The sequence below is a fragment of the Streptomyces sp. WM6372 genome, assembly GCF_001279655.1.
Lineage (GTDB): Bacteria > Actinomycetota > Actinomycetes > Streptomycetales > Streptomycetaceae > Streptomyces.
Window position 1 is genome coordinate 1 of record NZ_LGDB01000093.1, and the last position, 56,035, is coordinate 56,035.

The window sequence follows — 56,035 nt, forward strand, 5'->3', positions numbered from 1 at the left end:
GGCTCGGGGCGGGTACGGCCGCCGGGGCCGGGGCCGGAAGGGCGGGCCTGATGCGCAGGGTGCTGGTGCCGGGTCCGCCCGGACCCCCGCGCAGCCGGGCCAGCAGCGCCGCCCGGGACGGGACGGGAGGGGCCGGCGGGACGGACGGGTCGGGAGCGCGGGACAGGTCGGACGGGTCCGGCGGGTGGGGCGGATGGGCGGGGCAGGCAGCGGGCGGATGCTTCTGCATGGCACGACAGTGCGTTGCGGGCCGGGCGTCCCGGTAGCCGTGCCGGCGACGGCCCTGTTGAAAATCCCGCGCGGTTGAAGCTCTGAACGGATGTACGACGGGAGGTCCCGCGTCCCGCTACGTTCCCGCCGCCACCCGCTCCAGCAGCGGCCGTACGACCCCGCTGGCGCGGACCGCCCGCAACCGGCCCCGCATCCGGCGCAGCGCGTCGGTCACCCGGGCCGATTCCAGTTGCGGTACGGCGTCCAGTACCTCGTGCCAGGCGGCGCAGGCCCGCTCCAGATGCCCTTGACCCAGGTGGAGTTCGGCGAGCCGGGCCGCCGTGACGGCCCGCGCCCGGCGCTCCGCCTCCGGCCGGTGGCGGAGCGAGGCGCCGAGCGCGGCGATGGCGCCCCGGCCGTCACCCAGGGCGGCCAGCGCCTCCGCCTCCTGGTGGCACAGCGCGGCCTGGTGGTAGTCGCCGATCGGCGCGCTCTGCCCCTGCGAGCGCTCCAACAGCCGCCGTGCGCCCGCCAGATGGGAGATCGCGGCCCGCCGGTCCCCGCAGCCGGCCTCTGCCACCGCCAACTGACCCGTGACGAAGGCCGCTTGGAGCGTCGGCAGCCGGCCCACCTCCCGCGCGGCCGCCTGGGCGAGCTCCAGCGCCTGGGTGCGGTGACCGAGGTGGTGGGCCTGCACGCTCATCGCCCGCAGCACGGGCGCGTGGCACTGCGGATCGCCCGCTTCCCGGCCCAGCCGCAGCGCCGCCCGGTAGTAGGCCTGGGCCACCCCGTGCTGGTTGCTGTCGAAGCAAAGGAACCCGGCGGTGTAGGCCAGCCGGGAGGTGGCGCCCAGCAGCCGGTGGCGTACGGAGGGCGGCGCGTCGGCGCGCAGCCAGGGGGCGACGGTGGTGGCGAGGTACGCGGTCAGGGCGGGCCGGGCGAGGCCGCTGCCGAACATCATGTCGGCGTTGCGGAAGACCGGGAGCACCGCCTCGGCGGCCCGTACGTGGTCCTGGCCTATCCGTATCCCGGTGCGCGCGCCCTTCGCCTCCGGAGCGGCGTGCTGCCCCTGCGGCGGGCGCCAGGCCGAGGAGTACACGGGGATCTCGCCGAACGCTCCGACGCCGAAGTCCGCGCCGCAGTCCGGTGGTTGCGCGCCCAACGCGGGGACGGGCGCGGTACCGCCCGCGGAGCGTTCCCGCCCCCGCGGCGCCGCCGACGGCCGGGCGAGCCCGGTGTCGGCGGCGTCGATCCGGCGCCGGGTGCGCCGGCTCAGGGCCTCGGCGGCGAGGGCGACGACGTGCGCGGGCGGCTTGGTGCCCGCGAGCCAGTGGGAGACGGAGGTCCGGTCGTAGCTCAGGGTGAGGCCGGCCTCGGCTGCGACGCCGTTGACGGCCCGTGCGAAGTCCTGCCCGCTCCAGCGGGCTTCGGTGAGGAGGGTGCGGAGTCGTCCGTTGGGGTCACGCTTCGCCATCCAGAACCGCCCAACTCGTACGTGTGTCCCGCGTTTCAACACGGTCGGAGATTCAACAGGGTGGGGCAGGGGCCCGTGTACCCGGTGGGGCCGCCCTGCCCCTAACTAAGACGTGTGCACACGGTGGCCCCCGGTCACACCGGGTGTCCGTGGCGTGCGGGAGCACGGCGGATCACGCACAAGCGGGGCCACTCCTTCCGATCGACCCCCCACACGACGAACGCGACCGTCACCGACGCCGCATCCGGAGCCAGGAAGACCGGCCGACCCAGGAAGACCGACCGAGAGGACGTTCCGTCATGTCTGTCGACCCGACGACCGAAACCAGCGCCGCCGCACCGCAGACCCGCTCCGCCCGCCAGAGCCTCAGTACCGACGCGGCGCGGAACCTGGCCACCACCACCAAGTCCGCCCCGCAGATGCAGGGCATCAGCTCCCGCTGGCTGCTGAAGATCCTGCCGTGGGTCCAGACCAGCGGCGGCACGTACCGGGTCAACCGCACGGTCAGCTACACCCTCGGCGACGGGCGCATCAGCTTCGTCAAGACGGGATCCGAACTGCGGGTCATCCCGCCCATGCTGCGCGAGCTCGGCATGCTGCGGCACTTCCCCGACGACGCCGTCGTCAAGTCGATCGCGGACCGGTTCGTCAAGGAGGAGTTCCGCAAGGGGGACGTGATCGTCCGCCGCGGCGAGCCCGTCGACAAGATCTACCTGATCGCCCACGGCCGCATCGAGCGGCTCGGAGAGAGCGCGTACGGGGAGGAGGCGAGCCTCGGCGTCCTCAGCGACGGCGACCACTTCGGCCACCACCCGCTGCCGGACGCCCGCTGGGAGTTCACCGCCCGGGCCCAGACCGACGTGGTGACCATGACGTACAACCGCGGCAACTGGGACGAGGCGCTGACCCGCTCCCCCGCCCTGCGCCGGCATGCCGAGGCCTACCTGGAGGCGGAGCGGGTCGGCCGCAAGGGCAGCGAGGCCGTGGACCTGTCGGCCGGCCACACCGGGGAGGTCATGCTGCCCGGCACGTACGTCGACTACGACCTGAGCCCCCGCGAGTACGAGCTGAGCGTCGCCCAGACCGTGCTGCGCGTCCACACCCGCGTGGCCGACCTCTACAACCAGCCGATGAACCAGTCGGAGCAGCAGCTGCGCCTGACCATCGAGGCCCTCCGGGAGCGCCAGGAGAGCGAGCTCGTCAACCACCCGGAGTTCGGGCTGCTGCACAACGCCGAGTACGAGCAGCGGCTCTACGCCCGCACCGGCCCGCCCACCCCCGACGACATGGACGACCTGCTCAGCCGGCGGCGCGGCTCCCAGTACTTCCTCGCGCACCCGCGCACGATCGCCGCGTTCGGCCGCGAGTGCAGCCGGCGCGGCCTGTACCCGGCCTCCGTGGAGTTCCAGGGGCACATGATGCCCGCCTGGCGGGGGGTGCCGCTGCTGCCCTGCAACAAGATCCCGATCACGAAGGAGCGGACCAGCTCGATCCTGGTCATGCGCACCGGCGAGGACAACGAGGGGGTCATCGGACTGCACCAGCTGGGCCTGCCGGACGAGTACCAGCCGGGGCTGTCCGTCCGCTTCATGAGCATCAACGAGCAGGCGATCGTCTCCTACCTGGTCACCGCCTACTACTCGGCGGCGATCCTGGTTCCCGACGCCGTCGGGGTGCTGGAGAACGTAGAGATCTCGCGCTTCGAGGACTGAGGGCGGCCGCCGGATGAGCAGCAGCACAGGGAGCGCGCAGCCCTTCGAACTGCCCGAGTTCTACGTCCCGCACCCCGCCCGCCTCAACCCCCACCTGGCCCGCGCCCGTGCCCACGCCCTCGACTGGGCCCGCGGCATGGGCATGCTGGAGGGCTCCGGTGTCTGGGACCAGGCCGACCTGGAAGCCCACGACTACGCGCTGCTGTGCGCCTACACCCATCCCGAATGCGATGCCCCGATGCTCTCGCTGGTCACCGACTGGTACGTGTGGGTGTTCTTCTTCGACGACTGGTTCCTGGAGTTCTTCAAGCGGCGCGGCGACCGGGAGGGCGGGCGCACCGCGCTGGACCGCCTGGCCCTGTTCATGCCCGAAGCCGCGCCCGCGCGCGGGGTGGAGGCGGGCCGTCCCGAGCCCGGCAACCCGGTGGAGGCGGGGCTCGCCGACCTGTGGGCCCGTACCGTCCCCGGGCATTCGCCGGACTGGATCGCCCGTTTCTCGCTCAGCACCCGCAATCTCCTCGTGGAGTCCCTGTGGGAGCTCGACAACATCAGCATCGGCCGGGTCGCGAATCCGGTCGAGTACGTGGAACAGCGCCGCAAGGTCGGCGGAGCGCCCTGGTCGGCGGGGCTCATCGAGCACGCGGTGGGCGCCGAGGTGCCGGCCGCCGTCTCCGGGGAGCGGCCGCTGCGCGTGCTGCGCGACTGTTTCGCGGACTCGGTGCACTTCCGCAACGACCTGTTCTCGTACGAGCGCGAGGTCGGCCGGGAGGGCGAACTCAGCAACGGGGTGCTGGTGCTGGAGACGTTCTTCGGGTGCACCACCCAGGAGGCGGCCGACCAGCTGAACCGGCTGCTGACCTCGCGGCTCCAGCAGTTCGAGCACACCTTCTTCGCCGAACTGCCCCCCATGTTCGTACGGACCGGGCTGACCCCGGAGCAGGTCCTCGCCGTGCTCACGTACGCGCGCGGACTCCAGGACTGGCAGTCCGGCGGCCACGAGTGGCACCTGCGCTCCAGCCGCTACATGAACCGGCGGGCCGGGCTGCCCTCCGGACCCCCGGGGCTGGGCAGCGCGGCCTCCGGCCTCAAGGCGCTGCTGGGGATCACCGGCGGCGCGGACCGGCGCCGGCGGCACACCCGCTCCCCGCGCCCGGTGGGCCCGTCGGTGATCCCGGACTTCCACCTGCCGTATGCGACGCGGCTCAACCCGCACCTGGAGGGCGCCCGCGGGCGGCTGGTGGAGTGGAACCGTGCGATGGGGATGTTCGACGAGGGTCTGTGGTGGGAGGAGAAGGCCGTCGACTTCGACTTCGCGCTGTGCTCGGCGGGCATCGACCCGGGGGCGTCGGCCGAGGACCTGGACGTCAGCGCGGCCTGGCTGAGCTGGGGCACGTACGCGGACGACCTCTATCCGCTCCGCTTCGGCGCCACCCGCGACCTGGCCGGGGCCAGGGCCCAGGACGCCCGGCTGCGCGCGCTCATGCCGCCGGAGCCCGAGGCGCCCACCCCCGCCCCGGTGAACGCGGTGGAACGGGGGCTCGCCGACGTCTGGCTGCGCACCATCACCCCGATGGCCCCGGCCGGGCGGCGCATGTTCCGGGCGGCGATGGACTCGGTGCTCGACGGCTGGCTGTGGGAGGTGGAGAACCAGGCGGCCCACCGGGTGCCCGACCCGGTGGACTACCTGGAGATGCGCCGGGTGACCTTCGGCTCCCCCATGACGGCCTCGCTGGCCCGGATGGCGCACATGGACGTCGTACCGGAGGCCGTGTACGGAAGCGCGGCGCTGCAGTCGCTGGAGGCGGCCGCCTTCGACTACTCGGGGATGATGAACGACGTGTACTCGTACCAGAAGGAGGTGGAGTACGAGGGCGAGCTGCTCAACATGCTGGTCGTCACGGAGACCTTCTTCGGCTGCGACTACCCGACGGCGCTCGGGGTCGTGAACGACCTGATGACCTCGCGGATGAAGCAGTTCGAGCACGTGCTGGGACACGAGTTCCCCGCGATGTACCGGGACTTCGGGCTGGACGCGGCGGCGCGGGCGGCGATGGACCGGTACGCGGACGAGCTCAAGCAGTGGATGGCCGGGATCGCCACCTGGCACGCGCGGACCCGGCGCTACCGGGAGGAGGACCTGGAACGGCACCACGCGCGGCGGACGGAGGCGGTGGTGGCCGCCGTGCCCGGCGCGCTGCCCCGGGCTCCGCACCGGGCCGGGTGGACGTGACGGCGCCCGCGGTCACGCGTGCAGGGCCCGTGCGTCCTCGGTGTGCCCCTCCGGTTCCAGCTGGAGGGTGGAGTGGGCCACGTCGAAGTGGTCGCCCACGCAGGCCTGGAGCCGGGCGAGCAGCTTCCCGTGGTCCTCTCCGCGCAGGGTCTCGGCGGCGACCACGACGTGCGCGGTGAGCACGGGCATGCCGGAGGTGACGGTCCAGGCGTGCAGGTCGTGCACGGCCAGTACGCCGGGCTCCTCCAGGAGGTGGCGCCGTACGTCGGCCAGGTCCATGTCCTGCGGGGTGGCCTCCAGCAGGACGTGGGCGGCCTCGCGCAGCAGTCCGAGCGCGCGCGGGACGATGAGCAGGCCGATGACGAGGGAGGCGATGGGGTCGGCGGCCTCCCATCCGGTGAGCATGATGACCAGGCCGCCGATGATGACGGCGACGGAGCCGAGGGCGTCGCCGAGCACCTCCAGGTAGACGCCGCGCAGGTTGAGGCTGTGCTCCTTGGCGTCGCGCAGCAGCCACAGGCCGACGCCGTTGGCGGCCAGGCCCAGCACGGCGACGCCGAACATCAGCCCGCCCTTGACCTCGACGGGTTCGCTGAAGCGGCGGATGGCCGTGTAGAGGACCCAGACGAAGATGCCGAGGAGGAGCAGGGCGTTCAGGACGGCCGAGAAGATCTCGACCCGGTAGAAGCCGAAGGTGCGGCGGGGGGTCGGGGCGCGCTGGGCGAGGGTGACCGCGCCGAGCGCGAGGGAGACCCCGACGGCGTCGGTGAGGCTGTGCGCGGCGTCGGCGAGGAGGGCGAGGCTGCCGGAGAGCAGGGAGCCGACGACCTGGATCAGGGTGATCGAGGCGCTGATGGCGATGGTCCAGAGCAGGCGGGCGCGGAACGTCCCGCTGACGGTCCCGGCCGCCGCCGAGGGAGCTCCGTGATCATGGCCCATGATCGCCATCCGAGCACAGGGCGGCCGCTCCCGCCCGCCGCGCTCCCCCACCTGGGCGAATGGACAAAAGCACGTCGCGTGTACAACTTATTCGGAATCAGACATTCCCCTGGCCTTCCGGCAGAACTGGCGCATAATCATCGCTACGCGGCCCGAAAGAACCCTTGGTCGCGCATGGGACACGCATGCAATGGGGGGCATCGTGCCGATGAGGGATCCGGGCCGGGCCGGCACGCTGCCGGCGACATCCGACGAGCTGTCGCGGCTGCTGACCGCCGTCCGGCGGGGGCGGGTGCTCACGGTCACGGGGCGGTTCCGGGAGCCGCGGAGCCGGCTGGTGCGGGAGATCGCCGCGCGGCTGGCGTCCAACTTCTGCGACGGCGCGGCCGTCGTCACGATGGGCCGGCCCTTCGGCGTGCGCGAGCTGACGGCCGCGCTGGGCTGCGTACCGGGCATGCCGTTCCTGCCGTACGGGACGACGGACCCCGTCTCGTGGCTCGCCGAGCGGGACATGCTCCTCGTCCTGGACGGCACCGAGCACCTCGCGCCGGAGGCGCTGGCCTGGCTGCGGCGCCTGCTCACGGCGGCCCCGGGGCTGCGCATCCTGGCCGCGGGCCGTTCCCCGTTGTCCTTCGAGTCGGAACGCGTCCACAGGCTCTGACCGGGGACCGGCGCGCGAGCGGTCCCGTCAGCCCCGGTACGTGCGCAGGATCCGCTTCAGCAGGGGCGTCCCCGAGGCCGGGGCAGCGGGGACGGCCGCCGGGCGGCGGGCCTGGAGCTCGGACCAGACGGCGTCCGGGCAGCGGCCCTGCGGGCGGGACTTGAGGAACCCGCGGTAGGGCACCACGCGGGGCTCGCGGCCGATCTCCACCCAGTGGGAGCGGCCCGAGTACTCGTCCCAGCCGTGGTTCGGGATCCGGATGTGGTCGCGCCGGCCGTCCTTGTCCTTGCTGGTGATCTGGGCGACCCGGGCCGTGCCCGAGCCGGTCTCCAGCACCACGCAGTAGTGCCGCAGCTGCTGCCCGGGGTCCTCGCGCAGCGGCACCATGGCCAGCCAGACCTCGCCCGGCCGGGGGCGCGCGCGGATCGCCCTGGCCGCGACGGCGGCGAGCACGGCGGCCACCCGGGCGAGGAACGTGTTCTTGCGACGTGCCACCCGAACTCCCCCTCAGATCCCCGGCGGCACGCTAACGCACCCGCCACAGGGGCGCCAGGGCACCGCCGGCGTCACCGGCGCGGTTCGGCCCCCCGCTTCCACTCCTCCACCGGCAGCCCGAGGATCACCTCGTCGACGAAGGCGCCCGCCACCCAGGCGGAGCGCCGGAGGGTGCCCTCCAGGGTGAAGCCCGCACGGGTCGCGGCGCTGATCATGGCGGCGTTGTCGGCGAGGGTCTCCACCTGGAGCCGGTGCAGCCCGCGCACGGTGAACCCGTAGTGGCACAGCAGCTGCACGACCTCCGCGCCCAGGCCGCGGCCGCGGGAGCCGGGCAGCAGGGAGATCCCCAGGTGGCCGCTCCGGTTGTGGGTGTCGATGCCCCACAGCGCTGCGTCGCCCGCCAGCGACCCGGATCCGGCCTCGACCACCGAGAAGAACGACGCGGTCTCGGACGGGGCGGAGGGCTCGTACGGGGAGTGGCCGGTGCTCGGGGTTATCGGACGCCACGGCCCGGCTTCGGCGCGCGACCGCGTCGCCACGTCCTCGTACAGCCCGGCGTGGAGCACGGCTACGTCATCGGCGTGCCGGGCGCGCAGCCCGGCGAGGGTTCCCTGGATCACGGGAGCTTCCTAGCCGTCGCCGGGGGCGCCCCGCAACCGGGTTTCCGGCGCGTGGAGGCGGCGGGTACGGGTCCGCCCCGGTCGGCTGCTGCCGACCGGGGCGGAATCGATCAGGACGACCGGACCTCAGGCGAGGGTCGCGATCGCCTGGTTGAAGGTCGCGGACGGCCGCATGACCGCCGAGGCCTTCGCGGCGTCGGGCTGGTAGTACCCGCCGATGTCGGCCGGGGAGCCCTGGACGGCGATGAGCTCGCCGACGATGGTCTGCTCCTGCTCGCCCAGCGTCTTGGCGAGCGCCTCGAACGCGGTGGCCAGCTCGGCGTCGTCGGTCTGCTTGGCCAGCTCCTGCGCCCAGTACAGGGCGAGGTAGAAGTGGCTGCCGCGGTTGTCGATGCCGCCCAGCTTGCGGCTCGGCGACTTGTCCTCGTTGAGGAAGGTGCCGGTCGCGCGGTCCAGGGTGTCGGCCAGCACCTGGGCGCGGGCGTTGCCGGTGGTGGTCGCGAGGTGCTCGAAGGAGACGGCCAGCGCGAGGAACTCACCGAGGGAGTCCCAGCGCAGGTAGTTCTCCTTGACCAGCTGCTGGACGTGCTTCGGGGCGGAGCCGCCGGCGCCGGTCTCGAAGAGGCCGCCGCCGTTCATGAGCGGGACGACCGACAGCATCTTGGCGCTGGTGCCCAGCTCCAGGATCGGGAAGAGGTCGGTCAGGTAGTCGCGCAGCACGTTGCCGGTCACCGAGATGGTGTCCTCGCCGCGGCGGATGCGCTCCAGGGAGTACTTGGTGGCCTCGACCGGGGAGAGGATCTCGATGGTCAGGCCCTCGGTGTCGTGCTCGGCGAGGTACGTCTTGACCTTGGCGATCAGCTGCGCGTCGTGCGCGCGGCCCTCGTCGAGCCAGAAGACGGCCGGGACGCCGGTGGCGCGGGCGCGGGTGACGGCGAGCTTGACCCAGTCCTGGATCGGCGCGTCCTTGGTCTGGCAGGCGCGGAAGATGTCGCCCTTGGCGACCTGCTGCTCCAGGACGACCTTGCCCTCGGAGTCGACGACGCGGACGGTGCCCGCGGCGGCGATCTCGAAGGTCTTGTCGTGGCTGCCGTACTCCTCGGCCTTCTGGGCCATGAGGCCGACGTTCGGCACCGAGCCCATCGTGGACGGGTCGAAGGCGCCGTGCGCGCGGCAGTCGTCGATGACGACCTGGTAGACGCCCGCGTAGCTGCTGTCCGGCAGGACGGCCAGGGTGTCGGCCTCGTTGCCGTCCGGGCCCCACATGTGGCCGGAAGTGCGGATCATGGCCGGCATGGAGGCGTCGACGATGACGTCGGACGGGACGTGCAGGTTGGTGATGCCCTTGTCCGAGTCGACCATCGCGAGGGCCGGGCCCTCGGCGATCTCGGCGTCGAAGGAGGCCTTGATCGCGTCGGCGTCGGGCAGCGCGCCCAGGCCGTTCAGGATGGTGCCGAGGCCGTCGTTCGGGGACAGGCCGGCGGCGGCCAGGGTCTCGCCGTAGCGGGCGAAGGTCTTCGGGAAGAAGGCGCGGACCACGTGGCCGAAGATGATCGGGTCGGAGACCTTCATCATGGTGGCCTTGAGGTGCACGGAGAACAGGACGTCCTCGGCCTTGGCGCGCTCGATCTGGTCGTTCAGGAAGGTGCGCAGCGCGTCGACGTGCAGGACGGACGCGTCCACGACCTCGCCGGGCAGGACCGGTACGGACTCGCGCAGGACGGTGGCGGTGCCGTCGGCGGCGACGTGCTCGATGCGGAGCGTGCCGGCCTCGGTGACGACCGCGGACTTCTCGGTGGAGCGGAAGTCCTCGGCGCCCATGGTGGCGACGTTCGTCTTCGACTCGGAGGTCCAGGCGCCCATGCGGTGCGGGTGGGCCTTGGCGTAGTTCTTGACCGAGGCGGGGGCGCGGCGGTCGGAGTTGCCCTCGCGCAGGACCGGGTTGACGGCGCTGCCCTTGACCTTGTCGTAGCGGGCGCGGATCTCGCGCTCCTCGTCGGTCTTCGGGTCGTCCGGGTAGTCCGGGAGCGCGTAACCCTGGCCCTGGAGCTCGGCGACCGCGGCCTTCAGCTGCGGGATCGAGGCCGAGATGTTGGGCAGCTTGATGATGTTCGCTTCCGGCGTCTTCGCCAGCTCGCCGAGCTCGGCGAGGGCGTCGGCGATGCGCTGGCCCTCCTCCAGGTGCTCGGGGAAGCTGGCGATGATCCGACCGGCCAGGGAGATGTCACGGGTCTCGACATTCACACCGGCCGTCGACGCGTAGGCCTGGATCACAGGCAGGAAGGAATACGTCGCGAGGGCCGGGGCCTCGTCAGTGTGCGTGTAGATGATGGTCGAGTCAGTCACCGGATGCTCCGCTCCACAGTCTGCGTCTCTCGTCTGCAACATTGCTCGACATCAAGATATCTCGTGATCGGACCGGTCCGGACAGCCCCCTGCCCGAGTCCCGGGGAGACGCGCGTCACCCTCGGCCGGCCGGGGCCCCGCCGGGCCGCGGAAACGGCGAGAGCGCCGCCCGGCGGCTGTTTCCAGCCAGGGGGCGGCGCTCAGGCGATCAGGCGATCAGGCGTGCCGGCCTGCTCAGGCGTGGACGGCCTTCGGGTTCGGGCCGTACTCGTTCGGCTGCGCCTGACCCTCGGTCGCCATGAGGACGATGAGCCAGATGCCGCCGATCAGCGGAACGAGGCCGATGAACAGCCACCAGCCGGACTTGCCGGTGTCGTGCAGGCGGCGGATGGCGACCGCGAGGCTCGGGAGGAGGACCGCGAGGGCGTAGATGCCGTAGAGCAGCGGGTACGTGCCGAGCGCACCGTCGACGACGGCGAGGATGATCGCGGCGGCCATGTTGAACAGGAAGAACATCCAGTACTCCTGGCGGCGGGCGCGGCCGGAGAAGACGGTGTACTTCTTCAGGACGTCGGTGTAGTAGTTCATGAGTCCCCCCTGAGGACGGTTCGTCGGCCCGTCCTGCTGGAGCAAGCCGAGGCAGAACTTATGCCCCGCTTATGTGGCGGTCAAGCCAGTTCACAACACGCCGGAATCACCGCTTTTCACGAGTTCGCGGACCAAAATCACCGGCCCCGAGGGCCACTTGGAACCCACTGGTCTTGCGGTGTCACACGGGGTGACGAAACAGGGGCGTTAGGGACCGATTCGTGATGCGCGAGGGCCTCGTGAGCTGCCCGGCGGCAACCCCCGTACTCCCCCACCCCCGGCGGAGCGCGCCCATCCGGCCCCACATCGTTACGGCTCCGCGACCCTGTCAGCCGCTGTCACGTACGCGAACGGCGTCCCGCGCCGGACCCCGGGGCCGCGCGGGACGCCGTGAACTCACCCTGAATTCACTCTGAACTCACTGCGAACCCACCGGCCGTTCAGCCGATGTGGAACGAGTCCCCGTAGACCTTCCAGTCGAGCGGGGTGTTGAGGTTCAGGTTGCCCTTCTTGAGGAAGACCCGCTGCGCGGTGTCGACACGGCTCGTGTCGCTGTGCGCCTCCTCCTGCTTCATCGCCCAGACCCGGGCGTCGAGGAAGGCGTTCAGCCAGGTGGTCTCGTTCCCGCCCTGGGCCGGGGGCTTGGCCTTGGACAGGGCCCGCTTGCGGATGTTGCGGAAGCTGGTGGAGTCGCCGCCGTCGCCGTGCATGACGATGGCGTCGTAGTACATGAACTGGCCGAGCGCGCCGACCCCGTCGGACTTGCCCTGATTGACGGCGGGGTTGAAGTAGACCCGGTCGCGCTCGTGGTCCTGGGCCTTCTTGAACTCGGTGTCCTGCGCCGCCTTCGCCCAGTCCTTGGTGAAGTTCGGGTCGAGTCCGCTGTGCGAGTCCGTGCCGTCGACCTTCCGCAGGGCCGGGAGGTACTTGGCCAGCACGTTGCCCGGCTTGACGTCGGTGTAGTACTCGACGAGGTCGAGCATGTCGCCGGTGCCGGAACAGAAGCCGATGATCCCGGCCGTGTAACCGCGGCCGTCGTCTATGTCCTCGATGTACTTGTACTGCGCCTTCCAGTCCAGCGAGGAGTTCTCCGCGCTGGAGACGATCTGCATGGCGATGTCCTTCTTCGCCGGGTCGTCGAGGCCGACGGCCTTCGCCGATGCCGCGGCGGGGGACGCGGATGCGGGCGCGGACGCGGGCGCCGCCGTCGCGTGGGCGGTCACCGGTACGGCGAGGAGCGCGCCGCCGAGGAGGGCGCTGATGGCGATTTTCTTGCGGTGGGGGGCGAACACAAGTCCTCCATGGGGAAGTTGAGGCTTGAGCGACTTCGTTAGGAAACTTTACTACCAGAGGTCGGGACAGCTCAATACCCGTGCACGCCATGTGCGTTGTGGGACCGCCCTGGGTCAGAGCCAGCCGTTGCGGCGGAAGCCGCGGTGGATGACGAAGCAGGCGAGGGCCATCACGGCGACCACGATCGGGTAGCCGTACGTCCAGTGCAGCTCGGGCATGTTGTCGAAGTTCATGCCGTAGACCCCGCAGACCATGGTGGGCACGGCGACGATGGCCGCCCACGCCGTGATCTTGCGCATGTCCTCGTTCTGCGCGACGGTCACCTGCGCGAGGTGTGCCTGGAGGATGGAATCGAGCAGCGCGTCGTAGGCGTTGATCTGGTCGGTGGCCCGGGTCAGGTGGTCGGAGACGTCCCGGAAGTACGCGCGGACCTCCGCCGGGATCACCGGTATCGGCTGCGTGGCCAGGTGCTGGAGCGGGCGGCTCAGCGGGGCCACCGCCCGGCGCAGCTCCAGCAGTTCGCGCTTGAGCTGGTAGATCCGGCCCGCGTCGCCCCGGCCGCCGTACTCGCTGAACACCGCGGTCTCGACGGCGTCGATGTCGTTCTGCACCGCGTCCGTGACGGCCACGTAGTCGTCGACGACGTGGTCGGCGATGGCGTGCAGAACCGAGGCCGGCCCCTTGGCCAGTTGGTCCGGCGCCGCTTCCAGGCTCTCGCGGACGGGGCCCAGCGTGCCGTGGCCGCCGTGCCGGATGGTGATGACGAAGTCGTCGCCGGTGAAGGCCATCAGCTCGCCGGTCTCCACGACCTCGCTCGTCGCGGTGAGCTCCTCGTGCTCCACGTAGCGCACGGTCTTGAAGACGGAGAAGAGCGTGTCGTCGAACCGCTCCACCTTGGGGCGCTGGTGCGCGGTCACCGCGTCCTCGACGGCGAGCGGGTGCAGGCCGAACAGCTCGGCGAGCCCGGCGAGCTCCTCCCTCGTCGGTTCGTGGAGGCCGATCCAGACGAACCCGTCGCCCGTCTTGCGGACCCGCCGCAGCGCCTCCTCCACCTCGGCGCAGCCGTCCTGCCGCGCGCCGTCGACGTAGACGACGCAGTTGACCACCGCGCTGCCGAGCGGGGAACGGGACGGGTGGCTGAGGTCGACGGCCCGCCGGTAGCCGCGACGCACGGCCCGGCGCAGGTTGCTGAACATGGACAACGGGGTACTTCCCTTCGGCGGATCAGCGGCCAGTCTGCCACCGCCTCCCTACCGGCCCCGTCAGACCCTGTCGATGAACACGCTCGTCGACTTCACCCGGGCCACGGCCCGCGCGCCGACCTCCAGGCCGAGCTCCTCCACGGCCTCCCGGGTCAGGAGCGACACGATGCGGTGCGGGCCGGCCTGGATCTCGACCTGGGCGTCGACCGTGCCGAGCTTCACGGCGGTGACGATGCCGGGGAAGGCGTTGCGCGCCGAGGTGTAGGGGACGTCCTCGCCCTCGGCGGCCTCCTGGGCGGCCTGTACGCAGAACGCGGCCAGGTCCGGCCCGTCCACCATCCGCCGCGTGCCCTCGCGGCGGGTGGGGAACCGCTCGGCGTCGGCCCAGCGCCGGGCCGTGTCGACGCTCACGCCGAGCAGCCGGGCGGCCTGGCCGATCGTGTAGGACTCCATACCCGCAGCTTAGGGGGTGTTCGCGGGGATCAGACCCGACCCCGGCCCGCCGGATGCCTGGTTCCGTCCGGGTGCCGGGTTCCGTCCGGGCGGGGGCTCCCGTCCTGACGGAGCGTCCCGTCCTGGCGGAGGGCCCCGGCCGCCGCGGCCGCGACCACCTCCGCCACCGTCGACAGCGCCGGGGAGTCGAGTTTCCACTGCTGCCAGTACAGCGGCACGTCCAACGGCCGCCGCGGCACCAGCAGCTCCAGCCTGCCCGCGCGCAGCAGCGGCTCCGAATGGGGCTCCGGCACCAGTCCCCAGCCCAGCCCGGCGGCCACCGCGTCGCGGAATCCCTCCGAGGTCGGTACGTGGTGGCGCAGCGGCCCCGCCCCGGCTTCCTGATCGCCGGTCAGCGACCGTACGAACACGTCCTGGAGCTCGTCGCGCCGGTCGAAGACGATCACCGGGGCCTCCCGAAGCCCCTGTTCGAGGCCCCCGGCCAGGTACCGGGCCGCGAACCCGGGGCTCGCCACCGGCAGGTACCGCGCCAGCCCCAGCCCGCGTACGGTGCAGCCCGCCACCGGGTCCGGCGAGGAGGTGACCGCCGCCATCACCTGGCCCTCCCGCAGCAGGGCCGTCGTATGCCCCTCGTCCTCCCGGTGCAGTTCGAAGAAGACCGGCGGATCCTGCGGCACCCGCGTGAGCGCCGGCAGGAACCAGGTGGCGAGGGAGTCCGCGTTGACGGCGATCGGCAGCCGCACCGGGCCGCCCGACCCCTGCGCCATGCCGAGCTCGGCGCGCGCGTCCCGTTCCAGCCGGGCCAGCTGCCGGGCGAACCGGACCACCACCTGCCCGGACTCGGTCGCCCGTACCGGCTTCGTGCGCATCAGCAGCACCCGCCCGGTCCGCTGCTCCAGCGCCTTGACCCGCTGGCTCACGGCGGACGGGGTCACGTGCAGGGCCGCGGCCGCCGCGTCGAAGGTGCCCTCGTCGACCACGGCGAGCAGGGTCCGTACCTGATCCAGGGGTAGCTCGTCCATCACGAGCGCTAAGGGTACGTAAAAATCTTTAGCTGTACTGAAACCACGCCGCTGCCTACGGTCGACGACATGACACACGGCATCATCGCGGCGGCGCTCGCCGGCTTCGGCACCGGACTCTCCCTCATCGTCGCCATCGGCGCGCAGAACGCCTTCGTCCTGCGGCAGGGGGTGCGCCGGCACGCCGTCCTCGCCGTGGTCGCGATCTGCGCCGTCTCCGACGCGCTCCTCATCGCCCTCGGCGTCGCCGGGGTCGGCGCTTTCGTCACCGCCTGGCCGGCCGCGCTGACCGCGGTCGCCATCGCCGGCGGCACCTTCCTGATCGCTTACGGATTCCTCGCCGCCCGCCGGGTGCTGCGGCCCACCCCCGGCGCGGCCCTGGGCACCGAGGGGGCCACCGCCGGGTCCCGCCGCCGGGCCGTGCTGACCTGTCTGGCCATGACCTGGCTCAACCCGCACGTCTACTTGGACACCGTCCTGCTGCTCGGGTCCCTCGCCGCCGACCGCGGTGACCTGCGGTGGGCCTTCGGCATCGGGGCCGGGCTGGCCAGCCTGATCTGGTTCGGCACCCTCGGCTACGGCGCCCGGCTGCTGAGCGGCCTGCTGGCGCGCCCCTCGGCCTGGCGGGTGCTGGACGGGCTCGTCGCGGCGACCATGGTCACGATGGGCGGGATGCTCCTGGCCCGGGCCTGACCCGGCGAGCGCGGCGGGCCCGGGCGGGGTGCGGATCCGCCCCGTACGGTGGCACGACCAGACCCTGGGAGTCCGCGTTGCCCGACCGCCCGTCCGACCGCCCGTCCGACCGCCCGTCCGAGCGCCCGTCCGACCGCCTGCCCGCCCCGCAGTACGGCCGGCAGCCCGACGGGCCCTCCGGCGCCCCGTCGCCCGACGAGGTGCGCCTGTACTACGCCGCCCGGCCGTCCCCGCTCGTCGCCGCCACCGCGATCGTGCTGGACTCCGCCGGACGGGTCCTCGTACTGGCGCCCGCGCACCGGGCGGAGGCCGAACTTCCGGGCGGCACCGTCGAGGACACCGAAACCCCGGAGGAGGCGCTGACCCGGCAGCTGGAGACGGAACTGGGCCTGTCCGTACCGGTCGGCCGGCTGCTCGCCGTGGACGCGCGGCGCCCCGGCTCCCTCGGCCGCTCCCTCATCGCCCACGTCCACCTGGTCGGGCCGCTGTCGCCGAAGCGGGCCGGCGCGCTCTCCCTCCCGCACGGCGAGAGCTCCGCGGCCCGCTGGCTCACGCCGGAGGAGGCGTACGCGGTGCTGCCCGCCCGGCTCGCGCCCCGGCTGCGCGCCGCTCTGGCCGCCCTGTACGCCGGCTCTCTCGCGCACCTCGTCGACGGCGTGCCGCAGCCCGGGTCCCCGGCCGGTCTGGACCCGGAGCGGCGTACGGCCCTGGAACACGAGGGATCCTTCGACGCCGCGAGCCACCGGGCGTCCCGTCCCAAGGCGATCACCGCGGCCAGCGTGCTGTTCACCGACTCCGCGGGCCGGATCCTGCTGGTGGAGCCCGCGTACGGAAAGTCCGGGCGCTGGAACCTGCCGGGCGGCGGGATCGACAGCGACCTGGGCGAGACCCCGCGCGCCGCCGCCCGCCGGGAGGTGCGGGAGGAACTCGGACTCGACCTCGCACCGGGCCGGCTGCTCGGTGTCAACTGGGCCCACAAGCCCGGCTATCCCGCCCGCATCCGGTTCCTCTACGACGGCGGCGTACTGGACGCCGCCGCCCTCGCCCGGATCCGGCTCGCCCCCTTCGAGCTGCTGCGCTGGCGGACCGTGCCCGCCGGGGAGCTGCGCGGCCTGGTCAAACCCTCCCTGCGCCGCCAGATCGAGGCCTGCCTGCGCGCCCGCGGTGCGGGCACGGGCCCGCTGGAACTCCACGCCGGCCGCCCGGCCGACGCCCCGCGCAAGAAGAAGGGGAAACGGTAGGGGAAACGCACGCCGCACTGGTCCATCCGGACGGCGTCGTGGCGTGGCGCGCGGGCGACGGGGCCGTCTCACGCATCGTCGAAGCAGACAGTCCACGCACACGCGTACGCCCTCTCGCCAGCGAGAACGCGCGGAACCCATGGGGAGCCACACCATGTCCGCAGAGCCGACCCGTCCCGGTACCAGCACCACGTCCGCCGCCCCCGACACCGCGGCCCCGCCCGATCCGCGCCGGTGGTGGATCCTCGCCATCATCGGACTCGCCCAGCTCATGGTCGTCCTCGACGCCACCATCGTGAACATCGCCCTGCCCTCCGCCCAGGCCGACCTCGGGTTCTCCGACGACCAGCGGCAGTGGGTGGTGACCGCGTACGCGATCACCTTCGGCAGTCTGCTCCTGCTCGGCGGGAGGCTGGCCGACCTGTTCGGGCGGCGGCGGGCCTTCCTCATCGGCCAGATCGGCTTCGCCGCTGCCTCGGCGCTCGGCGGCGCCGCGGCCGGCTTCGGCGTCCTCGTCACGGCCCGCGCCCTCCAGGGCGTGTTCGCGGCGCTGCTGGCTCCGGCGGCGCTCTCGCTGCTGACCACCACGTTCTCCGCCCCCGCGGAACGCGCCAAGGCCTTCGGCGTGTTCGGGGCGCTCGCCGCGTCCGGGGGCGCCGTGGGGCTGCTGCTGGGCGGATTCCTCACCGAGCACCTCAGCTGGCGCTCGACCATGTACGTGAACCTGCTCTTCGCCACCTTCGCCGTCATCGGCGGTGTGCTGCTGCTCCAGCGTTCCGCGCCGACCACCCCTCCCCGGCTGGACCTGCCGGGTACGGTACTGGCGTCGTCCGGCCTGTTCTGCCTGGTCTACGGCCTCGCCAAGTCCGGCCCCCACGGCTGGCAGCCGCTGCAGGTCCTGGGCTGCCTCGCCGCCGGCGCCGTCCTGCTCGCCGCGTTCGTCTGGTGGCAGCGCCGGAGCGCCCACCCGCTGCTGCCGTTGCGGATCGTGCTCGACCGGGTCCGGGGCACGGCGCTGATGTCCGTGTTCATCACCGGGGTCGGCATGTTCGGGGTGTTCCTGTTCCTCACGTACTACTTTCAGCACGCCCGCGGATACAGCCCGGCCCAGACCGGCCTGGCCTTCATGCCGATGTCGGGCTGCACCATGATCGGCGCGATCGGCAGCAACACGGGGCTGCTGGGCAGGATCGGCGGGCGCCCGCGCATCGTGGCCGGCATGGTGCTGTCGGCGTGCGGCATGGCCTGGCTGGCGAACGTGACGGCGACCGGCCCGTACGTCCTCGACGTGCTGCCGGGCCAGGTGGCCACGGGGTTGGGCATGGGCCTGATCACGGCGGCCGCCATGAACCTCGGCACGGCCGGCATCGACCCGCGGGACGCGGGGGTCGGCTCCGCGACGGTCAACGCCATGCGGCAGACCGGCGGCTCCGTCGGCACGGCGCTCATGAGCGCCCTGGGCGCGGGAGCCGTCTCCCGCTCCCTGGCGGGCCGGCAGCCCACGCCGGAACTGCTGGCGCGGGCTGCCCTGGAGGGTTACCACACGGTCTTCACGGCATCGGCGGTGCTCTTCGCCGCCGGCGCGGTGCTGACCCTGTTCCTGCTTCCCGGCGGCCTGTCCATGGAGCGCACGCACGGCGCGCCCGGAGGCCGCCGCCCGTCAGCGCGGTGAGTGGCCGGCCGGGGACGCGGGGGCCGCCGGCTTGGCGGGGGCCGCGGGAGCGGCCGGCGAGGCGGGGGCCGACGGGGTCGCCGGGCCCGCTTCGCTGGACGGGCAGTTGGACAGCGTGCTGCGGACCCGGTCGCCCGTCGAGAAGTGCTTCACCCGGCAGGAGTTGGTCCCGATCCCGCCGTCGACCTGGCCGTAGCCCGGTCCGATGGTCAGAACGGTGTCGTTCAGGCCCCGGACCGTGTCGTTGCCGGGACCGCCCTGGACGATGCCCGCGGATTCCGCGCCCACCGACTTGGGCTCGATGACGTCGTTCTCGCTGCCGCCGAGGACCCGGCCGCCGAGGTCGACGTTGCCGGTGCGGATCAGGTCGCTGCCGTCGTTGCCGAAGACCTGGCCGCCGCCGCGCTCGTACTCGCCCGGCTGGCCCATGACGCTGCCCGTGGTGATCTTGTCGTCGCCGTGGTCGCCGTAGACGCTGGCCCCGTGGTCGGCCGTCCCCACGACGAGCGCGGTGATGATGGTGTCGTTGCCGAGGCCGCCGCGCACCGACGCGTTGCCGTTCTTCGGGGCGAGGTTGTTGACCTGGAGCGTGTCGTCGCCCTCGCCGCCGAGCACCTGGGAGTCGATCAGCATGCCCTTGACGCGGATGTTGTCGTTGCCGCCGCCGCCGTCGATGATGACGTTCTCGACGTCGTTCTCGCACAGGATCGTGTCGGCGCCCGCCGTGCCTCTGACCACCGTCAGACCGGACCTCACCTCGACACCGTTGAGGTAGCACCAGTAGGACGGCAGGGAGTGGGCGGCCTGTGCCGGGGCCGCGGCGATCGAGGCACTGGCGGCGATCACCGTCGCCAGGACGTACGTGGCGGTGCGAAGTTTGCGGCGCGTGCGCAGCATGAAGTCTCCCGAGAATGGTGTGCGTGTGGGTGAAGGGTGTCGCGGTGGTGGTCAGGACAGCTCGTGGCGCAGCGGCGTGAGCTGTTCGATGTCGTAGCGCTTCCGGAGTGCGTGGACCGCGGCAGGGTCCGGGGTGGCGCTCGTGTCGAGCAGTTCGAGGAGCTCCTCGAAGTACCGCTCGTGGTCGGGCGGCGGGGAGGCCTGGAAGAACATCCGGGCCGGTTCGCCGGTGGGGTTGGCGAAGGCGTGCGGACAACCGGGCGGAACCACGATGACGGTTCCGGGCGTGGCACGGACGACCTGGCGTCCGTCGAGCGACTCCCAGTGTCGCCAGTCGTCCCCGGAACGGACGCGCGGCTCGAAGGCCATGACGTCGAGTTCACCCTCCAGGACGTAGAACAGCTCCTCGCTCCGGGTGTGCAGGTGCGCCCCGACGTCGAACCCGGGCGGTACGACGACCTCGAAGCTGGAGGCCACCGCGGAGTGCTCCCCGGTGACCTTGAACGTGACCTGCTGGGCCTCGGTGTGCAGCGTGCGGCCGTGACCCGGTGGCACGAGCAGCCCGTCGCGGGCGATGTGCGCGGTCATGACCAGGTCACGGGCAGACCTTCGGGCCCGCGGATGAGGGCCCCGGGCCGCCAGCGCAGCTCGCCGACGGGGACGCCGAAGCGCACGTCGGGGAAGCGGTCGAGCAGGGCGTCCACCATCAGCTCGGATTCGAGGCGGGCCAGCATGTTCCCGGGACAGAAGTGCGGTCCGTACCCGAAGGAGACGTGCGGGTTGGGGCTGCGCTCCAGGTGCAGCTCCTCAGGGTCGGGGAAGACCTCCGGGTCGCGGTTGGCCGCGAGGTACGAGACGTAGATCGCCTCGCCCGCCCGGATGAGCTGGCCCGCCACGGTGACGTCCTCCAGGGCGATCCGCGAGAGCCCGACCGCGTTGCGGTGCGGGATGTAGCGGAGCAGCTCGTTGATGGCCGAGGGCCGCAGGCCGGGCTCGCTGCGCATCCGGTCCATCAGGTCCGGCCGGGTGAGCAGGATGTAGACCATGTTGCCCACGTTGTTGGTGACGGCCTCGCCCCCGATCTGGATGAGCAGGGCGATGCCGGTCGCCTCCTCCGCGGTGACCTCGCCGGCCTCGACGGCCTTGACGAGGAGCCCGATGACGCTGTCGCCGCCGGCCACTTCCCCGGTGCGCATGCGCCCGCCCAGGTAGGCGCACATGTCGTTCTTCGCCTGCTCGCTGCGTTCGGCGCCCTGGGCCGAGGAGAGGATCAGCGTGGTCCATTCGTGGACCATGGGCCGGTCTTCCTCCGGGACGCCCATCAGCTCGCACACGACGGCGAGCGGGAAGGGCGCCAGCAGGCGCTCGGTCAGGTCCGCGGGCGGGCCGTCGCGCAGGATCCCGTCGACGAGGGCGTCGAGCATCTCCTTCGCGCGGGTGCGCAGGCGCTCCACCCCGGGGGTGGTGAAGGCCGCGGCGACGGTGCGCCGCAGCCGGGTGTGGTCGGGCGGGTCCTCGAACCCGACCGCACCCGGCGCGGGGATGAAATGCGGGGCCAAACGGGTGACATCGTGTTCCGCGACCAGCTTGCGGCTGAACCGGGGATCGTTGGCCACCATGCGCACGTCGTCGTACCGGCAGACGAGCCAGGCCCACCCGCTTCCGTTGGGCATGCGGATCCGGGTGATCGGACCCGCCCGCATCAGCTCGGCGAGGACGGGGTCGAAGTCGACCCCGTCCAGTGCCGGGGTGGGCCAGTGCGTGATGGGTGGCCTTGCGGTTGCGGGGCCGTCCTTCAGCATTCTTCGGATTCCTCCCTCACCCGGTCCCTCGATCCGAGGTCCAGCTGCCCAGTGAGATCTCTGCGGTGATGCCCGGGCCGAAACCGGCCAGCAGGCCCCGCGCGGCGTCAGCGGTGCCGTTCTCGTCGAACAGTCGGCGCAGTGCGTCCAGGACGACGGCGCTGGCGATGTTGCCGTACTCGGTCAGTGTGGCCCGACTGAAGCGGAATGCCTCGGGTGCCACACCGAGGTACTTGCTGAGGTCGTCCAGGATGCGCGGCCCACCTGCGTGGATGATGTAGAAATCCAGCGCTGCGGCGTCCCACCCATGGAGCTTGGCCAGGTCCTTGAGGGACGGCGCGAGCGGTTCCATGGTCCCCGGGACCCGCCGGTCGAGCTTGAAGTGGAACCCGGTGGACTTGACGTCGTACATGATCCAGTCCTCCGTCTGGGGGATGATGTACGAGCTGTTGCGGTGCAGTTCCATGCCGGTTCCGCCCCGGCCGCGGACGACGGCCGCGCCCACTCCGTCGCCGAAGAGGCCGTTGGAGAGCAGGTTGCCGACCTCCAGGTCGCTGGGCTGGTAGCAGAGCGAGCAGAACTCGCAGGACACGATCAGCGCGTTCGCCTCGGGGTAGGCGGTGCAGAAGTCGTGGGCCCGGTTGACCGCCGCGCCGCCCGCCGCACAGCCCAGCTGGGCGATGGGGAGCTGTTTGGTGTCCGTCCGGAAGCCCATCGCGTTGATCATCCACGCGGTCAGCGAGGGCATCATGAAGCCCGTGCACGACACGTAGATGATCATGTCGATGTCCTGGGCACGCAGCTGCGCGTCCTCCAGCGCCTGCCGCACCACCGCGGGGACCCGCGCCTTGGCCTCGGTCTCGTACACGGCGTTGCGCGATTCGAAACCGGGGTGCTTGAGGGTCTCCTCGATGGGGCGCACGATGTGCCGCTTCGCGACGCCGGTGTTGCGGATCAGGCGCAGCGCCAGGTCGAGCTGCGGATGGTCCGCGTGCACGGACCGGCACAGATCGAGGGTCTGCTCCATCGTGATCACGTGCTCGGGCACGCACACCGTTGGCCTGCACAGAGTCGCCATGGGTGGCTCTCCTTTCGTGTCTGACACAGCCTCATCGACCTGCGCCGGAAGCGCGCGCGGGACTACGGCGTTGGTGACATGAGCCAATCCGGTGACGCTGCGCCGTGGAGGCAGCGGAGCGAGTGACGAGAGGGAAGGGATGGCTGTGCCGATTTCCCGCGGAATCGCGCCTTGGGGGGTGCCATCCACGCAGGGAGATGAACCATGACGTCAGACCCGCAAACCGCCCTCAGGCCGGACCCGGAGATGGACCCGGAGAAGGCCCCGGAGCTGGACCCGGCCTCGGGCGAACCGGTGCACTGCTGGAACCTGGACGACTTCGAGGCGCTGGACTTCGACCCGTTCCTGCACGACCGCCTGCGGGACAAACGGGCCACGCGGATCCGGCTGCCGTTCGGCCAGGGAACCGCCTGGCTGATGGCGCGCTACGCCGATGTGAAGGCGGCGACCACCGACCCGCGCTTCAGCCGGTCGGAACTGGTGGGCCGCACGATCACCGCCTCCTCCCCGCACGCGATCGCCTCGCAGCAGGCGTCGATGAACTACGCCGATCCGCCGCGCCTGAACGACATGCGCCGCGTGGTCGCCCGGGCGTTCACCGGCAAGAGCATGCAGAGGCTGCGGCCGACCGTGCAGCAGACGGCCGACGGCCTGCTGGACGAGATGGAGCGGCACGGCTCTCCGGCGGACCTCGTCGAGCACCTGCACGGCCCGTTCCCGCTCGCGGCCGTCGCCGACCTGCTGGGAATGCCGCAGGACATGCGCAAGGACATGACCTCCTGGGCGAACGTGATCATGACCCCGGGCCCGGCCCCCGACAAGAGCACCGACGCCCTGAAGACGGTGCGCGAATGCGTGGTCGCCCTGCTCGCCATGCGGCGGGAGAAGCAGAGCGACGACCTCGCCGGGGTCCTCGCCGGGGCGGCAGACGCCGGTGAGATCACCGAGCCGGAGGCGGTCTCCATCGCCACCGCGATCCTCGTGAGCGGTGCGCACGCCGTCCGCAACAACAGCGCGAACATGGTGTACGCCCTGCTCACCCATCCGGAGCACCACGAACGGCTGCGCAGGGAGCCGGAAATGATCCCCCAGGCCGTCGACGAGCTGCTGCGGTTCATCCCGCACCGCAGCGGGGTCGGTCTGCCGCGGATCGCCACGCGGGACGTGGACATCGCCGGCGTCACGATCAAGGCCGGGGACACGGTGTACTCCTCGTACCTCGCGGCCAACCGCGATCCCGAGGTCTTCCCGAACCCGGACGCGCTGGACTTCGACCGCGGGCCCATCGCCCATATGGCCTTCGGGAACGGGCCGCACCACTGCGTCGGCTCGATGCTGGCCCGTATGGAGTCCGAGATCATCATCACCACGCTGATCGAACGCTATCCGCGCCTGGCCCTGGCCGTGCCGCCCGAGCAGCTCGAATGGCAGGCCGGGGCGCTGATCCGGGGGCCCAAGACCCTGCCGGTGACCTGGTGATACGCCGGCACCGGATCAGGGTGGTCCGGGGCACCCCGGACCACATAGAACTGGCGGCCCTCACGGCCGCCCTGCTCATGCTGGCGCGCACGGCCGCCGTGCCGTGCGCGCCCCGCTCCACCCGGCGCCACCGGGCCCACTGGGACCGGAACATGAGGTCGGTGGTGCACTGTCCCGCCCACTCCTGGCGGGCGCGCCCGCCCGCCGGGTTCGTCTAGGAACCGTCGAGCGAACGGCCCGTGGGCGTCAGGCGCGGCCCGGCTGCGTGGCGGCCGGGCCCGTCGGGGCCGCCGAGGGGCCCGGGGCCGCCGGGGACTGCGAGGGCTGCGGATCGCAGGTGACCTCGTCGCGCGGGGTGTAGTGCGTCTTGTACGTCTCCCGCTTGACTTCCTGCCCGCCCTGGACGAAGACCCGGTCGACGGCCACGTCGAAGCCCTCCAGCGGGGTCTGCACCTCGCAGGTCGGACCGGAGCCCGTGCGCTTGGCCGGCGGGGTGGTGTTCGTCCGCGGGCCCTGGGTCGCGCGTATCTCCTCGTACTTCTTCGTGCCGAGCAGGCTGATGGTCACCGAGGTGTCGGTGGACTCGGCCTTCACGTAGATCGCGTGGCCGGAGTCGTTCTTCCAGCGCAGGTCGAGGGTCCCCCAGGCGACGGTGGCCTCGCGGCCCTCGGGATAGCGCTCGATGTAGAACGAGTGGGCCCCGTGCTCCAGCGGGTGGACGCCCGCGAAGAACATGGCGTTGTACATGGTCGTCGCGACCGCCGAGACACCGCCGCCGGGGGACTTCACGAACTGGCCGTCGTTGATCATGATGCCGTCGACGAAGCCGTTCTCCTTGGTCCGCTCGCCGACCGTCTTGTTGAAGCTCCAGGTCTCGCCCGGCAGCACGACGGAGCCGTTGATCAGCTCGACGGCCCGCCCGATGTTGGTGGTGCGGTACGGCGCGGCCGGGAACTTGACCGTGAAGGAGGACATCTGCTCCTTGATGCCGAGGCCCTGTGCGTTCTCGGCCGTCAGGCGCGGGTGGACCGTCGTCACGGCGACCTCGCCCGTACGGGCGGCGCCGGTGCGCGTCAGCAGCGGGACGACGGCGTCGGCGAAGGCCTTCTCGGTGACCTGCACCCCGGATCGCCCGTCCTGGGCGACGACCGCGCGGCCGGCGGAGTCCACGCCGAAGGTGGCCCCGCGGGAGGGGCTGGTGGCCGCCGCGACCTGCCGGGCGACCGCGGGCTCGGCCAGCAGCCCCTTCGCGTCGAGCTTGGGGACCAGCCGGCCCTGCGCGTCGGGCTCGACCGACAGGTGCTTGCCGAGCACGGCGGGGGTGAGGGTGACCGTCTTTTTGGCCACCTTGAGCGTGACCGGGCCGGACATCGCGGGCTGGGCGAACTCCTTCAGGGCCCGCGCGGTCTCCTGCTCCCCCACGGCCGGCGGCTTCTGGTCCACGGGGAGGGCGACCGGCCCGGCCTGCGGGCGCAGGTAGGCGGCGCGTACGGTGTCGGCCGCCTGGCCGGCCCGTACGGCGACACCGGTGACGGGGGCGGTGGCCCGGGCCGTGCCTCCCTCGAACGTGATGTCGCCGTCTCGGGCCTCCCGGCCGGCGGCGGTGATCCGGTCGACCTCGGCGGTGCTCGTGGGGCCGTCCGTACGGACCACGGGCTCCACGTCCCGGTTCTCGGCCGGGGTGAGCAGGCGGCCGATCACGGTGAAGGGGTCGGCTCCGCCCTGCGCGGCGCGCTCGACGGTGGCGGCGGTGTCCAGCGACAGCCCGAAGGCGGCGGGGGCGGCCTTCTCGGCGCGGTCGCCGATCCGCAGCTCGATCGGGGCGGCCGCGGCGGGGCCGAGCGCGCGGTCCAGCGCGGTCCTGGCCTCCGTACGGCTCAGGCCGCCGATGTCGACGCCCCGTACGTGGGTGCCGTCGGCGATGGCGTCTCCCGCCACGGCCAGACCGGTGAGGTAGAGGCCGCCGAAGCCGAGCACGGCGGCCCCGCCGACGAGGGGCAGGGCTGTCCGCCGGTTGATCGTCGGGCGGTGTACACGTCGCATGTCTCTCGTCTCTCCCGGTGCCGGTGGCGCTGGTGGGTCGGTGTGGACCGGAACCCAGCATTCACCAATTCGGACCAAACGGGTCGAAAATGTGCCAGTTCTCACGAGGCGGGACCGGCTGGGGCGCTGCCGGAATGGTCGGCCGAAAGCAAGGCCACTTGGTTCGGATTGGCCCTGTTGGGCCGTTCGGGGGATGCCACACGGTAAGACCTGTCGGTCTTTGGCTCCCCCGAAAGGCTCCACCGATGTCCCTCGCCCCCGTCCGCCCCGCACGGCGTCTGCCCCGTCGGCTCCTGCAGCTCTACGCCGGGCTCGCGCTGTACGGCGCGAGCTCGGCGTTCCTGGTCCGCGCGGGGCTCGGCCTGGACCCGTGGGACGTCTTCCACCAGGGGCTCGCCGAGCGCACCGGGTGGAGCATCGGCACGGTCTCGGTGGCCGTCGGGGCGCTGGTCCTGCTGCTGTGGGTGCCGATGCGGCAGCGGCCCGGGCTCGGGACCGTCTCCAACGTGTTCGCCGTCGGCCTGACCATGGACGCCACCCTCACGGTGCTGCCGGACGTGCACGGCACGGTCGCGCAGGCCGCCCTGCTGACCGCGGGCATCGTCCTCAACGGGGTCGCGACCGGCCTCTACATCGCCGCGTGCTTCGGGCCCGGCCCGCGCGACGGCCTCATGACCGGGCTGCACCGGCGGACCGGGCGCTCGCTGCGGCTGGTCCGTACCGGGATCGAGCTCACGGTCCTGGTGGCCGGGGTCCTGCTGGGCGGTACGGCCGGCGTGGGCACGGTGGCGTACGCACTGGCCATCGGCCCGCTCTCCCAGCTCTTCCTCCGCGTCTTCGCCCTCCCGGCCGCGTCCGGGTCGCCGTCGCCGGCCGTGGCCGGGAGCGCGTCGCTCGCCGTGGCCGGGAGCGCGCCGGGCCCCGCGGTCCAGACGGACCACACGGCCGACACGCAGAGCCCGGCCGCGGCGCCGGCCGCGACCCGAGGCTGACGGTCTCCGCCGGGCCCGGGCTCACCCGACCTGGCGGCGGACCAGTGCGTGGAACGGGCCCGTCGGATCGGCGAGCAGCTCGGCGGGCGGACCCTGCTGGGCGATCCGGCCGTCCGCCATGACGATCACCCGGTCGGCGTCCATGACGGTGGACAGCCGGTGGGCGATCACGATGCGGGTGGCGCGCAGGGCGCGGGTGGATTCGATGACCACCCGCTGGGCCTCGTTGTCCAGCGCGCTGGTGGCCTCGTCCAGGAACAGGATGCGCGGCTTGCCGATGAGGGCCTGGGCGATCATCAGCCGCTGGCGCTGGCCGCCCGAGACGGTGCCGCCGCCGTCGGACAACACGGTGTGCAGGCCCATCGGCATGGCCTTGATGTCCTCGGCGAGGCCCGCCAGCGCGGCGGCCTCCGCCGCCTCTTCGAGGGAGTAGGTCCCGGAGCCGCGGATGCAGTCGAGGATCGAGCCGGAGAACGGCTGCGCGTTCTGGAGGACGACACCGCACTGGCGGCGTACGGCCGCCTGGTCGAGCGCGGCCAGGTCCTGGCCGTCGTACCGCACGCTGCCGGAGACCGGCCGGTCGAAGCCGATGAGCATGCGCAGCAGGGTCGACTTGCCGCAGCCGCTGGCCCCGACGACCGCGACGAACTCCCCCGGCCGCACCTCGAACGACACGTCGTCCAGGACGAGCGGGCCGTCGTCGGCGTACCGGTACGAGAGGTTCTGCACCTCGACGGCGCCGCTGAGCTCGCCCGGCCGGACGCCGCCGGAACGTACCTCAGGGGCCGCCTGGAGGAGCGGCTTGACCTGCTCGAACATCGGCTGGACGGCGGCCGCCGAGAGCAGGGCGCCGGTCAGCTGGGTGGCGGAGGACAGCATCATCGTCACGGCGGTGCTGAAGGTGAGGAACTCGGCCGCGGACATGCTGCCGCGGGCCGGTCCGGCCAGCAGCATGAACATCACGAGCGTGCAGAGCGGCAGGTAGACCGCGTTGAGGACGGTGAGGACGTTCTTGATCCGGCCGATGCGCTGGTGCAGCTCGCGGGTACGGGCGAACTCCCGTGCCCAGGCGGCGTACGCGAAGCTCTCGGCCGCGGCCACGCGCAGCTTGGGCAGTCCGCGCAGCGTCTGGAACGCCTGGTTGTCGAGCTTGTTGCCGAGCCGGATCAGCTGCCGCTGGTAGCGGAGCTGCCAGAGCCCCAGGCCCAGGAAGACGACGGCCACCCCGAGCAGCATGGCGAGCGCCGCCAGCGCCAGGGGCACGCTGTAGACGAGCAGCAGCACGAGGTTCATCGCGCCGACGGTGCCCGCTTGCAGCGACACCGGGACGATGCCGGACAGCACGCTGCGGATGGAGCTGATGCCCATGGCCGCGGCGGCGAGTTCCCCGGTGGAGCGGCCGGCGAAGAACGTCACCGGCAGGCGCAGCAGCCGGTCCCAGACGGCCGGTTGCAAGGTGGCCTCGATCCGGCCCTCCATCCGCAGGACGGAGACGTTCTGGAACAGCATGAGGGCGGCCGAGACCACGCTGGTCGCGATGAGCGCCAGCGCGGTCTGCACGATGAGGCTGTCCTCGGCGTGCGGTACGTACGTGCCGAGCACCCGGCCGGTGGCCACGGGGACGAACGCGCCGAGACCGACGGCTCCGAGCCCGCCCAGCACCAGGCTGCGCAGGTCCTGGCCGCTGCCGCGCACGCTGAAGCGCATCAGGTGCAGCAGGCCCGGCTTCCGGTCGGGCAGCGGGCGGTAGAACATCACGGCGTGCGGTGCGAAGACGGCCGCGTTGGCCTGGCGGACGCGCTCGCGGGCGCCGGTGGCCGGGTCGACGGCCTCGTACCGGCCGCGCCGCCAGAGCAGTGCGACGGGCGTGCCGTCGTCGGCGCGCCGGCCGACCAGCGGGCCGCCGTACTCCCGCCACCAGCGGCCGGCGAGCTTGACGGGGCGGGTGCGGATGCGGGAGGCGAGGGCGATGCGTTCGATCGGGTCCGTCCGCACGGAGGCGGCGGGGGCGGATGCGGTGGCTGCGTCCGCGCCCGTGGGCTCGGTGAGGGCGATGCCGGCCGCGGTGGCCACCAGACGGCACGCGGCGAAGGTCGCGTCGTCGCCGGCGGCGCCGCGGGAGCCCCGGCGGGGGCTGCCGATGGAGGCGAGCAGGGCGCGGTCCGCCTGGGTACGGGCGGCCTCTCCGGCCTCGATGCCGGCCGCGGTGCGGTCCGCGTGGGCGCGCTCGTCCTGCTCGATGCGGCGGTCCAGGGCGGAGAGCAGCCGGTACTGCTGGTCGACCATGCCCTGCCACACGGCTTCGTCGACGAGGAGCGTGCCGGCCGTACCCGCGCCCTCGTTCGACCAGTACGAGTCGTACGACTCGTACACGGCGCTGTACTGCACGCTCCCCGGCGGGATCTGCATCCACAGGATGTCCTCGTCGGCCCCGCCGCTGCCGGCGGTGTCGGCGCCGCCCTCCAGCGGCGCCTGGTACAGCACGCGCAGACCGCGGCCGATGCCGCGGGCGAAGGCGTCCTCCAGGGGGCTGGGCGCCGCCTGCCAGGGGTCGCCGTACGCGCCGTACGCGCCGTACTCACCCTGCCCGCCGTATTCGCCGTGCCCGCCGTACGCGCCGTATGCGCCGTGCCCGTCCCAGGCGGCTCCGCCGGACGCGGGCCGGTACAGCTCGCGCAGCTCGATGCGGCGCAGCACGCAGCCTTGCAGCGGGCGCCCGGTCAGCGTGTGCGCGGGGCCCTCGACCGGGCCGAGGAGCAGCGCGCCCGACTCCAGCCGGCCGAGGAAATGCCAGTGGCCCGCCTGCGCGGCGTCGACGGCGAACAGGTCCAGCTCGCCCTGGACGACGAGCCACAGGACGAGCGGCCCCTCCAGGGACAGGCTGCGCAGGCCCGTGCAGTCGACGGCCGAGCCCAGTCCGCCGAGGGCCGCGACGACGGGATCCGATACGGGGTGGGGCTGGTGGGCCTGTCGCGGGGTCGCCACGTCAGTGCTCCTTGACCAGTGCGGCGTACGCGCCCCGCGCGGCGAGCAGTTGCTCGTGGCGGCCGCGCTCCACGACCGTGCCCCGGTCGAGCACGACGATCTCGTCGCTGTCGCGGACGGTGCTCAGCCGGTGGGCGATCACCACGCAGGCGCAGCCGCGGCGCCGCAGGTTGTCGATGACGATCCGCTCGGTCGCCGCGTCGAGGGCGCTGGTCACCTCGTCCAGGATCATGACGCTGGGGCGCCGCACCAGGGCGCGGGCGATCTCCAGGCGCTGGCGCTGGCCGCCGGAGAAATTGCGTCCGTCCTGCTCGACGCGGCCGTGGATGCCGCCGGCCCGGCGCGCCACCACCTCGTACACGGCGGCGTCCTGGAGGGCGGCGACGACGGCCTCGTCCGGGATGGAGGGGTCCCACAGCGCGACGTTGTCGCGGACGGTGCCCTCGAAGAGGAAGACGTCCTGGTCCACGAAGGAGACGGAGGCGGCCAGGGCGCCGCGCGGGATGTCCTCCAGGCGCATCCCGTCGATGCGGATGGCGCCCTCCCACGGGGTGTAGAGGCCGGAAATCAGCCGGGAGACGGTGGACTTGCCGCTCCCGGAGCCGCCGACGAGCGCGATCTGCTGCCCCGGGCCGACCGCGAGCGAGACGTCCTTCAGCAGCGGGGCGTCCAGCGGGCTGTAGCCGAAGGTGATGCCGTCCAGCACCAGATGGCCCTTGAGGCGGCGGGCGGCGGCAGGGCTCTCGCCGCGCGCGTGCCGCACGTACAGCGGGTCGACGGGGAAGTCCTCGACGTCCTTGAGGCGGGCGGCGTCGGCGGCGAAGTCCTGGATCCGTCCGGCCACGCCGCCCAGGCGGGTGATCGGTGCGGTGAAGCTGGTCACGAGGGCCTGGAAGGCGACCAGCAGGCCGACCGTGAGGTGCCCCTCCACCGCCCGCAGGCCGCCGATCATCAGGATCAGTGCGCTGTTGAGCGCGGCGAGCGTGGGCGCGACGACGCCCAGCCAGGCGCTGGGGACGCCGAGCCGCTGCTGCACGTCGAGGGTGACGGCGTGCTGGCCGGCCCAGCGGCGGAAGAAGGCGTTCTCGCCGCCGGTGGCCTTCATCGTCTCGATGAGCTGGAGGCCGCTGTACGAGGTGTTGGTGAGCCGGGCGCTCTCGGCGCGCAGCTTCTGCGTCCCGGTGGCCCTCAGCCGCATGACGATCCGCAGGGCCACGAGGTTGAGCAGGGCGATGAGGACCCCGACGGCGGTGAGTTGCGGATCGTACGTCCACAGCAGGACCGCGTAGAGCACGACCACCACGGCGTCCACGCCCGCCGCGGCCAGGTCGCGCGCGAGGGTCTCGGCGACCGCGTCGTTGGACTGGAGGCGCTGGACGAGGTCGGCCGGGTTGCGCTGGGTGAAGAAGGCGACCGGGAGCCGGAGCAGGTGGCGCAGGAAGCGGGCGCTGCCGAGCGTGGAGGAGATGACGCGTCCGCGCAGCAGGTTGGCCTGCTGCAGCCAGGTGAGCACGGCCGTGAGCCCCAGGGCCGCCGCCATCGCCGCGAACAGCACGCCCAGCAGGGAGGTCTGCTCGCCGATGAGGAACATGTCGATGTACGTACGGCTCAGCGCGGGCACCGTCGCGCCGACGGCCACCAGCAGGAGGCTGGAGAGCACGGCGGCGAGCAGGGTGCCCGAGGTGCCGCGCAGCCGGGCCGGCATGGCGCTCATGACGCCTTGCCTGCGGCCGGTGCGGCGGAAGCGCGGGCCGGGTTCGAAGACGAGCGCGACACCGGTGAAGGCGGTGTCGAACTCCTCCATGGGGACGAACCGCCGCCCCTTGGCGGGGTCGTTGAGGTAGGCGCCGCGGCGGCCCAGGCGGCGGCCCGTGCCCTCGTAGACGACGTAGTGGTTGAACTCCCAGAAGAGGATGGCCGGCGGGCCGAGGCGGGCGAGCGCGGCCAGGTCCATCTGCATGCCCTTGGCGGTCAGCCCGTACCCGCGGGCGGCCTTGAGCAGGTTCCCGGCGCGGGAGCCGTCCCGCGAGACCCCGCAGGCGATGCGCAGCTCTTCGAGGGGTACGAAGCGGCCGTGGTGGCCGAGCACCATGGCCAGCGCCGCGGCCCCGCACTCCACCGCCTCCATCTGGAGCACGGTGGGCGTGCGTACGGGCCGCGGCGGGCGGCGCGGCCGGCCGCGGGAGGGGGCTCGGCGGGCCTGCGGCACGGTGGTCACGGGAGCAGCCAATCGACGGGGCGCTGTGCGGGGAGGTGGACGGCTCCGGTGACCGGCGTCGTGGAGTCGAGGGGGTACGGGGGCCCGCCGGCGGTGGACCACCGGTAGCCGGAGGGGGTCGCGGAGGAGCGTTCGAGCTGTACGAGCACCGCGACGGGATTTCCCTGGCGGGCGAACTGGGCGGCGAGGCGGGCGTCGCCGAGGAAACCGGCGATCTGCTCCTGCGTCTGGGGCGTGCGCCCGACTTCCTTGACGCGCCCGCGCAACACGCCGAAGCGCTGCCGGGGGGCGGACTGGACGTCCACGTCGACGGCGGCTCCGGCGCGGAGCTCCGCACCGCCGGCGCCGCCGGACACGTAGAGCACGGCGACGAGCGGGTCGTCCGCGCCGCCCGGGCGCTCCAGGACGGCAAGGTCCGCACCCGTCGTGACGACGGCACCGGTCTTCGCGGCCAGGCTCGTCACCCGTCCCCCGGCCACGACGCGCACGGTCCGGTCGCCCTGTTCGGTGGAGACCTGGAGCAGGGGCGTGCCGGGGGTGAGGGCCTGGCCCTCCTTGGCGAGCACGGCGGTGACCTGTCCGGAGTACGGGCTCTGGAGCAGATAACTGCCTTGGGCCCGCGTGAGGATGCCGGGGGCGCTCAGTTTGGAGGAAACGGATCCGGTGAATGCCCAGAAACCCGCCGCGGTCATGACGAGGGCGGTGACGGCGAGAACGAATCGCCCCTGCGGGCGCGCGAACCGTACGGGCAGATCGAGTTCTTCGGGCGATTGCAGCCTGGAGAGCGCCTTTTGACGGAACTGCACGACCAGCGACCTGTCCTTCGAATGCATTTCACGACACGGGCCCGCGCACGGCCACAGGTACGGGCACCTGCACGGGCCCGCGCACGCGCGCGGCCATGGGCGCCCGTGAACCCCGGAACGCGTACGTCCCGGGGTTCACGCGCCCTGATGTACCGGCTCGGCTCAGAGGCCGGCGACACCGGCGCGAACGCCGACGATGCCCTCGACCTGGCCGGGCAGGGCCTGTACGCCCTGGACCGTCTGGAGCGAGGTCACCGTGTTCAGGACGTGGAACACATCGCCGGTCACACCGCCGAGAAGCCCACCGGAGATGCTGACACCGCCGGAAACCGCGTCCAGTTCGTCGTCGGCGATCTCACGGGTCTCGATGTCGTTACGCATGATGTGCGCACCCTTCAGTCGTCTGATTGTTTCTCACATGGCGCGGCCGTTCCACGACTAGGTGGTTCCGACCGCTTCCGAGGCCAGATGTAAGCACGCGAACGAGCGGCCGGGCGAACTGTGTTGACGCCATCGGTCAAGCGATATGGCCATTCACCCGAGGGACTTTTCGATTGATTCCGCGGATCGCCACGGGTTCTCCACAAGATCGCGTAACAAAGAATGACGGCTTGAGACCCTGCCTGACCAAATCGCCGCAAAACCCCATATTCCTCCAGTCGCGCCGAGGAGGAATGTAACGGGAGGCATCCCCTCCACTTTCACCGAGTGAAGATTTGCGTCAGCGACACAACGTGACGGTCGGGAAACGCTCCGCACCGCAACCCGGGCGCCTGGCGCCTGGCGCCGGCGGCGCTTCAGCCGGCGTCCGCGTCCGCGAGCATCTCCTCGGACTGGCTCCACGGACGCCGGGCACCGGCCGGGTCGACGGCGCAGCGGGCAACGCCCTGCAACGGGGCGCCGCGGCGGTCGAGGACCTCGGCCTCGTTGCGGTCGGCGAAGTGGCGGCTGCCGGCCGAACCCGTCGTACGCCTCGCGGCCGCCCTGCGGGCCACGGCCCTCGGCACCACGCCCGATCCGTGATCAACGGCCAAGGGCGAACGGCCGCCGGCCGCCGTTCGCCCGCGCCCGAGCGGCGGGCAGATCGGGGTCAGTCGGTGTCGAGGCCGTCGACCAGCCGGTTCAGGAACCGGGCGAAGGTGGCGTCAGGGGTGAGGGGGCGTCCGGGAGTGGAGAGCGCTTCGGCGAGTTCCGGGTGGCGGCCGTCCGCGGCGACGGCGGCGAGGTAGCGGGCTTCGGCTGCGGCCCGGTCCGGGGACTGCGTCAGCGCGGCCTGCGCGCACTCGTGCGCGACGTGCCCGGCCACGAATGCCGTGAGCTGGGCGAAGACCTCCAGCTTCGCCGCGCCGTCCAGTCCGGCGGGCCGCAGGGCGGCGAGCGCGCGTTCCAGGAAGGCCAGGGTGTGGGGTCCGGGGGCGCGGCGGGTGGTCAGAGCGGCGGGCAGCCAGGGGTGCCGCAGCATGTGGGCGCGCTGGAGGTGGGCGATCGCCTTCAGGTCGGCGCGCCAGTCGCCGGTGAGCGGGTGCGCGGCCGGCAGTTCGGCGCTGACGTGGTCGACCATCAGGTTCAGCAGCGTCTCCTTGTCGGGGGCGTAGCTGTAGAGCGACATGACGCCGGCTCCGACCTGTGCGGCCACCTTCCGCATGGTGACCGCTTCGAGCCCCTCCGCGTCCGCCAGCGCGACGGCCGCCGCGGTGATCGCCTCTCGGCTGTAGGCGGGCTTGCGACCCCTGCGGGGCTGGTCAGAGCCCAGCCAGAGTTCCTGGGGATCGACGCCCGGGGCGCCGGCGCTTCCTTCGCGGGGCACGGCCACGCTCCTCTCCTCGATCGGCGGCCCTGTGCGGGGCCAGTCAAGCATGGTCTATTCTCGTACACTGTACGGAAATCAAGGAGGGGAACGATGACGTCACGCACGCACGGTCCTGTGTCGAGGCCGATCTGGGCACCGCCCGCCGGGAAACCGCCGCTGGCCGCACGGATGATGAGGGCGACCTGGCGCGGCCTCCCGGCCAAACTGCACGATGTCGGGTGGGAGCCCGGGCTGGTGGTGCCGGCCGCCGACGGCAGCCCGCTGATCACGGACCACTACTTCCCGCGCGCCGAGGGCGATTTCCCCACCCTCCTGGTGCGCTCGCCGTACGGCCGGGGCCTGCCGTGGTCCCCCATGTACGGCCTGCTCTTCGCCGAACAGGGCTTCCACGTGGTCCTGCAGAGCTGCCGCGGCACCGGCGGTTCGGGCGGCGCGTTCGACCTGTGGCGCAACGAGGCCGCCGACGGCCTGGCCACGGTGTCCTGGCTCCGCGAGCAGCCCTGGTTCAACGGAACACTGGGCACCCTCGGGCCGAGTTACCTGGCCTACACCCAATGGGCCCTCGCCCTGGACCCGCCGCCGGAACTGAAGGCGATGGTGGCGCAGGTGAGCCTGCACGATCCCCACGCCCTGTTCCACGGGGGCGGCGCCCTGCACCTGGAAACCGCCCTCGCCGTCGGCGCGGGCATGACCTACCAGCACCGGGGCATGGGACCGTTCGTCAAGGCGACGCTGCGCCTTCAGCGCCGGCTGCGCGACGCCACCACCGCGAAGCCCCTGCGCGGGGCGCACGAGTCAGCCCTCGGAAGCGAAGTGCCCTGGCTGGACGAGGTGATGACACACCCGGACGCCGCGGACGCCTACTGGCACGGCGCATCACTGGCGCGGTCGGCGGAGCGACTGCGCGTGCCCACGGCGCTGATCACCGGATGGCACGACGCGCTGGCGGACCAGACCCTTGAGCAGTACGACCGGCTGCGTGCGGCCGGCTGCGAGACCGCCCTCCTCGTCGGCCCCTGGACCCACACCTCCGCCCTGCAACAGGGCTGGCCCGAGGTGTTCGCCGAGAGCCTCGCCTGGCTGCGCGCCCACCTCGACGGCGACCCCTCCGACCTCCGTCCCACCAGGGTGCGCGTGCACGTCGGCGGCGAGAACGCCTGGCGGAACCTCGGCGACTGGCCTCCGGCCGCGGACGTCAGCCCGTGGTTCCCCACCGCCCAGGGGCATCTCACCCGGCAGGCCCCCACGGACTCCGCGCCCGTGACGTCGTTCCGCTACGACCCGGAGGACCCGACCCCCTCCGTCGGCGGCCCCGTCCTCTCCCGCACCGCCGGTCCGCGCGACAACAGCGCCCTGGAGGCCCGGGACGACGTCCTCACCTTCACCAGCCCACCGCTGACCGAGCCCCTGGACGTCCTGGGACCCGTCTCGGCACGGCTGAGCATCTCCACGGACACCGGTCACGCCGACGTCTTCACCCGCCTGTGCGACGTGGACGCACAGGGCCGCTCCGTCAACGTCTGCGACGGGGTGGGCCGCCTGCGGACGGATGGGCGGGAGCCGTCGCAGGCCTCCGTGCCGATGAGCTCCACGGCTCACCGCTTCGCCGTCGGCCACCGCATACGCTGGCAGATCAGCGCGGGCGCCCACCCCCGCTACGCCCGCAACCCCGGCACCGGCGAATCGCCGGTGGACGCCACCACGTTCACACCGGTGCACCTCACGCTCCACGCGGACTCGGCCCTGATGCTCGCGACGGACGCCCAGGCCGTGCCCTTCGGATAGGCCGTGCCCTTCGGATCACGCCGGCCCTGTTCACCGCTCCCGCAGGGCCGGCAGCGGCGCCTTCACGTCGGGGCGTTGAGGGTCGTGCGCACCAGGTCGCCGACCACGTCGCTCAGGCGGCCCCGGCGCAGGTACGCCGCACGCTGACGGGCGGCTCCGCCGCCGGAGCGCCGTATCCGGTCGAACAGTTCCTCCGCGAGGTCGCGGTCGCCGACGGCTTCCAGTCCGGGCCCCGCCCGCGCCAGCAACAGCCCGACCGCCGTCGCGGCCGGTACGTACTCCCCGCTCACGGGATCGAGCCCTTCCCCCTCCAGCCCCTGCCGGGCGGCGAGCCGGTGCGCCGCACGCAGGCGCGACTCGGTCAGGCGAGGAGCGGGCCGTCCCTCGGCGATCTCGGGCAGCAGGGCGGTGGCCAGTCCCCGCACGAGGGCGGCGAGCAGCACGACCACGTCGAGGTCGGCGTTCACGTCGCAGAGCCGGATCTCCAGCGTCGGTACGTGCTCGGAGGGGCGCGCGTACCAGTAGATCATCCGGCGGTCCAGCAGCGTGCCGGTCCGCACCAGGTGATCGGCGAGGCGGTCGTAGCCGGCTTCGTCGAGCAGGGGGGCGGGCCCCACTCCGGGCCAGCGTGCGTGCTCCACGGACCGCCGGCTCACCCAGCCGGTGTCACGGCCCAGGGAGAAGGGCGAGTTGGCGGCGAGCGCCTGCAATCCCGGCAGCCAGGGACGCATGTGGTTGGCCAGTGCGAGTGCCTGGCCGCGCCCTGTCACCCCCACGTGGATGTGGCAGCCGCACACCATCCCGTCGTACGAACCCACCAGGAACGGCCAGCGGGCGGCCATCCGCCCGTACCGCTCCCCCGGGGTCACCGCCGGCGGCCGCTCCGGAGGGATCACCGGAGTGCCGGTGGCGGCCAGCAGGCATCCTTCACCGGCCCCGGCCTCCGCCATCACCCGCCGCAGCAGGGCCAGTTCGCACCTCAGCTCGGCCATGTCGGCCGTGGGGCGGGTGCACACCTCGACCTGCGCGCCGAAGAACTCGGGCTGTGCCCGTTCACCCAGTACCTCACGTGCGGCTTCCACGACGAGCGGACCGCGGGCCACCGGCATGCCCGTACGCCGGTCCACGAGCAGGAACTCCTCCTCCACGCCCACCGTCATCCGCCGGGCGCCCGGCAGCGGGCCTGCATCGACCCCGTCGACTCCACGGGCCGGGGCGATCACTGTGCGCGACATGGAGGAGCCTTCCTGTACCGGGCCGTGGCAAGCCGGGCAGGCTCACCCGTCACACCGCGACTGCCCACTGGCCGTCCCGCCAATCACGCCGGCGCGGTCCCCCGCCCCACCCGTCACGGCTCGGGGAGAGGTGGGCGCAGCGCACTGTGCCCCTGGTCCCAGGCCCCGCGGATGTGGGCCGCGAGGCGGTCTTCCAGGAGGCCGGTCGCCACGCAGCCGAAGGCGACGTCCGCCTCCAGGCCGGGTTCGTCGGCGAGGAGCCCTCCGATGACCTCGTGGCGCACGACCTGCTCGTGGACGGCGTCGGCCTCCACGTGCTCGGCGTAGAAGTGCTCGGCGGCGGGTCCCGCTCCGCAGCGCCGCATGGCCTTGGCCAGGCGCCTGGACCCGGGCGACGAGGTGATCTCGACGCACGCGAAGTGGCCGACGAGAGCGCCGCGCAGGGCCCGGTGGAGCCCGAAGAGGGACATCAGGTTCACGGTCGCGAGCAGCGGCGCCGGAGCGCGGTCCAGGTAGCGGCCGTACCCCGGATCCAGATCCAGGTCGGCCATGAGGTCCGCGAAGAGCCCCGCGTGCATGCGGTCGGCGCGGCCGGCGCCGAACTCGTCGTACTCGACGGCCACCATCGCGGCTTTGGCGCGGCCGGTGAGCCGGGGGATGACCCAGGCGTGCGGGTCGGCCTCCTTGAGGTGATAAAGGGAGCGCAGGGTCGCGTACTCGCGCAGCTGCCACAGCTCGCCCTCGGTCTCCAGGTAATGGCTGAGGCTGCCGGAGAGGTCGACGGGCTCTACGAGGAGCGGGGCGAACGCGTCCTCGACCGAGTCTGGGGCGCCGGACAGCTCGGTCCGCACGGCGTGGAGGAAGCGGTCTTCCAGGCTCCGGCGCAGCCGCAGCAGGTCCGGATCCCACTCCCGCTCCTCGTCCACGCCGTCGAAGCCCCGGTAGTGCAGCTCGTACAGCAGGTAGAGCGCGAGCTGGAGGTCCTCTCCCCACGGGTCGGCCCTCAGGACCGACCCCGGCTGGTACGCCGGTGGGCGGCCGGAGCGCAGGGCGTCCGCCAGCGCGGAGGACAGCTCGCCCCGCCCGGCGGCCAGGCGGGGGCGGGCCGTGGTCGTGGTCGTGGTCGCCGGCGTGCGCGGGCCGGGAGGGGTCATCGCGGTCATCGCGTGTTCCTGTCCCCGGGCGGCGGGGCGGCGCGCTCGCGGCGGCGGTGGCTCGTGTCACACCAGGGGTACGTCCGGCTGCGGCGGCAGGTGCACACGGCGACCACGAAACGGTCGGACCGGGCCACGGTCCCGTCGTCCAGGACGATCTCCACCGGGCCCTCGACGAGGACGGGGCCCTGCGGATCCACGAACACCCGGCGGGCGGGCATCGGCGCGGACGCCGCGTTCGCCGCGCTCGGGGTGTTCGCCGCGTTCGCCGCGTTCGCCGCGTTCGCCGCGCTCGGGGCGTGGTCAGAGGTGCCGGGCACGAATGATCACCAGTTCCTCCCGTTCCTCGGTCCCCGCAGCCAGTCCCCGCCGCTCCAACCAGGCCCGCCGCGACCGCAGTACGGGGCCCCACGGCACGTAGGACCTCGCCGTGACCTCCGCGGTCAGCCGCGCCCGCGTCAGCCGCTCCACCGTCTCATCGGCCCCGCACATCCCCGAATGCACCATGAGCAGGACGCCCCCGGGGCGCAGCAGGGCCGGGGCCGCCGAACAGATGCGGTCGATGACCATGCGCCCGTCGGGACCGGCGTCCCAGGCCCGCTCCGGCCCCCGCGACGGCAGCCCGGCCTGTGGGGCGGGAACGTACGGAGGATTGCTGACCACCAGGTCGAAGCGGCGCCCCGAGGTACGGGCCACGAAGTCGCCGTGCAGCACCCGCAGGGGGAGCCGTCGGAGCACGGCGTTCAGGCGTGCGGTGACCACCGCCGGCCAGGAAACGTCGACGGCCGTGGCTCGCGCGCCCCTGCCCGCGGCCTGCAGGGCCAGGGCGCCCGTGCCCGTGCCGATCTCCAGCACGTCCGTCCGGGGCCCCAGTTCCTCTTGTTCGAGCGCCGCGGCCAGCAAACGAGTATCGGCCTGCGGCCGATAGACGCCCCGCAGAGCGATCAGGCCGCCGGGCAGCTCACCCTGGGGCAGAGCCGAACAGGACACCGCGCACCTCCTTGACCGACCGGCACGCCCGCACTGGCGAGAGCGAGTGACTGCCGAGACCCTGCGACTGCCCCGCCACGAGCTCACCAATCACACTGGCCCCAGCCGCCCGCGGAATCCGCCTGCTGGGCGCCGTCCGGCTGGACCTGCTCGTCACTCGTGGGTGCCGGGCCTCCCCCGACCGGACACGCTCACCGTGCCCGCCCGTGGCCCCAGACCTACGCTCGGGGCATGCGACGCCGCCAGATGCACATGTCCGACGAGGCGCAGGCCGCCCTGCTCTCCGCGCTGCAGGAACTCCGGACGGAACTGAAGGTCCCCACGATGTTCCCCAAGCGCGTGCTCGCGGCGGCTGACGAGGCCGTGGCCAAACCGCAGCCGCCCGCCGAGGACCGCACTGACCTGCCGCTGTTCACGATCGACCCGCCGAAGTCCAGGGACCTCGACCAGGCCATGCACCTGGAGCGGCGGGCCGGCGGCGGTTACCGCGTGTACTACGCCATCGCCGACGTGGCCGCCTTCGTCGAGGCCGGCAGGCCGCTGGACGACGAGGCGCACGACCGGATCGAGACGCTGTACTTCCCCGACCTCAAGGTCCCCCTGTACCCGCCGCTCATCTCCGAGGGACCGGCGAGCCTGCTGCCCGACCAGGTCGTGCCGGCTCTGCTGTGGCAGCACGACCTCGACGCCTACGGCGAGCTCACCGCCTCGTCCGTGGGCCGGGCAAAGGTCCGCAGCCTGGCGAAGCGCCACTACCAGGACGTCCAGCAGGCCATCGACGCGGGAACGGCCGAGGAGCCCCTCGCGCTGCTGCGCGAGATCGGCAGGCTGCGGGAGGCCGTCGAGGCCGACCGCGGCGGGATCTCGGTGAACCTGCCGGACCAGGAGGTCACCCTCGGCGAGGACGGAACGTTCCGGCTGAGCTACGTGGCCACGCTGCCCGTGGAGGGCTGGAACGAGCAGATCTCCCTCATGACCGGGATGGCGGCGGCCCGGATCATGCTGGACAGCGGTACCGGGATCCTGCGGACGCAGAAGGAGACGTCCGATCAGAACGTGGTCCAGCGCGTGCACGACACCGCCACGTCACTGGGCATCGATTGGCAGGCCGACGTCTCGTACGCCCAGCTGGTACGCAAGCTCGATCCGAACAACCAGAAGCACATGGCCTTCCTCAGCGAAGCCACGGCGATGCTGCTCAGGGCCAAGTACACCGTCTTCCGCGACCACCAGATCCCGGACGACAAGATCCACGCGGCCATCGCGGCCCCTTACGCGCACTGCACGGCTCCGCTCCGGCGCCTGGTCGACCGGTACGCCGGTGAACTGTGCGTGGCCGCGTGCGCCGGCGCGGCCCCTCCGGACTGGGTGCTGGAGGCCCTGTACTGCCTGCCCTGCGACATGGAGCGGGGGAAGGGCAAGGTCGCCGACCGTGATTCGGTGGACCTGGCGGAGGCCGCGATGTTGAAGAACCGCGTGGGCGAGGTCTTCGACGTCACGATCATCAACACCGAAAAGGAAGTCGGCAATCCGAAGGACGGCACGGCGCACCTGGCGGAGCCCGCCGTAATGGGCAAGATCACCTCCGGCACGCCCCTCAAGCTGGGCGCGAGCGTCCGCGCCGAGCTCAAGCGCGCCGACCCGTTCTTCGTCGGCAAGCAGAAGGTCCTCTTCCGAGCGGTGTAGCGCCCCCTCGCCTGCGCACCGCGGAATTCGCCGAGAGGCCTCACCGAAGACCCGGTCGAGCCGCGGCCGGGTCGCCGTCTCGCCCCGCGTCGCCACAGCCCCCCGGCACCGCGCGCCGTCAATGCCTCGAACGCGCGGCGATCCTGACGATCCGTTCGCCGGACTCGTGTGCTGTCGACCCGACGGCCGACCGCTCGGACCCCATCAGGTGCTGGACCGGCTTCGCCGTCTCTCCGCCGAAGCCGGTGTCCCCGGGGTCACGGTCCACGACCTGCGACACCTGGCCGCCACGATCACCATCACCGCCGGCGTCCCCCTCACCGTCGTCTCCAAGACGCTGCGGCGCTCCACCCTCTCGACCACCGCGAACCTCTACAGCCACCTCGCCCAGCAGGCCGCACGCGAAGCCGTCGACACCATCGACCGCACGCTCACCGGACCCGAGGAGACCGGCCGCCGGACGGACCGGCCGGCGTGGTGGCGACCACACGGCGACCACCACGGTCCCGGACGCACGAAAGGCCGCCCTCCCATGGTTGAGAGAACGGCCTCCGACCTGCGTTTCCGCATGGTCGGGACGACAGGATTTGAACCTGCGACCCCTTGACCCCCAGTCAAGTGCGCTACCAAGCTGCGCCACGTCCCGATACCCGCTGACCTGGGGTTTCCCCTGGCCCAACGCGCAGGAGAACAATACCGCACTTCGCGGGGTGGTCGCGCGCACCTTCCGCGGGGCGGGGCGCGCTTGACCTCAAGTGGACTTGAGGTTGCACGATCAGTGCATGACACAGGCAATCGCGGACACGGGGTTCCGCTACGAGGATCTGGGCCGGCTCATCGCGCTCATGACCGGGGCCGAGAAGCACGCGCCCGCCGCTCACTCCACGCTCGACGTGCTGTGGGTGCTCTACGACCGGGTGCTGCGCGTGGAGCCCGGGGCAGCCGAAGAGGCCGGGCGGGACCGGTTCCTGCTCTCCAAGGGGCACGGGCCGATGGCGTACTACGCCGTACTCGCCGCCAAGGGGTTCTTCCCGGTGGACTGGTTGCGCGGCTTCGGTTCGTACGACTCGCCCCTCGGGCACCACCCGGACCGCACCCTGATCCCCGGAGTGGAGATCGGCAGCGGCTCGCTCGGGCACGGGCTGCCGCTCGCCGTCGGCAGCGCGCTCGGGCTGCGGGCGCAGGGGCTGGACGCGCCGGCGGTGTGGGTGCTGATCGGGGACGCCGAGCTCGACGAGGGCAGCAACCACGAGGCCATCGCCTACGCCGGCGCCGCCGGGCTGGAGCGGCTGCACACCGTGGTGATCGACAACGACTCCGCGACCCACGGCTGGCGCGGCGGGATCGCCTCCCGCTTCGAGGCCGCCGGCTGGTCGGCCGTGACCGTCGACGGCCGGGACCACGCGGCGCTGCACGCCGCCTTCACCACACCGCATCCGGGCCGGCCCCACGCCGTCATCGCCCGTGTCGAGAAGAAGCAGTAGAGGGGTTCGTCGTGGACAACATGAGGGAGCGCTTCGTCTCCGTCACTTCGCGCGCGCTCGACGAGGATCCGCGGCTGGCGCTCGTGCTCGCCGAGATCACCATGGACGGGTTCCGGCCCGACCGGCAGCGCCATCCGGAGCGGGTGATCAACGTCGGGATCCGGGAGCAGCTGCTGATCGGGGTCGGCGGCGGGCTGGCGCTGACCGGGCTGAGGCCGATCATGCACACCTTCGCCAGCTTCCTGGTGGAGCGGCCGTTCGAGCAGGTCAAGCTGGACTTCGGGCACCAGGGCACGGGCGGGGTCCTGGTCAGCGCGAGCGCCAGCTACGACTGGCCGGCCGGCGGGCTCACGCACATGGCGCCGGGTGACGTGACCCTGATGGACACCCTGGACGGCTGGACGGTCCACGTGCCGGGGCATCCGGACGAGGCCGAGGCGCTGCTGCGGCACGCCTACGCCGCCGGGGACGACAAGGTCTACGTACGCCTCTCGCAGCAGTCGAACGCCGCCCCGCGCCCGGTGGACGGCGCGGGCTTCCTGACCGTACGGGAAGGCGGCCCCGGCGCCGCAGTCGTCGTCGCCGTCGGCCCGCTGCTGGACAACGTGCTCGCCGCGACGGAGGGGCTGGACGTGACCGTGCTGTACGCCACCACCGTGCGGCCCTTCGACGACGCGGCGCTGCGCGAGGCCGTCGGCCGGGGCACGGCCGACGTCGTCCTCGTCGAGCCGTACCTGGCCGGTACCTCCACGAGCGCCACCGCCCAGGCCCTGACGGAGGTCCCGCACCGGATCCTCGGCCTCGGCGTCGGCCGCGCCGAGCTCCGCCGCTACGGCACGATCGAGGAGCACACCGCCGCGCACGGCCTCGACCCGCACTCCCTCCGCGAGCGGATCGGTGCCTTCGTCCAGCCGCGCTAGCGGGCCAGTTCCGGGTGGGCCGCGGCGAGGCGTCGGGGGGCTGCCTGGAGCCAGGAGTCGATCAGGATCGCGCGCAGCTCGGCGGCGCCGTCCAGCGCCGCCAGCCGGACCCGGAGCCAGGCGTAGTCGTCGTCATGACCCTCCCGGACGAAGAACTTCTCCGGCTCGGCGGCGATCAGCTCCGCGCGGTCCTCCTTCGGGCACTTCACCCCGATCGAGGAGTCGTCCTCGCCGAGGGCGGCGAATATCTTCCCGCCCACCCGGAACGTGGGCATGCCCCACGCGAGCTTCTCGCTGCTGTCCGGGAGCGACAGCGCCGTCGTACGCACGTCTTCGGCGGTCACGGCCATCGCGCGACTCCTCTCCGGTCCTCCTGCCGATCTGCGACCCGCTGCCGTCGACCGTAGCGGCCGGCACTGACAACCGCCCCCGGACGGGGGCTCAGCCGGTGCGGAGGGTGTCTTCGCGGGCGTGGATGATCTCCAGGAGGTCGGCCGCCAGGGATTTGGCCTTGGCGAGGCCCTTCAGGCCCCAGCGGCGGGGTTCCACGTCGACCGCGCAGACCGTGCCCAGGACGGCCCCCGTCCGGTCGATCAGCGGCGCGCCCACGTACGACCGGATCCCGCTCTCGTCCACCACCGCGTTGCCCGCGAAGCGCGCGAAGTCCCGTACGTCCTCCAGCACCAGCGCCCGGCGCCGCACCACCACGTGCGGGCAGTACCCGTGGTCCCGCGGCAGCACCCGCGCCGGGTACCCGCTCGCCGGCGAGTCCGGCGCGTGGTGCAGCCCGGCGAAGAACTGCCGCTCCTCACCGACGAAGTTGACCCCCGCGTACGGGGCCGCCAGTACCTCGGCGATCTGCCGGGCGAAGGCGTCGAGCTCCGTGTCCGCCCGCTCCCCCAGGCCCAGTTCGCGCAGCCGGACGGCGCGCGCGGGCGCCTCCCGGTCCACCGGCGTGAGCAGCAGGTGTCCGGTCGACTCGTAGTACGTCATCGCGGTTTCCCCCCATCCCGATCCCATGACTTCGCTGACTTGTCCGTCGCCGCGGTGAAGAGCAAGTGGTGGACCAGGGCGGCCAGCGTCCCCGTCCCCGAGCTGGTCAGCCGCGCGTCGCACCGTACGACGGGCACCTCCGGTCCGAGCCCCACCGCCTCGCGCACCTCTTCGGCGGTGTAGCGGTGGCCCTCGTCGAACTCGTTGACGGCGACGATGAATCCGATGCCGCGCCGCTCGAAGAAGTCCACGGCCGGGAAGCAGTCGGCGAGCCGGCGCGTGTCCGCGATCACCACCGCACCGAGCGCGCCCGCGCACAACTCCTCCCACAGGAACCAGAAGCGCTGCTGCCCCGGCGTCCCGAAGAGGTAGAGGACGTGCCGCTCGTCCAGGGTGAGCCGGCCGAAGTCGAGCGCGACGGTCGTCGACGTCTTCGCGTCCACCCCGTCGAGCGGGTCGGGTTCCTCGCTCAGCCCGCTGAGCAGTTCCTCCGTGCACAGCGGCTCGATCTCGCTCACCGCGCCCACGAAAGTCGTCTTGCCCGCCCCGAACCCGCCCGCGACCAGGATCTTCAGCGTCGCGGGCAGGGCGGGGGCGAGGCGGGTGTCACAGTCGTCGGCGTAGGCCATCGAGCACCGCCCGGAGCAGGTTCTGGTCGTCGGCGGCGACGTATCCGCCGCCCGGGAACCGCGGCGCCTGCGCCGTGACGGCCCCGCATTCCATCAGGTCGGACAGCAGCACCTTCACCACCACCGCCGGCAGCCGCAGCTGTCCGGCCACCTCGGCGACGGTGACGGCCGCGGAGCCCGCGCACAGCCGCAGCGCCAGCGTGTGCTCCGCGCCGAGCGGGCCGCGCGGCCGCACCCCCGTCGCGGTCACCAGGGACAGCAGGTCGAGTGCGGCGGCCGGGCGGGTCCGCCCGCCGCTGGCGGTGTACGGGCGCATCACCCGGCCCGCCGAATCGTCGAGCCAGGGCGTGTCCCGGGGAGTCCCCATGCCGTACGCGGCGCGGGCGCACGTCACTCCGGGTCGCCGACGGGCCGCCGCGGCGGGGCCGCCAGGTACGGTCGGACGCTCTTGACCAGCATCGCCATCTCGTAACCGAGCACGCCGGCGTCGGCCTCCCGGTCGGCCAGGACCGCGAGGCAGGTGCCCGCCCCGGCGGCCGACACGAACACGAGGGCGGTGTCGAGCTCGACCACCACCTGCCGGACCCCGGCGCCGTCCCCGAACCGGGATCCGGCGCTCCGCCCGAGCGAGTAGAGCCCGGAGGCCAGGGCCGCCAGGTGGTCGGCGCTGTCGTTGTCGAGGCCGTGGACGCACGTGACGAGGCCGTCGGCGGTGAGGAGGACCGCGCTGCGTGTGGAGGGGACCCGCTGGACCAGGCCGCTGAGCAGCCAGTCGAGGTCCGAGAGCCGGCTGGTCTTCGTCGCCGCTTCGCCGCCCATGGTGGTGCGCTCCTTGCCGAGGTGAGAGGTCGGGGTCATGGCTGGTTCTCCGACTGGGCGAGGCCGAAGCCCCGTTGGAAGGCGGCCATCAGGCCCGGGTCGTGGACGGGTTGTTCGGGTGCGTCGGCCGGCCGCGGGGCGGGGGCGTCCCGCAGCTGCGCGGCGAGGTGGTCCTGGGCCCGGCGGCGGGGCAGGGGCGGCCGGTCCGGATCCGTCCGGGCGGCCGGTACAGAGACCACCGCCATGGCCGGCGGGGCCACCGGCGCGGGGGCGTGCGCGGGCACGGGGGCGTGCGCGGGCACGGGGGCGTGCGCGGGCACGGGCGCCGGAAGCGCCTGCTCCCGTACGACGGGCCTCACGGCCGGCCGTACGGCCGGTTCCGCTGCCCACCACGCGGCCGGTCCCCCGCCCGGTACCGCGCCCGGCGCCCCGCCCGGCGGGGTCACGTCCAGCCCCAGGTCGAGGCCCAGCTCCAGGGTCGTCTCGACGGCCGGCGCCTCCCTCGGCTCCCGGCGATCCGCCTCCTGCCGCGCCGCCGCCCGCGGCCGCGTACCCGTCTGCGGGCGCGGCGCGGGCGGTGCCGCCCAGGTCGGTGCCGCCGGCTCCGGCTCCCACCGAGGCTGCGGTTCCGGCTGCGGCTGAGGCTTCGGCTGAGGTTGCCGCTTCGGCTGGGGCCGCGGTACCGCCACCCGTACGGGCTCCAGCGGAGGCAGGCCGGCGCCCCCGTCCCCGGTCCCCCACGACGTGGCCCGGGAGCCCCCGAGCGCATCGGCGGCGCTCGGCGCCTCCGCCCCCAGCAGCTCCTGCGGCAGTACCAGCACCGCGAGCACGCCGCCGTAGATGTTGGACTTGAGCTCGACGGCGATGCCGTGCCGCCGCGCCAGCGCGGACACCACGAACAGGCCGATCCGCCCGTCCGCCAGCAGGTGCCGGACGCTGATCTGGTCGGGGTCGACGAGCAGGGCGTTCATCCGGTGCTGCTCCGCCGCCGGCAGGCCCAGCCCACGGTCCTCCACCTCGACGGCGATGCCCGCGGTGACCCGCTCGGCGCGCAGCACCACGTCGGTGTCGGGGGCGGAGAACACCGTGGCGTTCTCCACCAGTTCGGCCAGCAGGTGCACGACGTCGGCGACGGCGTGGCCGCGTACGGTGCCGCCCGCCGGGGGCACCACCTTGACCCGCGTGTACTGCTCGACCTCCGCGACGGAGGAGCGCAGCACCTCGCTCAGGTCGATGGGCCGGGTCCACTGGCGCCGGGACGCGGCGCCGCCGAGCACGGCCAGGTTCTCGGCGTGGCGGCGGATCCGGGTGGCCAGGTGGTCGACGTGGAAGAGCTCCTTGAGGAGGTCGGGGTCCTCGACCGTGTCCTCCAGCTCGTCGAGCAGCGAGATCTCCCGGTGCACGAGGGACTGGAGCCGGCGCGCGAGGTTGACGAAGACCTCGACCTTGCGGTCGCTGTCGGACGGCGCGGCCGGGCCGGCCAGCCGTACGAGGGTCGTGTGCGCGTGTTCGCGGGCGCCGCGCAGCTCCTGGGAGAGCAGCCAGAACTCGTCGACGCGGGCCGGGTCCGTGCCGGGCGGCGGCGCCGTCGGTCCGCCGCGGACGGGGCGGGCCGGGGGCTCGCCCCGTTCCAGCCGCTCGGCGGCGGTCCGCAGCTCCTGGCGTCCGCGCACACTGGAGCGGCGCAGGGCCTCGCAGCGGTCCCGGACGGCCTTGGCGGAGCGCTGGGCTCCGAGCAGGGCGGCGGCCAGCGCGCCGACGACGAGCAGCGCGCAGCCCGCGAGGACCGGCCAGAGCCGGGCGTCCCGCTCCCCCGCGCCCCCGCCGAGCTGGAGCGTGAAGATCACCGCGGCGGCTCCGCTGAGGGCGGCCGCGAGCGTGGGCAGCAGGGCGGCGCGCAGCAGCTGGGGCCTTATCTGCCGGCCGGGACCGGTGGCGGCGTGTCTCGACGGGGCGTGGCGGGCGGCGCGGAGTCCGGACATCGGCGTCCTCTACGTGGGGCCCGGGCCCCCAGGGTTCCGGGGCCCGGTGTGGATCACGGTGTTGATCACCGGATACCCACGCTAGACCGCACGATCCCGCTGCTGACAGCCAGTTGGGGAACTTCACCGGGGTGCTTCCCGCTCCCGGCGGAGCGCTCGTACGACAGCCCGAATCCGCCGGGGGCGCACGTTCGCAACGACCGTACGGAACGCACGACCCCCGGCCCCGGACACGCTCCCCTACGAGCCGACGGCCTCCGGTTCCTCGTGCGCCGCGGCCGGGGGCCGGCTGGTCGCGACCGGGTGGGACGGCGTCGCCGGGACGGGCGGGGCCGCGGCCACGAACGGGCGCCACCACGGCTCGCTCGGAGCTCCCGCGTCGCCCGGCTCGAACGGCTGGCCCGGGATCGGCAGCGCGATCGCCGCCCCGGTGGCCTCGGCGGCGGCCATGGTGCCCTCGCCCGGCTCGTCCCACGGGTGCAGCGCCAGGTTGAAGGTGCCCCAGTGGATCGGCAGCATCGTGCCGTGCGGGATCCCGCCCTGGAGGTCGAGGTGGGCCTGCATGCCCTCCTCGGGGGTCATGTGGATGTCGGGCCAGTACTCCGAGTACGCACCGATCTGGATCATCGTGGCGTCGAAGGGGCCGTGCGCGGCGCCGATCTCAGCGAACCCGGGGAAGTACCCCGTGTCACCGCTGTGGAAGATCCGGTGCTCGTCGCCCGCGACCACCCACGAGGCCCACAGGGTGTTCTGCTGGTTGCGCAGGCCGCGCCCGCAGAAGTGCCGCGCCGGGGTCGCCGTCATCGAGAGCCCCGCGATGTCGGTGGCCTCGTTCCAGTCGAGCTCGCGCAGCCGGTCCGGCGATACGCCCCAGCGCTCCAGGTGGGCGCCGACGCCGAGCGGCACGGCGAAGACCGTGTCCGTCCCGGCCAGCTCCTTGATGGTCGGCAGGTCGAGGTGGTCGTAGTGGTCGTGTGAGATCACCACGGCGTCGACCGGCCCCAGCGAGGCCAGTGGTACGGGGACGGGGTGCAGCCGCTTGGGCCCGGCGAACGGGAACGGGGAGCACCGCTCGCCCCACACCGGGTCGAACAGCACCCGCCGCCCGTCGATCTCCGCGAGCACGCCCGAGTGCCCCATCCAGGTCAGGCGCAACCCGCTCACCGGCGGTTTCGCCAGTTCGGCGAGGGTCGTCGGGTACACGGGGATCGGCGCGCCCGGGTTGCGCCGGGTCCGCTGCTCCTTGTGGAAGTAGATCTTGGCGAACTCCATCATGGAGCCGGAGGGCCTGGTCCGGGCCCCGACCGGGTTCTGGAAGACGCCGTCGGCGAAGTTCGGCGAGCGCCGGATCCGCTCCAGGCGGGCGCCGGACGGATCCGCGCCGAAGGCTTCGGGCCGCAGGGCGCGCAGCCGAGGACGCAGGGGACGGGAGCCGGTCAAAGCGCCTCCTGGGAGGGTGGGGCGGATGGTCGTGAGGCCGTATGGAATACCGGTCTACCACGTTGCCAACGCGCACCGGCCCCGAAGGATTCCGCCGCGCGCCTCCGTCCTCGCACCCGCTCCTCCCGTCCCCTCCGTTGCCCTCCGTCCCTCCGTTCCCCCTCAGTCCCTGCCTACAGCGGCAGCAGGTCCGGACGCTTCGCCTCCACGTGGTCCCCGGAGGACTCCCCGCGCAGCCGCCGCCCGATCCAGGGCACCAGGTACTCCCGCGCCCACTGGATGTTGTCCCGGGTCACGTCCACCGAGCCGCGCGGCTGCTGCGGCGGCCACGGCTGGTCGGGGTCGGCCGGCACCTCCAGCCCCAGCACCTGGGCGGCGCGCAGCGCGACCCGGGTGTGCCCCTCGGGCGACAGGTGCAGCCGGTCGTCGTCCCAAGCCCGCCGGTCCTGTACGGACTTCAGGGACCAGAGGTCGAGCACCGGGCAGTCGTAGCGGTCGGCGATGGCGCGCACGTGCGCGTTGTACGTCGCGATCTTGCCCCGCAGGTGCTTGAGGACGGGAACGCCGCGGGTGTCGAAGCCCGTGGTGATCATGACCTGGCCGACGGCCCCGGAGAGGTCGGCGACCGCCGCCTCGAACCGCTCCGCCGCGTCGTCCGGGTCGCTGCCGGGCCGGATGATGTCGTTGCCGCCCGCGCAGAAGCTCACCAGGTCAGGTGCGAGCTCCTTGGCCCTGGGGACCTGTTCGGCCACGATCTGGTCGAGGAGGCGCCCCCGCACGGCCAGGTTCGCGTACCGGAATTCGTTTTCCTCGTGCTGATCGGCCAGGAGTACGGCCAGCCGGTCCGCCCAGCCGAGAAAGGTCTCCCCGGGTCCCGGGTCCCCCACACCCTCGGTGAAGCTGTCCCCGATCGCCGCGTACGAGCCGATGGTCTTGAGTGTCGTCGTCGCTGCCACGAGAACACATCCTTCACCCCGACGCGTGAGCTACGCCACCGTAGGCAGGGGTTGACGGACCGTGATCTATACCACCTGGTCGGTACGGAATAACAGCGCGTGAGGCCGGGACCCCCCTCGGGTCCCGGCCTCACGTGTCCGGCTGCCTCTCCGACGGCGGGAGCCGTCAGATGCTCACGCCCTTCGAGCGGAGGTAGGCCAGCGGGTCGATGTCCGAGCCGTAGGACGGCCCGGTGCGGATCTCGAAGTGCAGGTGCGGGCCGGTCGAGTTGCCGGTGGAGCCGGAGAGGCCGATGGTCTGGCCGCCGCTGACGCTCTGGCCGACCGAGACGGAGAGCTGGGAGAGGTGGCCGTACTGGGAGTACTTGCCGTCCGCGTGCCGGATGACGACCTCGTTGCCGTACGCGCCGCCCCAGCCGGCGGAGACCACGGTGCCCGCGCCGACGGCGCGGACGGTGGTGCCGGAGCTCGCGACGAAGTCGACACCGGTGTGGTAGCCGCTGGACCACATGGCGCCGGGGGTCTTGTACTGGGTCGAGATCCCGCCACCGCCGACGGGGGCGACGAAGCCGGCGGCGCTGACCGTACCGGCGGCCGACGTGGCGGCGGTGTTCTTCTTGGCCGGCGCGGGCGCGGCGGCGGGGGCCGGCGCGGCGTCCGCGGAGCCCTTGGCGTCCGAAGCCGGGTTCGACGCCGAGTCCGCACCCGGGTCCGAGGACTTCTTCGCGGGGGCCGGGGCCGCCTTCTCCGCCGGAGCCGGAGCCGGAGCGGGAGCCGGAGCCGCCTCGCCCTTCGCGCCGAGGGTCAGCTTCAGCCCGGGGTGGATCAGCGAGGGGTCGGTGCCGACGGCCTCGCGGTTGTCGGCGTACAGCCGCTGCCAGCCGCCCGACAGGTGGCGGTCCTGGGCGATCTTGGAGAGGTAGTCCCCCGGCACGACCGTGTAGACGGCCGAAGTGGCCGGCGAGCCCTGCTCGGCAGCGGCGGGCGCGGCCCGGAGCGCCGCCGGAAGCTGCGGGGCCTGCACGGGAGCCGCCGCGGGGGCGGCGGCCGGGGCGCCGGCCGCGTGGGCGCCGGCGGCACCCAGCAGCGGCAGCGCGAGGGCCGCACCGCCGGTGCCCGCGACGGCGAAGCCGCGCGCCACGGAACGGGACTTGGGACGTCGGTGCTTACCCTGTGCAGGCATGGCGAATTCCTCTCCGTCGCCTGCGAGGTGAGCTGTCGGGTTCGGACTGGAGATGTCCGGCCGCGCATGAACAGAACATGAACGGCTTCACCCCGAGCTGCTCCGATGCGAATGATCGGGAACAGCGGCCTACCTGGTTCCCCCGCTCCTGCCGCGCGCGTGAATAGTCGGGTGCGGTTTCCGGACGGCGGCAGGATTCGGCGGTCCATCCGGATCGATCGCGAAGGTAATCGAGTTGAGCCGCACCGAACAAGCCACGAATTTCCTGACGGATTCACAGAATCGGGAATCCGCCGGAATTCCGGTCACCCTGCGTCCATTCCCCGGCGCCAACAACCGCGCCGGCCGGGCCATTCGGCATTGACGATCAGGCACTCACGGTCACCGTATGATCTGGCTCACGGGGCCGCGCCCGATCTCGCCTCCGGTGATGGCAAGTTGGTCCCAAGTAGTGTAATTCGGACAGAACGCGACGATGCGGAGGAGTTCCCGTGACCCAGCAGATACCCCGGCCCCCGCGAACGGAGCCCGTACCGGAACCCGAGCTCGCGGAGGTGCGCAACTTCCGTGACGTGGGCGGCCTCCCGACCACCGACGGGCGGAGGGTCAAGCCGGGAATACTGTTCCGTAGCGGACATCTGGCACATGCCACCGAAACCGATGCAGAATTCCTCGCATCGCTCGGCCTGCACACCGTCTTCGACTTCCGCAACAACGCCGACCACGCCCTGGAGGGGGCCGACGTCGAGCTCCCCGGCGTACGGAACGTCAACATCCCGCTGTCGGATCCGGCCGACGGCAAGGAGTTCTGGAAGATGGTCCGCGACGGCGACGTCGAACAGCTCCGCGGGCTCCTCGGTGACGGAAAGGCCGCCGCCCGGATGGCCAACTCGTACCGCACGATGATCGAGAACCGCACCCCCGAGCACAGCCGGGTCCTGCACGCCCTCGCCGAGGACAGTGTTCCGGCGCTCATGCACTGCGCGGCCGGCAAGGACCGGGCCGGCCTGTCGATCGCCGTCACCCTGCTCGCGCTGGGCGTCGAGCGCGAGGCGATCGTGGCGGACTACCTGGAGTCCAACGCCCCGCACCGCCGCTACCGCGTGCGCCGCGGCAGCGATGCGCCCGAGGCCCGCTCCCCCGAGGTGATGGAACTGCTCGCGCCGCTCTTCGACGCCCGCACCGAGTACCTGACGGCCGCCTTCGACGCCATCGACGAGCACTGGGGCGGGCTCGACCGGTACCTCGCCGAGGGCCTCGGGCTCGCGCCCGAGACCATCGACCGGCTGCGGGACCGGCTGCTCGACTGAGCCGGCCCCGCGAAGAGGAGCAGGCCGTCAGCCGCCGCCGACGGCCTGCTTCACCAGTGTCCTGCCGAAGTCCCACATCAGGGCGCCCCCGCCGTGCGCCTCGTCCATGACCTCGCGGAAGGCCCCGACGAACCGGTCGACGTCCCCCTCGTCCACGATCAGCGGCGGGATGAGCTTGATGACCTCCAGGTGGTCGCCCGAGACCTGCGTCAGGATGCGGTGCTTCTGCAGCAGCGGCACCACGACCATCTGCGCGAAGAGCCCCTTGCGGGCCGCCTGGAGCATGGTCCACCGGCTGCGCAGCCCGAGCGAGGACGGCCGCCCGAACTCGATGCCGATCATCAGGCCGCGCCCGCGCACCTCGTGGAGCAGCTCGTACTCGTCCACGAGCGCGGCGAGCCGCCCGCGCAGCAGGTCGCCCGTCGCGCGCGCGTTCGCGACCACCGACTCGTCCTCCATGACGGAGAGCACCGCGAGCCCGGCCGCCATCGCCTGCGCGTTGGAGCCGAAGCTGGCGGAGTGCACGAGCACCCGGTCCATGGACGAGTAGACCTTCTTGAAGATCCAGTCCTTGCCCAGGGTCGCGCCCACCGGCACGTAGCCGCCCGACAGGGCCTTGGCCACGCACACCAGGTCCGGTTCCACGCCCGGCTCGTGCTGGTACGCGTAGAAATCGCCGGTCCGGCCGAGCCCCGTCTGCACCTCGTCCGCGATCAGCAGGGCCTTGTGCCGGTGCAGCAGCTCCTGCGCCGCACGCAGGAATCCGGGCGGGGCCGCGAGCACGCCCTTGCCCTGGATCGGCTCCACGACGAAGGCGGCGACGTCGCCCCGCTTCAGCTCCCGCTCCAGGGCGGCCAGGTCCCCGAGGGCGATCTTCGTATCGGGCAGCAGCGGGGCGAACCCGTCCCGGAACCCGCCCTCCCCGTTGACCGACAGCGAGCCCGTGGTCAGGCCGTGGAAGGCGTGGTCGCAGTAGAGGACCCTCGTCCGCCCCGTGGCGTACCGGGCGAACTTCAGGGCCGTCTCCACCGCCTCGGTGCCGCTGTTGCCGAAGAAGACCCGGTCCAGGTGCGGGCTGTACGAGAGCAGCTTCTCCGCCAGCAGCCCGGGCAGCGGCTGGCAGTCGAAACGGGTCAGATCGGCGAGCTGCGCGTCCAGGACGTCGTGCAGGGCCCGGCGGACCACCGGGTGGTGCCGGCCCAGGCCCATCACCCCGAACCCGGCCAGCATGTCCAGGTAGTCGTTGCCCTCCGCGTCCCAGAAGTGCGCACCCTCGGCCCGTACGTAGACCTTGTCGAAGCCGATCGTGTGCAGCATCCGGGGCAGCTGGTGGTTGAGGTGGCGCGCGTGGAGCTCGTACCGTTCCCCGCCCCGCTCGTCCAGCAGGGCGCGGAGGTCGAAGCCGGTCACTTCTTCTCCCGGTTCCCCGAGACCGTCTCGCGGGCGGCGCGCAGGGATTCCTTGAGGGAGCCCATGGTGGCGAGGACGGCGGTGGGCTCGTAGCCGCAGTGCGCCATGCAGTTCGCACAGCGCGGGTCCTTCCCGCGGCCGTACTTGCTCCAGTCGGTCTCCTCGATCAGTTCCCGGTACGTGGGCACGTACCCGTCGCTCATCAGGTAGCAGGGGCGCTGCCAGCCGAAGAGGGAGTAATTCGGAATGGCCCAGGCGGTGCAGGGGAAATCCACCTTGCCCTCAAGGAAGTCGAGGAACAGCGGGGAGTGGTTGAGCCGCCAGCGGCGCCGGTTTCCGCCCGCGAAGGCCTTCTTGAAGAGATCCCGGGTCTGTTCGACACCCAGGAAGTGCTCCTGGTCGGGGGCCTTTTCGTAGGCGTAGGCGGGCGAGATCATCATTTCGTCGACCTTGAGGTCGTCATTGAGGTAGTTGAGCACCTCGATGATCGTCTGCGGGGTGTCGGTGTTGAAGAAGGTGGAGTTGGTGGTGACCCGGAACCCGCGCCTCTTCGCCTCCTTGATGGCGGCGACCGCCTCGTCGAAGACGCCTTCCTTGGCCACCGACTCGTCGTGGCGTTCGCGCAGTCCGTCGATGTGCACCGCGAAGGCGAAGTACGGGGACGGGGTGAACTTCTCGATCTTCTTGCGCAGCAGCATCGCGTTGGTGCACAGGAACACGTACTTCCGCTTCGCCACCAGCTGTCGGACGATCTCGTCGATCTGCGGGTGCATCAGGGGCTCGCCGCCCGCGATGGACACCATCGGCGCGCCGGACTCCAGGACGGCTCCGACCGCCTGCGCCACCGGCATGCGCTGCTTGAGCACGCCCGCCGGGTGCTGGATCTTTCCGCACCCCTCGCACGCCAGATTGCAGGCGTAGAGCGGTTCCAGCTCGACGATCAGCGGGAACTTCTCACGCTTGCGGAGCTTCTGTTCGAGAAGATACGTCCCGACCCTGATGGACTGTCGCAGCGGCATGGCCATCTGGCTCACCTCCTGGGGAGCAGCAAAGAACGGTGCCAGTCATAAAACGCGGGCAGTACGGCACGCAATACGC

The 56,035-nt window shown here is 72.5% G+C and carries 52 protein-coding genes, 1 tRNA gene, 1 pseudogene and 1 riboswitch (1 of these 55 cut by a window edge); of the genes and pseudogenes, 15 read left to right on the forward strand and 39 right to left on the reverse strand.

Annotated elements, in window-relative coordinates:
- Positions 1-229: pseudogene (locus tag ADK52_RS08620) on the reverse strand (hypothetical protein); the annotation flags it as partial.
- Positions 230-346: 117 nt separating this feature from the next.
- Entirely contained in the window at positions 347-1,684 is a 1,338-nt protein-coding gene (locus tag ADK52_RS08625; RefSeq protein WP_053689180.1) for a hypothetical protein, read from the reverse strand.
- 299 nt (positions 1,685-1,983) lie between these two features.
- Between ADK52_RS08625 and ADK52_RS08630 the strand changes: the two genes are divergently transcribed.
- Both ADK52_RS08630 and ADK52_RS08635 read left to right on the forward strand, forming a co-directional pair.
- Positions 1,984-3,396: a family 2B encapsulin nanocompartment shell protein gene (locus tag ADK52_RS08630; protein WP_053689181.1), complete on the forward strand. Its 1,413-nt coding sequence runs from the start codon at positions 1,984-1,986 to the stop codon at positions 3,394-3,396.
- Positions 3,397-3,409: 13 nt separating this feature from the next.
- Positions 3,410-5,626 carry a terpene synthase family protein gene (locus tag ADK52_RS08635; protein ID WP_063783797.1) on the forward strand — a complete coding sequence of 739 codons (2,217 nt, stop codon included), beginning with the start codon at positions 3,410-3,412 and terminating at the stop codon, positions 5,624-5,626.
- 12 nt (positions 5,627-5,638) lie between these two features.
- Here the strand turns inward: ADK52_RS08635 and ADK52_RS08640 are convergent, their stop codons facing one another.
- Positions 5,639-6,574: a cation diffusion facilitator family transporter gene (locus tag ADK52_RS08640; RefSeq protein ID WP_053689182.1), complete on the reverse strand. Its 936-nt coding sequence runs from the start codon at positions 6,572-6,574 to the stop codon at positions 5,639-5,641.
- A 193-nt stretch (positions 6,575-6,767) separates the two neighbouring features.
- Between ADK52_RS08640 and ADK52_RS08645 the strand changes: the two genes are divergently transcribed.
- Positions 6,768-7,226 carry a hypothetical protein gene (locus ADK52_RS08645; protein WP_159045881.1) on the forward strand — a complete coding sequence of 153 codons (459 nt, stop codon included), beginning with the start codon at positions 6,768-6,770 and terminating at the stop codon, positions 7,224-7,226.
- A gap of 27 nt (positions 7,227-7,253) precedes the next feature.
- Here ADK52_RS08645 and ADK52_RS08650 read toward each other — a convergent pair whose 3' ends face one another.
- From ADK52_RS08650 to ADK52_RS08685, 8 genes are all read right to left on the reverse strand, one after another.
- Positions 7,254-7,721 carry a hypothetical protein gene (locus ADK52_RS08650; RefSeq protein ID WP_053689184.1) on the reverse strand — a complete coding sequence of 156 codons (468 nt, stop codon included), beginning with the start codon at positions 7,719-7,721 and terminating at the stop codon, positions 7,254-7,256.
- A gap of 71 nt (positions 7,722-7,792) precedes the next feature.
- Positions 7,793-8,341 carry a GNAT family N-acetyltransferase gene (locus ADK52_RS08655; protein ID WP_053689185.1) on the reverse strand — a complete coding sequence of 183 codons (549 nt, stop codon included), beginning with the start codon at positions 8,339-8,341 and terminating at the stop codon, positions 7,793-7,795.
- A gap of 126 nt (positions 8,342-8,467) precedes the next feature.
- Positions 8,468-10,687, reverse strand: a complete 2,220-nt coding sequence (locus ADK52_RS08660; RefSeq protein WP_053689186.1) for an NADP-dependent isocitrate dehydrogenase — start codon at positions 10,685-10,687, stop codon at positions 8,468-8,470.
- A 234-nt stretch (positions 10,688-10,921) separates the two neighbouring features.
- Complete coding sequence (locus tag ADK52_RS08665) at positions 10,922-11,275, reverse strand: DUF805 domain-containing protein (RefSeq protein WP_053689187.1); 354 nt, start codon at positions 11,273-11,275, stop codon at positions 10,922-10,924.
- 440 nt (positions 11,276-11,715) lie between these two features.
- The gene (locus ADK52_RS08670; protein WP_053689255.1) at positions 11,716-12,498 is read right to left on the reverse strand and encodes a chitosanase; all 783 of its coding nucleotides are present in this window, start codon (positions 12,496-12,498) and stop codon (positions 11,716-11,718) included.
- A gap of 183 nt (positions 12,499-12,681) precedes the next feature.
- Entirely contained in the window at positions 12,682-13,764 is a 1,083-nt protein-coding gene (corA, locus tag ADK52_RS08675; protein ID WP_053689188.1) for a magnesium/cobalt transporter CorA, read from the reverse strand.
- Between the two features lie 66 nt (positions 13,765-13,830).
- Positions 13,831-14,223 carry a TOBE domain-containing protein gene (locus ADK52_RS08680; RefSeq protein ID WP_053689189.1) on the reverse strand — a complete coding sequence of 131 codons (393 nt, stop codon included), beginning with the start codon at positions 14,221-14,223 and terminating at the stop codon, positions 13,831-13,833.
- Between the two features lie 29 nt (positions 14,224-14,252).
- Entirely contained in the window at positions 14,253-15,245 is a 993-nt protein-coding gene (locus ADK52_RS08685; protein ID WP_078988142.1) for a LysR family transcriptional regulator ArgP, read from the reverse strand.
- Between the two features lie 69 nt (positions 15,246-15,314).
- On the opposite strand from ADK52_RS08685, the gene ADK52_RS08690 reads away from it, so the two are divergent.
- From ADK52_RS08690 to ADK52_RS08700, 3 genes are all read left to right on the forward strand, one after another.
- Positions 15,315-15,938 (forward strand): LysE/ArgO family amino acid transporter, encoded by a 624-nt coding sequence (locus ADK52_RS08690; protein ID WP_053689190.1) that lies wholly within the window; start codon positions 15,315-15,317, stop codon positions 15,936-15,938.
- Positions 15,939-16,015: 77 nt separating this feature from the next.
- A complete protein-coding gene (locus tag ADK52_RS39710) occupies positions 16,016-17,179 on the forward strand; it encodes an NUDIX hydrolase (protein ID WP_078988144.1) in 1,164 nt (387 codons plus the stop codon).
- Between the two features lie 154 nt (positions 17,180-17,333).
- Positions 17,334-18,851, forward strand: coding sequence for an MFS transporter (locus ADK52_RS08700; protein WP_053689257.1), 1,518 nt, complete (start codon positions 17,334-17,336; stop codon positions 18,849-18,851).
- On the opposite strand, the gene ADK52_RS08705 is transcribed toward ADK52_RS08700, so the two are convergent.
- Genes ADK52_RS08705 through ADK52_RS08720 form a run of 4 tightly spaced genes read right to left on the reverse strand, consistent with a single transcriptional unit; the run spans position 18,840 to position 22,628 of the window.
- Positions 18,840-19,748, reverse strand: a complete 909-nt coding sequence (locus ADK52_RS08705; RefSeq protein ID WP_053689191.1) for a hypothetical protein — start codon at positions 19,746-19,748, stop codon at positions 18,840-18,842. The genes ADK52_RS08700 and ADK52_RS08705 overlap by 12 nt on opposite strands.
- A gap of 51 nt (positions 19,749-19,799) precedes the next feature.
- Positions 19,800-20,336 (reverse strand): cupin domain-containing protein, encoded by a 537-nt coding sequence (locus ADK52_RS08710; protein WP_053689192.1) that lies wholly within the window; start codon positions 20,334-20,336, stop codon positions 19,800-19,802.
- The gene (locus ADK52_RS08715) at positions 20,333-21,550 is read right to left on the reverse strand and encodes a cytochrome P450 (RefSeq protein WP_053689193.1); all 1,218 of its coding nucleotides are present in this window, start codon (positions 21,548-21,550) and stop codon (positions 20,333-20,335) included. Before ADK52_RS08715 ends, ADK52_RS08710 begins: the two co-directional genes overlap by 4 nt.
- A 16-nt stretch (positions 21,551-21,566) precedes the next feature.
- Positions 21,567-22,628: a type III polyketide synthase gene (locus tag ADK52_RS08720; RefSeq protein ID WP_053689194.1), complete on the reverse strand. Its 1,062-nt coding sequence runs from the start codon at positions 22,626-22,628 to the stop codon at positions 21,567-21,569.
- Positions 22,629-22,832: 204 nt separating this feature from the next.
- Between ADK52_RS08720 and ADK52_RS08725 the strand changes: the two genes are divergently transcribed.
- Both ADK52_RS08725 and ADK52_RS08730 read left to right on the forward strand, forming a co-directional pair.
- On the forward strand, positions 22,833-24,107 hold the full coding sequence (locus tag ADK52_RS08725; protein WP_078988146.1) for a cytochrome P450: 1,275 nt from the start codon (positions 22,833-22,835) through the stop codon (positions 24,105-24,107).
- On the forward strand, positions 24,104-24,325 hold the full coding sequence (locus ADK52_RS08730; protein WP_053689196.1) for an acyl-CoA carboxylase epsilon subunit: 222 nt from the start codon (positions 24,104-24,106) through the stop codon (positions 24,323-24,325). Before ADK52_RS08725 ends, ADK52_RS08730 begins: the two co-directional genes overlap by 4 nt.
- Before the next feature lie 28 nt (positions 24,326-24,353).
- Here ADK52_RS08730 and ADK52_RS08735 read toward each other — a convergent pair whose 3' ends face one another.
- Positions 24,354-26,150 (reverse strand): VanW family protein, encoded by a 1,797-nt coding sequence (locus tag ADK52_RS08735; protein ID WP_053689197.1) that lies wholly within the window; start codon positions 26,148-26,150, stop codon positions 24,354-24,356.
- A gap of 245 nt (positions 26,151-26,395) precedes the next feature.
- Here ADK52_RS08735 and ADK52_RS08740 point away from each other — a divergent pair, with 245 nt between their 5' ends.
- Positions 26,396-27,142, forward strand: coding sequence for a YczE/YyaS/YitT family protein (locus tag ADK52_RS08740; RefSeq protein ID WP_078988150.1), 747 nt, complete (start codon positions 26,396-26,398; stop codon positions 27,140-27,142).
- A 21-nt stretch (positions 27,143-27,163) separates the two neighbouring features.
- On the opposite strand, the gene ADK52_RS08745 is transcribed toward ADK52_RS08740, so the two are convergent.
- From ADK52_RS08745 to ADK52_RS08770, 6 genes are all read right to left on the reverse strand, one after another.
- Positions 27,164-30,127 (reverse strand): NHLP bacteriocin export ABC transporter permease/ATPase subunit, encoded by a 2,964-nt coding sequence (locus ADK52_RS08745; protein ID WP_053689198.1) that lies wholly within the window; start codon positions 30,125-30,127, stop codon positions 27,164-27,166.
- Between the two features lies 1 nt (position 30,128).
- Positions 30,129-32,255 (reverse strand): NHLP family bacteriocin export ABC transporter peptidase/permease/ATPase subunit, encoded by a 2,127-nt coding sequence (locus ADK52_RS08750; RefSeq protein ID WP_053689258.1) that lies wholly within the window; start codon positions 32,253-32,255, stop codon positions 30,129-30,131.
- An 86-nt stretch (positions 32,256-32,341) separates the two neighbouring features.
- On the reverse strand, positions 32,342-33,151 hold the full coding sequence (locus tag ADK52_RS08755) for an HlyD family efflux transporter periplasmic adaptor subunit (protein WP_053689199.1): 810 nt from the start codon (positions 33,149-33,151) through the stop codon (positions 32,342-32,344).
- A 162-nt stretch (positions 33,152-33,313) separates the two neighbouring features.
- Positions 33,314-33,532, reverse strand: a complete 219-nt coding sequence (locus tag ADK52_RS08760; protein ID WP_053689200.1) for a hypothetical protein — start codon at positions 33,530-33,532, stop codon at positions 33,314-33,316.
- 416 nt (positions 33,533-33,948) lie between these two features.
- Positions 33,949-34,161 carry a hypothetical protein gene (locus tag ADK52_RS08765; protein WP_053689201.1) on the reverse strand — a complete coding sequence of 71 codons (213 nt, stop codon included), beginning with the start codon at positions 34,159-34,161 and terminating at the stop codon, positions 33,949-33,951.
- 80 nt (positions 34,162-34,241) lie between these two features.
- A complete protein-coding gene (locus ADK52_RS08770; protein WP_053689259.1) occupies positions 34,242-34,958 on the reverse strand; it encodes a TetR/AcrR family transcriptional regulator C-terminal domain-containing protein in 717 nt (238 codons plus the stop codon).
- A gap of 93 nt (positions 34,959-35,051) precedes the next feature.
- On the opposite strand from ADK52_RS08770, the gene ADK52_RS08775 reads away from it, so the two are divergent.
- Complete coding sequence (locus tag ADK52_RS08775) at positions 35,052-36,746, forward strand: CocE/NonD family hydrolase (RefSeq protein WP_053689202.1); 1,695 nt, start codon at positions 35,052-35,054, stop codon at positions 36,744-36,746.
- Between the two features lie 62 nt (positions 36,747-36,808).
- Here the strand turns inward: ADK52_RS08775 and ADK52_RS08780 are convergent, their stop codons facing one another.
- The 4 genes from ADK52_RS08780 to ADK52_RS08795 all read right to left on the reverse strand — a co-directional run bounded on the left by ADK52_RS08780 (position 36,809) and on the right by ADK52_RS08795 (position 40,125).
- On the reverse strand, positions 36,809-37,981 hold the full coding sequence (locus ADK52_RS08780; protein ID WP_063783798.1) for a carboxylate-amine ligase: 1,173 nt from the start codon (positions 37,979-37,981) through the stop codon (positions 36,809-36,811).
- Between the two features lie 113 nt (positions 37,982-38,094).
- Positions 38,095-39,135 (reverse strand): iron-containing redox enzyme family protein, encoded by a 1,041-nt coding sequence (locus ADK52_RS08785; RefSeq protein WP_053689261.1) that lies wholly within the window; start codon positions 39,133-39,135, stop codon positions 38,095-38,097.
- A 5-nt stretch (positions 39,136-39,140) separates the two neighbouring features.
- A complete protein-coding gene (locus ADK52_RS08790; RefSeq protein WP_053689203.1) occupies positions 39,141-39,455 on the reverse strand; it encodes a CDGSH iron-sulfur domain-containing protein in 315 nt (104 codons plus the stop codon).
- On the reverse strand, positions 39,439-40,125 hold the full coding sequence (locus ADK52_RS08795; RefSeq protein ID WP_234343570.1) for a HemK2/MTQ2 family protein methyltransferase: 687 nt from the start codon (positions 40,123-40,125) through the stop codon (positions 39,439-39,441). Before ADK52_RS08795 ends, ADK52_RS08790 begins: the two co-directional genes overlap by 17 nt.
- A 231-nt stretch (positions 40,126-40,356) precedes the next feature.
- On the opposite strand from ADK52_RS08795, the gene ADK52_RS08800 reads away from it, so the two are divergent.
- Together ADK52_RS08800 and ADK52_RS08805 are read left to right on the forward strand one after the other, a co-directional pair.
- On the forward strand, positions 40,357-41,811 hold the full coding sequence (locus tag ADK52_RS08800) for an RNB domain-containing ribonuclease (RefSeq protein ID WP_053689204.1): 1,455 nt from the start codon (positions 40,357-40,359) through the stop codon (positions 41,809-41,811).
- 121 nt (positions 41,812-41,932) lie between these two features.
- Positions 41,933-42,418: a tyrosine-type recombinase/integrase gene (locus ADK52_RS08805; RefSeq protein ID WP_267887241.1), complete on the forward strand. Its 486-nt coding sequence runs from the start codon at positions 41,933-41,935 to the stop codon at positions 42,416-42,418.
- On the opposite strand, the gene ADK52_RS08810 is transcribed toward ADK52_RS08805, so the two are convergent.
- A tRNA-Pro gene (locus ADK52_RS08810) sits at positions 42,381-42,457 on the reverse strand. The two genes, ADK52_RS08805 and ADK52_RS08810, sit on opposite strands and share 38 nt — an antisense overlap.
- Positions 42,458-42,593: 136 nt before the next feature.
- On the opposite strand from ADK52_RS08810, the gene ADK52_RS08815 reads away from it, so the two are divergent.
- Together ADK52_RS08815 and ADK52_RS08820 are read left to right on the forward strand one after the other, a co-directional pair.
- Positions 42,594-43,295, forward strand: coding sequence for a transketolase (locus ADK52_RS08815; protein ID WP_053689205.1), 702 nt, complete (start codon positions 42,594-42,596; stop codon positions 43,293-43,295).
- 11 nt (positions 43,296-43,306) lie between these two features.
- Positions 43,307-44,215 carry a transketolase family protein gene (locus tag ADK52_RS08820; RefSeq protein WP_053689206.1) on the forward strand — a complete coding sequence of 303 codons (909 nt, stop codon included), beginning with the start codon at positions 43,307-43,309 and terminating at the stop codon, positions 44,213-44,215.
- On the opposite strand, the gene ADK52_RS08825 is transcribed toward ADK52_RS08820, so the two are convergent.
- The 9 genes from ADK52_RS08825 to ADK52_RS08865 form a co-directional block, all read right to left on the reverse strand.
- Complete coding sequence (locus tag ADK52_RS08825) at positions 44,212-44,565, reverse strand: MmcQ/YjbR family DNA-binding protein (protein WP_053689207.1); 354 nt, start codon at positions 44,563-44,565, stop codon at positions 44,212-44,214. The two genes, ADK52_RS08820 and ADK52_RS08825, sit on opposite strands and share 4 nt — an antisense overlap.
- Positions 44,566-44,656: 91 nt before the next feature.
- A complete protein-coding gene (locus ADK52_RS08830; RefSeq protein ID WP_053689208.1) occupies positions 44,657-45,208 on the reverse strand; it encodes a GAF domain-containing protein in 552 nt (183 codons plus the stop codon).
- Positions 45,205-45,837, reverse strand: coding sequence for a GTP-binding protein (locus ADK52_RS08835; RefSeq protein ID WP_053689209.1), 633 nt, complete (start codon positions 45,835-45,837; stop codon positions 45,205-45,207). The genes ADK52_RS08830 and ADK52_RS08835 overlap by 4 nt, the downstream gene beginning before the upstream one ends.
- A complete protein-coding gene (locus tag ADK52_RS08840) occupies positions 45,815-46,204 on the reverse strand; it encodes a DUF742 domain-containing protein (RefSeq protein ID WP_053689263.1) in 390 nt (129 codons plus the stop codon). Before ADK52_RS08840 ends, ADK52_RS08835 begins: the two co-directional genes overlap by 23 nt.
- Before the next feature lie 23 nt (positions 46,205-46,227).
- The gene (locus tag ADK52_RS08845) at positions 46,228-46,656 is read right to left on the reverse strand and encodes a roadblock/LC7 domain-containing protein (protein ID WP_053689264.1); all 429 of its coding nucleotides are present in this window, start codon (positions 46,654-46,656) and stop codon (positions 46,228-46,230) included.
- A gap of 35 nt (positions 46,657-46,691) precedes the next feature.
- Complete coding sequence (locus tag ADK52_RS08850) at positions 46,692-48,638, reverse strand: sensor histidine kinase (RefSeq protein ID WP_053689210.1); 1,947 nt, start codon at positions 48,636-48,638, stop codon at positions 46,692-46,694.
- Between the two features lie 240 nt (positions 48,639-48,878).
- Positions 48,879-50,078 carry an MBL fold metallo-hydrolase gene (locus tag ADK52_RS08855; RefSeq protein WP_053689211.1) on the reverse strand — a complete coding sequence of 400 codons (1,200 nt, stop codon included), beginning with the start codon at positions 50,076-50,078 and terminating at the stop codon, positions 48,879-48,881.
- Between the two features lie 173 nt (positions 50,079-50,251).
- The gene (locus ADK52_RS08860; RefSeq protein ID WP_053689212.1) at positions 50,252-51,034 is read right to left on the reverse strand and encodes an SGNH/GDSL hydrolase family protein; all 783 of its coding nucleotides are present in this window, start codon (positions 51,032-51,034) and stop codon (positions 50,252-50,254) included.
- A 166-nt stretch (positions 51,035-51,200) separates the two neighbouring features.
- Positions 51,201-52,217, reverse strand: a complete 1,017-nt coding sequence (locus ADK52_RS08865; protein WP_053689213.1) for a M23 family metallopeptidase — start codon at positions 52,215-52,217, stop codon at positions 51,201-51,203.
- A 4-nt stretch (positions 52,218-52,221) separates the two neighbouring features.
- A riboswitch (cyclic di-AMP (ydaO/yuaA leader) is annotated at positions 52,222-52,430 on the reverse strand.
- A 278-nt stretch (positions 52,431-52,708) separates the two neighbouring features.
- Here ADK52_RS08865 and ADK52_RS08870 point away from each other — a divergent pair.
- Positions 52,709-53,527: a tyrosine-protein phosphatase gene (locus ADK52_RS08870; RefSeq protein WP_053689214.1), complete on the forward strand. Its 819-nt coding sequence runs from the start codon at positions 52,709-52,711 to the stop codon at positions 53,525-53,527.
- 27 nt (positions 53,528-53,554) lie between these two features.
- Here the strand turns inward: ADK52_RS08870 and ADK52_RS08875 are convergent, their stop codons facing one another.
- The 3 genes in view from ADK52_RS08875 to ADK52_RS08885 are tightly spaced (at most 5 nt apart) and all read right to left on the reverse strand, a layout consistent with a single transcriptional unit that may run on beyond the window.
- On the reverse strand, positions 53,555-54,937 hold the full coding sequence (locus tag ADK52_RS08875; RefSeq protein WP_053689215.1) for an aspartate aminotransferase family protein: 1,383 nt from the start codon (positions 54,935-54,937) through the stop codon (positions 53,555-53,557).
- Positions 54,934-55,962, reverse strand: coding sequence for an adenosyl-hopene transferase HpnH (gene hpnH, locus ADK52_RS08880; protein ID WP_053689216.1), 1,029 nt, complete (start codon positions 55,960-55,962; stop codon positions 54,934-54,936). The genes ADK52_RS08875 and hpnH overlap by 4 nt, the downstream gene beginning before the upstream one ends.
- A gap of 5 nt (positions 55,963-55,967) precedes the next feature.
- A protein-coding gene (locus ADK52_RS08885) for a 1-hydroxy-2-methyl-2-butenyl 4-diphosphate reductase (RefSeq protein WP_078988159.1) crosses the window boundary here: on the reverse strand, positions 55,968-56,035 show its final stretch. 658 nt of this gene lie beyond the right edge of the window; only the last 68 of its 726 coding nucleotides appear in the window; its start codon lies beyond the right edge, outside the window — the gene reads right to left on this strand; its stop codon occupies positions 55,968-55,970.

What these genes read in the sequence shown, in the direction of transcription:
- ADK52_RS08625 (WP_053689180.1), bottom strand. Translation starts at nt 1,684, where the DNA reads ATGGCGAAGCGTGACCCCAACGGACGACTCCGCACCCTCCTCACCGAA.
- ADK52_RS08630 (WP_053689181.1), top strand. Translation starts at nt 1,984, where the DNA reads ATGTCTGTCGACCCGACGACCGAAACCAGCGCCGCCGCACCGCAGACC.
- ADK52_RS08635 (WP_063783797.1), top strand. Translation starts at nt 3,410, where the DNA reads ATGAGCAGCAGCACAGGGAGCGCGCAGCCCTTCGAACTGCCCGAGTTC.
- ADK52_RS08640 (WP_053689182.1), bottom strand. Translation starts at nt 6,574, where the DNA reads ATGGCGATCATGGGCCATGATCACGGAGCTCCCTCGGCGGCGGCCGGG.
- ADK52_RS08665 (WP_053689187.1), bottom strand. Translation starts at nt 11,275, where the DNA reads ATGAACTACTACACCGACGTCCTGAAGAAGTACACCGTCTTCTCCGGC.
- corA (WP_053689188.1), bottom strand. Translation starts at nt 13,764, where the DNA reads ATGTTCAGCAACCTGCGCCGGGCCGTGCGTCGCGGCTACCGGCGGGCC.
- ADK52_RS08680 (WP_053689189.1), bottom strand. Translation starts at nt 14,223, where the DNA reads ATGGAGTCCTACACGATCGGCCAGGCCGCCCGGCTGCTCGGCGTGAGC.
- ADK52_RS08685 (WP_078988142.1), bottom strand. Translation starts at nt 15,245, where the DNA reads ATGGACGAGCTACCCCTGGATCAGGTACGGACCCTGCTCGCCGTGGTC.
- ADK52_RS08690 (WP_053689190.1), top strand. Translation starts at nt 15,315, where the DNA reads ATGACACACGGCATCATCGCGGCGGCGCTCGCCGGCTTCGGCACCGGA.
- ADK52_RS08700 (WP_053689257.1), top strand. Translation starts at nt 17,334, where the DNA reads ATGTCCGCAGAGCCGACCCGTCCCGGTACCAGCACCACGTCCGCCGCC.
- ADK52_RS08705 (WP_053689191.1), bottom strand. Translation starts at nt 19,748, where the DNA reads ATGCTGCGCACGCGCCGCAAACTTCGCACCGCCACGTACGTCCTGGCG.
- ADK52_RS08710 (WP_053689192.1), bottom strand. Translation starts at nt 20,336, where the DNA reads ATGACCGCGCACATCGCCCGCGACGGGCTGCTCGTGCCACCGGGTCAC.
- ADK52_RS08715 (WP_053689193.1), bottom strand. Translation starts at nt 21,550, where the DNA reads ATGCTGAAGGACGGCCCCGCAACCGCAAGGCCACCCATCACGCACTGG.
- ADK52_RS08720 (WP_053689194.1), bottom strand. Translation starts at nt 22,628, where the DNA reads ATGGCGACTCTGTGCAGGCCAACGGTGTGCGTGCCCGAGCACGTGATC.
- ADK52_RS08725 (WP_078988146.1), top strand. Translation starts at nt 22,833, where the DNA reads ATGACGTCAGACCCGCAAACCGCCCTCAGGCCGGACCCGGAGATGGAC.
- ADK52_RS08735 (WP_053689197.1), bottom strand. Translation starts at nt 26,150, where the DNA reads ATGCGACGTGTACACCGCCCGACGATCAACCGGCGGACAGCCCTGCCC.
- ADK52_RS08740 (WP_078988150.1), top strand. Translation starts at nt 26,396, where the DNA reads ATGTCCCTCGCCCCCGTCCGCCCCGCACGGCGTCTGCCCCGTCGGCTC.
- ADK52_RS08750 (WP_053689258.1), bottom strand. Translation starts at nt 32,255, where the DNA reads ATGGAGGCGGTGGAGTGCGGGGCCGCGGCGCTGGCCATGGTGCTCGGC.
- ADK52_RS08760 (WP_053689200.1), bottom strand. Translation starts at nt 33,532, where the DNA reads ATGCGTAACGACATCGAGACCCGTGAGATCGCCGACGACGAACTGGAC.
- ADK52_RS08775 (WP_053689202.1), top strand. Translation starts at nt 35,052, where the DNA reads ATGACGTCACGCACGCACGGTCCTGTGTCGAGGCCGATCTGGGCACCG.
- ADK52_RS08780 (WP_063783798.1), bottom strand. Translation starts at nt 37,981, where the DNA reads ATGTCGCGCACAGTGATCGCCCCGGCCCGTGGAGTCGACGGGGTCGAT.
- ADK52_RS08785 (WP_053689261.1), bottom strand. Translation starts at nt 39,135, where the DNA reads ATGACCCCTCCCGGCCCGCGCACGCCGGCGACCACGACCACGACCACG.
- ADK52_RS08800 (WP_053689204.1), top strand. Translation starts at nt 40,357, where the DNA reads ATGCGACGCCGCCAGATGCACATGTCCGACGAGGCGCAGGCCGCCCTG.
- ADK52_RS08805 (WP_267887241.1), top strand. Translation starts at nt 41,933, where the DNA reads ATGCCTCGAACGCGCGGCGATCCTGACGATCCGTTCGCCGGACTCGTG.
- ADK52_RS08815 (WP_053689205.1), top strand. Translation starts at nt 42,594, where the DNA reads ATGACACAGGCAATCGCGGACACGGGGTTCCGCTACGAGGATCTGGGC.
- ADK52_RS08825 (WP_053689207.1), bottom strand. Translation starts at nt 44,565, where the DNA reads ATGGCCGTGACCGCCGAAGACGTGCGTACGACGGCGCTGTCGCTCCCG.
- ADK52_RS08830 (WP_053689208.1), bottom strand. Translation starts at nt 45,208, where the DNA reads ATGACGTACTACGAGTCGACCGGACACCTGCTGCTCACGCCGGTGGAC.
- ADK52_RS08835 (WP_053689209.1), bottom strand. Translation starts at nt 45,837, where the DNA reads ATGGCCTACGCCGACGACTGTGACACCCGCCTCGCCCCCGCCCTGCCC.
- ADK52_RS08840 (WP_053689263.1), bottom strand. Translation starts at nt 46,204, where the DNA reads ATGGGGACTCCCCGGGACACGCCCTGGCTCGACGATTCGGCGGGCCGG.
- ADK52_RS08845 (WP_053689264.1), bottom strand. Translation starts at nt 46,656, where the DNA reads ATGGGCGGCGAAGCGGCGACGAAGACCAGCCGGCTCTCGGACCTCGAC.
- ADK52_RS08850 (WP_053689210.1), bottom strand. Translation starts at nt 48,638, where the DNA reads ATGTCCGGACTCCGCGCCGCCCGCCACGCCCCGTCGAGACACGCCGCC.
- ADK52_RS08865 (WP_053689213.1), bottom strand. Translation starts at nt 52,217, where the DNA reads ATGCCTGCACAGGGTAAGCACCGACGTCCCAAGTCCCGTTCCGTGGCG.
- hpnH (WP_053689216.1), bottom strand. Translation starts at nt 55,962, where the DNA reads ATGGCCATGCCGCTGCGACAGTCCATCAGGGTCGGGACGTATCTTCTC.